43 protein-coding genes (2 of these 43 only partly in view) are annotated in these 57,671 nt (G+C 68.5%); 18 read left to right on the plus strand and 25 right to left on the minus strand.

What is annotated here, in order from left to right; all coding sequences use genetic code 11:
* Positions 1-276 carry the end of a hypothetical protein gene (locus ACWGE0_RS02445; RefSeq protein WP_452259092.1) on the plus strand. It extends 900 nt beyond the left edge of the window, so the window shows 276 of its 1,176 coding nt (coding positions 901-1,176); its start codon lies off the left edge, out of view; the stop codon is at positions 274-276.
* Here the strand turns inward: ACWGE0_RS02445 and ACWGE0_RS02450 are convergent.
* Together ACWGE0_RS02450 and ACWGE0_RS02455 are read right to left on the minus strand one after the other, a co-directional pair.
* Positions 257-1,885: a purine-cytosine permease family protein gene (locus ACWGE0_RS02450; RefSeq protein WP_452259093.1), complete on the minus strand. Its 1,629-nt coding sequence runs from the start codon at positions 1,883-1,885 to the stop codon at positions 257-259. The genes ACWGE0_RS02445 and ACWGE0_RS02450 overlap by 20 nt on opposite strands.
* Positions 1,886-1,998: 113 nt before the next feature.
* Positions 1,999-3,102 (minus strand): hypothetical protein, encoded by a 1,104-nt coding sequence (locus ACWGE0_RS02455; RefSeq protein WP_452259094.1) that lies wholly within the window; start codon positions 3,100-3,102, stop codon positions 1,999-2,001.
* Between the two features lie 95 nt (positions 3,103-3,197).
* Between ACWGE0_RS02455 and ACWGE0_RS02460 the strand changes: the two genes are divergently transcribed.
* On the plus strand, positions 3,198-3,665 hold the full coding sequence (locus tag ACWGE0_RS02460) for a hypothetical protein (RefSeq protein ID WP_452259095.1): 468 nt from the start codon (positions 3,198-3,200) through the stop codon (positions 3,663-3,665).
* Here the strand turns inward: ACWGE0_RS02460 and ACWGE0_RS02465 are convergent.
* Both ACWGE0_RS02465 and ACWGE0_RS02470 read right to left on the minus strand, forming a co-directional pair.
* Positions 3,662-5,635 carry a WD40 repeat domain-containing serine/threonine protein kinase gene (locus ACWGE0_RS02465; RefSeq protein WP_452259096.1) on the minus strand — a complete coding sequence of 658 codons (1,974 nt, stop codon included), beginning with the start codon at positions 5,633-5,635 and terminating at the stop codon, positions 3,662-3,664. The two genes, ACWGE0_RS02460 and ACWGE0_RS02465, sit on opposite strands and share 4 nt — an antisense overlap.
* A gap of 123 nt (positions 5,636-5,758) precedes the next feature.
* Positions 5,759-6,421 (minus strand): class I SAM-dependent methyltransferase, encoded by a 663-nt coding sequence (locus ACWGE0_RS02470; protein WP_452259097.1) that lies wholly within the window; start codon positions 6,419-6,421, stop codon positions 5,759-5,761.
* Between the two features lie 70 nt (positions 6,422-6,491).
* Between ACWGE0_RS02470 and ACWGE0_RS02475 the strand changes: the two genes are divergently transcribed.
* The 3 genes from ACWGE0_RS02475 (at position 6,492) to ACWGE0_RS02485 (ending at position 10,611) form a co-directional block, all read left to right on the plus strand.
* Positions 6,492-7,403, plus strand: a complete 912-nt coding sequence (locus tag ACWGE0_RS02475; protein ID WP_452259098.1) for an AraC family transcriptional regulator — start codon at positions 6,492-6,494, stop codon at positions 7,401-7,403.
* 75 nt (positions 7,404-7,478) lie between these two features.
* Positions 7,479-7,976, plus strand: a complete 498-nt coding sequence (locus tag ACWGE0_RS02480) for a GtrA family protein (protein WP_452259099.1) — start codon at positions 7,479-7,481, stop codon at positions 7,974-7,976.
* 157 nt (positions 7,977-8,133) lie between these two features.
* Positions 8,134-10,611, plus strand: coding sequence for an AAA family ATPase (locus ACWGE0_RS02485; RefSeq protein WP_452259100.1), 2,478 nt, complete (start codon positions 8,134-8,136; stop codon positions 10,609-10,611).
* On the opposite strand, the gene ACWGE0_RS02490 is transcribed toward ACWGE0_RS02485, so the two are convergent.
* The 11 genes from ACWGE0_RS02490 to ACWGE0_RS02540 all read right to left on the minus strand — a co-directional run bounded on the left by ACWGE0_RS02490 (position 10,559) and on the right by ACWGE0_RS02540 (position 36,845).
* Positions 10,559-10,900 (minus strand): EthD family reductase, encoded by a 342-nt coding sequence (locus tag ACWGE0_RS02490; protein WP_452259101.1) that lies wholly within the window; start codon positions 10,898-10,900, stop codon positions 10,559-10,561. The genes ACWGE0_RS02485 and ACWGE0_RS02490 overlap by 53 nt on opposite strands.
* Positions 10,901-10,910: 10 nt before the next feature.
* Positions 10,911-15,389, minus strand: coding sequence for a type I polyketide synthase (locus tag ACWGE0_RS02495; RefSeq protein ID WP_452259102.1), 4,479 nt, complete (start codon positions 15,387-15,389; stop codon positions 10,911-10,913).
* A 13-nt stretch (positions 15,390-15,402) separates the two neighbouring features.
* Positions 15,403-30,654: an SDR family NAD(P)-dependent oxidoreductase gene (locus tag ACWGE0_RS02500; protein ID WP_452259103.1), complete on the minus strand. Its 15,252-nt coding sequence runs from the start codon at positions 30,652-30,654 to the stop codon at positions 15,403-15,405.
* 201 nt (positions 30,655-30,855) lie between these two features.
* Positions 30,856-31,101: a DUF2630 family protein gene (locus tag ACWGE0_RS02505; protein WP_452259104.1), complete on the minus strand. Its 246-nt coding sequence runs from the start codon at positions 31,099-31,101 to the stop codon at positions 30,856-30,858.
* Positions 31,102-31,407: a nuclear transport factor 2 family protein gene (locus ACWGE0_RS02510; RefSeq protein WP_452259105.1), complete on the minus strand. Its 306-nt coding sequence runs from the start codon at positions 31,405-31,407 to the stop codon at positions 31,102-31,104.
* A gap of 43 nt (positions 31,408-31,450) precedes the next feature.
* Entirely contained in the window at positions 31,451-31,639 is a 189-nt protein-coding gene (locus ACWGE0_RS02515) for a hypothetical protein (protein ID WP_452259106.1), read from the minus strand.
* 11 nt (positions 31,640-31,650) lie between these two features.
* On the minus strand, positions 31,651-32,727 hold the full coding sequence (locus tag ACWGE0_RS02520) for an anion permease (protein ID WP_452259107.1): 1,077 nt from the start codon (positions 32,725-32,727) through the stop codon (positions 31,651-31,653).
* 66 nt (positions 32,728-32,793) lie between these two features.
* Positions 32,794-33,138 (minus strand): VOC family protein, encoded by a 345-nt coding sequence (locus tag ACWGE0_RS02525; protein WP_452259108.1) that lies wholly within the window; start codon positions 33,136-33,138, stop codon positions 32,794-32,796.
* A 242-nt stretch (positions 33,139-33,380) separates the two neighbouring features.
* A complete protein-coding gene (locus ACWGE0_RS02530; protein ID WP_452259109.1) occupies positions 33,381-33,806 on the minus strand; it encodes a hypothetical protein in 426 nt (141 codons plus the stop codon).
* A 2-nt stretch (positions 33,807-33,808) separates the two neighbouring features.
* Positions 33,809-34,240 carry a hypothetical protein gene (locus tag ACWGE0_RS02535; protein WP_452259110.1) on the minus strand — a complete coding sequence of 144 codons (432 nt, stop codon included), beginning with the start codon at positions 34,238-34,240 and terminating at the stop codon, positions 33,809-33,811.
* A 43-nt stretch (positions 34,241-34,283) separates the two neighbouring features.
* Complete coding sequence (locus ACWGE0_RS02540; RefSeq protein ID WP_452259111.1) at positions 34,284-36,845, minus strand: ATP-binding protein; 2,562 nt, start codon at positions 36,843-36,845, stop codon at positions 34,284-34,286.
* 163 nt (positions 36,846-37,008) lie between these two features.
* Here ACWGE0_RS02540 and ACWGE0_RS02545 point away from each other — a divergent pair, with 163 nt between their 5' ends.
* From ACWGE0_RS02545 to ACWGE0_RS02555, 3 genes are read left to right on the plus strand one after another with little or no spacing between them, the layout of a single operon-like run.
* Positions 37,009-37,860, plus strand: coding sequence for a lytic polysaccharide monooxygenase auxiliary activity family 9 protein (locus ACWGE0_RS02545; RefSeq protein WP_452259112.1), 852 nt, complete (start codon positions 37,009-37,011; stop codon positions 37,858-37,860).
* On the plus strand, positions 37,845-38,399 hold the full coding sequence (locus ACWGE0_RS02550) for a DUF305 domain-containing protein (RefSeq protein WP_452259113.1): 555 nt from the start codon (positions 37,845-37,847) through the stop codon (positions 38,397-38,399). Before ACWGE0_RS02545 ends, ACWGE0_RS02550 begins: the two co-directional genes overlap by 16 nt.
* A 36-nt stretch (positions 38,400-38,435) precedes the next feature.
* Complete coding sequence (locus tag ACWGE0_RS02555; RefSeq protein ID WP_452259114.1) at positions 38,436-38,840, plus strand: PRC-barrel domain containing protein; 405 nt, start codon at positions 38,436-38,438, stop codon at positions 38,838-38,840.
* On the opposite strand, the gene ACWGE0_RS02560 is transcribed toward ACWGE0_RS02555, so the two are convergent.
* Complete coding sequence (locus tag ACWGE0_RS02560; protein ID WP_452259115.1) at positions 38,813-39,208, minus strand: anti-sigma factor antagonist; 396 nt, start codon at positions 39,206-39,208, stop codon at positions 38,813-38,815. The genes ACWGE0_RS02555 and ACWGE0_RS02560 overlap by 28 nt on opposite strands.
* A 368-nt stretch (positions 39,209-39,576) precedes the next feature.
* Between ACWGE0_RS02560 and ACWGE0_RS02565 the strand changes: the two genes are divergently transcribed.
* The gene (locus tag ACWGE0_RS02565) at positions 39,577-40,497 is read left to right on the plus strand and encodes an anti-sigma factor RsbA family regulatory protein (protein ID WP_452259116.1); all 921 of its coding nucleotides are present in this window, start codon (positions 39,577-39,579) and stop codon (positions 40,495-40,497) included.
* A gap of 36 nt (positions 40,498-40,533) precedes the next feature.
* Here ACWGE0_RS02565 and ACWGE0_RS02570 read toward each other — a convergent pair whose 3' ends face one another.
* From ACWGE0_RS02570 to ACWGE0_RS02585, 4 genes are all read right to left on the minus strand, one after another.
* Complete coding sequence (locus tag ACWGE0_RS02570) at positions 40,534-40,998, minus strand: MSMEG_6728 family protein (RefSeq protein ID WP_452259117.1); 465 nt, start codon at positions 40,996-40,998, stop codon at positions 40,534-40,536.
* 4 nt (positions 40,999-41,002) lie between these two features.
* The gene (locus tag ACWGE0_RS02575; RefSeq protein ID WP_452259118.1) at positions 41,003-41,452 is read right to left on the minus strand and encodes a general stress protein; all 450 of its coding nucleotides are present in this window, start codon (positions 41,450-41,452) and stop codon (positions 41,003-41,005) included.
* A gap of 37 nt (positions 41,453-41,489) precedes the next feature.
* Positions 41,490-41,624, minus strand: coding sequence for a DUF3072 domain-containing protein (locus ACWGE0_RS02580; protein ID WP_082373616.1), 135 nt, complete (start codon positions 41,622-41,624; stop codon positions 41,490-41,492).
* A gap of 107 nt (positions 41,625-41,731) precedes the next feature.
* Complete coding sequence (locus tag ACWGE0_RS02585; RefSeq protein WP_452259119.1) at positions 41,732-42,028, minus strand: hypothetical protein; 297 nt, start codon at positions 42,026-42,028, stop codon at positions 41,732-41,734.
* Between the two features lie 116 nt (positions 42,029-42,144).
* Here ACWGE0_RS02585 and ACWGE0_RS02590 point away from each other — a divergent pair, with 116 nt between their 5' ends.
* Complete coding sequence (locus tag ACWGE0_RS02590) at positions 42,145-42,501, plus strand: DUF6401 family natural product biosynthesis protein (protein ID WP_452259120.1); 357 nt, start codon at positions 42,145-42,147, stop codon at positions 42,499-42,501.
* A gap of 46 nt (positions 42,502-42,547) precedes the next feature.
* Here the strand turns inward: ACWGE0_RS02590 and ACWGE0_RS02595 are convergent, their stop codons facing one another.
* From ACWGE0_RS02595 to ACWGE0_RS02605, 3 genes are all read right to left on the minus strand, one after another.
* Entirely contained in the window at positions 42,548-43,375 is an 828-nt protein-coding gene (locus ACWGE0_RS02595) for a membrane protein (RefSeq protein WP_452259121.1), read from the minus strand.
* A gap of 79 nt (positions 43,376-43,454) precedes the next feature.
* Positions 43,455-43,631 carry a hypothetical protein gene (locus tag ACWGE0_RS02600; RefSeq protein WP_452259122.1) on the minus strand — a complete coding sequence of 59 codons (177 nt, stop codon included), beginning with the start codon at positions 43,629-43,631 and terminating at the stop codon, positions 43,455-43,457.
* Between the two features lie 153 nt (positions 43,632-43,784).
* The gene (locus ACWGE0_RS02605) at positions 43,785-45,563 is read right to left on the minus strand and encodes a hypothetical protein (RefSeq protein WP_452259123.1); all 1,779 of its coding nucleotides are present in this window, start codon (positions 45,561-45,563) and stop codon (positions 43,785-43,787) included.
* Positions 45,564-45,698: 135 nt separating this feature from the next.
* On the opposite strand from ACWGE0_RS02605, the gene ACWGE0_RS02610 reads away from it, so the two are divergent.
* From ACWGE0_RS02610 to ACWGE0_RS02640, 7 genes are all read left to right on the plus strand, one after another.
* A complete protein-coding gene (locus ACWGE0_RS02610; RefSeq protein ID WP_452259124.1) occupies positions 45,699-46,694 on the plus strand; it encodes a LacI family DNA-binding transcriptional regulator in 996 nt (331 codons plus the stop codon).
* 30 nt (positions 46,695-46,724) lie between these two features.
* Positions 46,725-48,323 (plus strand): FAD-dependent oxidoreductase, encoded by a 1,599-nt coding sequence (locus ACWGE0_RS02615; RefSeq protein WP_452259125.1) that lies wholly within the window; start codon positions 46,725-46,727, stop codon positions 48,321-48,323.
* Positions 48,324-48,338: 15 nt separating this feature from the next.
* A complete protein-coding gene (locus ACWGE0_RS02620) occupies positions 48,339-49,544 on the plus strand; it encodes an ABC transporter substrate-binding protein (RefSeq protein WP_452259126.1) in 1,206 nt (401 codons plus the stop codon).
* On the plus strand, positions 49,541-50,428 hold the full coding sequence (locus tag ACWGE0_RS02625; RefSeq protein ID WP_452259127.1) for a carbohydrate ABC transporter permease: 888 nt from the start codon (positions 49,541-49,543) through the stop codon (positions 50,426-50,428). Before ACWGE0_RS02620 ends, ACWGE0_RS02625 begins: the two co-directional genes overlap by 4 nt.
* Positions 50,418-51,266 (plus strand): carbohydrate ABC transporter permease, encoded by an 849-nt coding sequence (locus ACWGE0_RS02630; protein WP_452259128.1) that lies wholly within the window; start codon positions 50,418-50,420, stop codon positions 51,264-51,266. The genes ACWGE0_RS02625 and ACWGE0_RS02630 overlap by 11 nt, the downstream gene beginning before the upstream one ends.
* Positions 51,263-52,153: an alpha/beta hydrolase gene (locus tag ACWGE0_RS02635; RefSeq protein ID WP_452259129.1), complete on the plus strand. Its 891-nt coding sequence runs from the start codon at positions 51,263-51,265 to the stop codon at positions 52,151-52,153. Before ACWGE0_RS02630 ends, ACWGE0_RS02635 begins: the two co-directional genes overlap by 4 nt.
* Before the next feature lie 264 nt (positions 52,154-52,417).
* Positions 52,418-54,712 carry an ATP-binding cassette domain-containing protein gene (locus ACWGE0_RS02640; RefSeq protein ID WP_452259130.1) on the plus strand — a complete coding sequence of 765 codons (2,295 nt, stop codon included), beginning with the start codon at positions 52,418-52,420 and terminating at the stop codon, positions 54,710-54,712.
* Between the two features lie 12 nt (positions 54,713-54,724).
* Here ACWGE0_RS02640 and ACWGE0_RS02645 read toward each other — a convergent pair whose 3' ends face one another.
* Together ACWGE0_RS02645 and ACWGE0_RS02650 are read right to left on the minus strand one after the other, a co-directional pair.
* Complete coding sequence (locus ACWGE0_RS02645) at positions 54,725-55,789, minus strand: family 2 encapsulin nanocompartment cargo protein terpene cyclase (protein ID WP_452259131.1); 1,065 nt, start codon at positions 55,787-55,789, stop codon at positions 54,725-54,727.
* Entirely contained in the window at positions 55,789-56,643 is an 855-nt protein-coding gene (locus tag ACWGE0_RS02650; RefSeq protein ID WP_452259132.1) for a geranyl diphosphate 2-C-methyltransferase, read from the minus strand. Before ACWGE0_RS02650 ends, ACWGE0_RS02645 begins: the two co-directional genes overlap by 1 nt.
* Before the next feature lie 632 nt (positions 56,644-57,275).
* On the opposite strand from ACWGE0_RS02650, the gene ACWGE0_RS02655 reads away from it, so the two are divergent.
* Positions 57,276-57,671 carry the start of a right-handed parallel beta-helix repeat-containing protein gene (locus ACWGE0_RS02655; protein WP_452259133.1) on the plus strand. It continues 2,226 nt past the right edge of the window, so 396 of the gene's 2,622 nt are visible here — the first part of the coding sequence; it begins with the start codon at positions 57,276-57,278; the stop codon falls past the right edge of the window.

Consider the following 57,671-nt stretch of genomic DNA (forward strand, 5'->3'; position numbering starts at 1 on the left):
AGCTTCGGCGGCGTGACGGTCAACGTCATCCAGGTGAAGGCGACCTCCGGGATCATGGGCGGCCAGGGCGACAGCGGCGGTCCGATGTTCAAGAAGCTGTCCAACGGCGTGCAGGCGCGCGGCATCCTGCTCGGCCCGGACACCGACTACGCCCAGACCACCTCGTGCGGCACCACCGCACCGGACGCGCAGGGCATCTACTGCTCCCGGTACATCAACTACGTGCCGATCAGCACGATCCTCAACGCGTGGGGCGTCAGCCTGGAAGTGGGCTGACCGCGGGCAGGACGTGGCGGCCGTCGCGATCGGTGCTCAGGCACAGCGAGCAGATCTCTCCCCCGATCGCACTGGCCGCCATGTCCGGCCGCTCGTAGGACTCCCCGCACACCACGCAGTCGTACCGCGTCCCGCTCGGGTTCCCGTCGGCGTCCAGCACCGGCTCCGCGATCCCGTCATCGGTGCGGCGCAGGTAGAACCGCCCACGGGTGAGCACCGCGAGCAACGGCGTCAACACGATCGGGATGCCGACCGCCACCAGTGGCGAGTAGGGCTGCACGGCCGAGCCGAACAGTCCGAAGTAGACGGAGATGGACAGGATCGACGACGCGAGGAACGAACCGACGCCCACCGGGTTGACCGCGTAGAGCATGCCCCTGCGGAACTCCGGCTGCTTCGGCGACAGCTTCAGCACGTACTTGTTGATCGCGATGTCCGTGGCGACCGTGACGACCCACGCCATCGCGCAGTTGGAGTAGAAGCTCAGGATCTTGTTCAGGAAGCTGAACATGTCCGCCTCCATCAGCACCAGCGCGACCGCCAGGTTCACCAGCACGAACACCAGCCGCCCCGGATAGTGCTTCGTGACGCGGGTGAACGAGTTCGTCCACGCCAGCGACCCCGAGTAGGCGTTGGTGACGTTGATCTTCACCTGGCTCAGCACCACCAGCACGAGCGCCAGCGGCACCACCAGCCACGCCGGCATGAACTGCTTGAACACCCCGGTGAACTGCTCGATCGGCTCCACCGCCGCGACCTTCCCGACCGCGTCGAGCACGTAGACCGCCATGAACACGCCGATCGCCTGCTTCAACGCGCCGAACACCACCCAGCCCGGCCCCGCCAGCACCACCGCGGTCCACCACGCCCGCCGGTTCTCCGCGGTGCGCGGCGGCATGAACCTCAGGTAGTCGATCTGCTCACCGATCTGCCCCATCAACGACAGGCACACGCCCGCGCCGAGCATCACCGCCGCGGTGTTGACACCGCTGTCCCCGTAAGCGAGAAAGCGGCTCACCGAGTCCGGCTCCGAGATCACCAGGAACAGCAACGGCGCCACCATCAGCAGCAACCACAACGGGTTCGTCCAGCTCTGCAGCTTCGCCAGCACCTTCATCCCGTAGATCACCAACGGGATGATCACCAGCGTCGACGTCGCGTACCCCAGCCACAACGGCAACCCCAGCGCGTACCGCAGGCCCTGCGCCATGATCGAGCCTTCGAGCGCGAAGAAGATGAACGTGAAGCTCGCGAAGATCACGCTCGTGATGACCGACCCGTAGTAACCGAACCCGGACCCGCGCGTGATCAGGTCGAGGTCGATGTTGTACCGAGCCGCGTAGTAAGCCAGCGGAAACCCGGTGACGAAGATGACGATCGCCGCGAACGCGATGGCCAGCAACGCGTTCCCGGTGCCGTGCGTGAGCCCGATGCCGGCACCGATCGAGAAGTCCGCCATGTAGGCGATCCCGCCGAGCGCGGACGCTCCGACGACCGCCGGCGTCCAGCGCCGATAGGTCCGCGGCGCGAACCGCAGGGTGTAGTCCTCCAGCGTCTCCTTGGACGCAGCGGGGACGGGCGCGCGCTCCACAACCTCGTCAACGGTCATGGATCTCGACGCTAGGGAGCCCGCGTTTCAGCCGATCAAGGCGCATGTGACGGGAGTGTTTCGCGGGTTCCCACGACCTGGAACGCTCCACAGTGGACTGTGCGGTGGGAAGGTCAGACGGAGGCGGTCGGACCCCACGTCGTGTCAGGCTCGGAATCGATCGTCCGCGCTTCCTCCTCCATGCGTTCCTCGATTTCCAGCCGCACCGATGATGAGGTCGGGGCTGATGCGGCGACCGAGCCGTGCACGAACTGATCTTGACCGAGCTCGTCCAAAGCGCCGTGCAGTTCCCAGGCCGCGGCCTCCAGACCCGCCACCGCCCGAGCGGTTCCCTCCTGGCCAGCCCGTGCCAGCGCGACAAACGCCGCATCAAGGTTGTCGAAGGCGAACTCGAGCGCTGGCTGAGCCCGCGTCTGATCCAGAAGATGGTGCTTCAGGGCTTCCGCATGGACGAACGGATGCGTCACCTCGCCGCGGTCAGACGCACGCAAAGCGCTGATGGTCGTGAACAACGCGGTGAGATGCAGCGGGACCGGATCCAGGTGCTCGTTCGGGTCGACGGCGCGCCAGCCCATCCCGAGACCTGCGACCAGCGTGGCGATGGGCTGCACACCAAGCTCCACCAGCTTCTCCGCGCTCTTGCTGAAGAACACGCCGAAGTGGTTCGCGACGTCTTCAGCGAACACTCCCGCCACACCTACCGCGATCACCACGGGAGCGATCTCCCGCGCACGAGCACAAACTCGCCGCACAATCGAGCGCACCCGGCTGGGTCCGATGTAGCGCGGTGTCGACTCGACCTGATTGCGCACTCGCATCCCGAAAGTCAGCAGGTCCAGTCGCGCTTCCTCGACCCGTCGCCGCCTGTCCTCGCCGTCCATCGGCGCTGCCTTCAACGCACTGACGGTCCTGTCGACCATGTCCCGAGCGGACGGCTTCGGTGGGACGCGGTAACCGAACGCCTCCAGCATCGGAGCGAGGTCGAGCGTCGCGAAGTCCAGCATCGCGTTGAGCCGTTCGACCGGCAGCGGTTCCGCCGCCGCGTCCGCCAGCCGGTCCCACATGTCGCTGTCGCGCGCGACCGCGGTCAGTTTCTCCAGAAGGTCCCGCAGTCGCCTCCGAAGCTCGGGCGTGGTGGTCCGCTCGAGCTCCACCACGCGTGCGAGCACTCGTTCGGCTTCCTGCATCTCGCTGGCCAGCCGCAGTTGAGCAATCATGACGACCTCCACACCGACGCCGGCCAGGTGACCGGCTATCGCCCTCGCGCAGACGGCCGTTACGTCCATACGGAGTACCCGCTACGGTCAAGATCATGGATGATCTGGTGACGTTCATGAAGGAACGCAGGCGCGCCGACGAAGCCGCCGCGGCAGCCTGGGCAGCACGATCCGCGACCATCACATCGTGGGCCCAGAAGGTGGCCACCCTCCTCACCAACCACCAGATCCCGGCCGAACAAACCCTCTACGACCGCGTAGGCGAACAGAAGGTCCGCATCGCGGCGGGATGGCTCGTCCTGACCACCAGAACCCCGAGCGCCACCCACCCCGGCGTGTTCAAAGACGCCGGAATCCTCCTGACCCCGAGCGCGGAGCTCTGGCAGTACGACAACGAATGGCCGATGTCCGCCCGCCTCACCCCGACCATCCCCGCCTTCCGCACCGCGGAGGGGTCAGCGTTGATGGCCAGGTGCGAGTGGATCCTCGACAACGTCATCGAGGCGTTCGCGGACACGCTGGACCGCAACGGCATCGACGTGGCCGAGCTGGAAGACCTCTAACGCTCCAGCTTCCAGATCCGGACGGACTTGTCGTCGCCACCGCAGGCGATCCGTTCGCCCTTCGGGTCGAACGCCACCGCCTCGATCCTCGCACCGGCACCGATGACGGTGGCGCGGACGGACTTCGACGCCACGTCCCACAGCTGCACCGCGTTGCCGTGTCCCCAGGTGGCGATCGTCTTGCCGTCCGGGTGGTACAGGGCCTTCGTGATGATGTCGTCGCCCTCGGTCCGGTCGAACACGGCCTTGCTCTGCCCAGTCGCCACGTCCCACAGCTGCATGCTGTTCTTGCCGTCGTCGTCGGGAACCGCGAGCGTCTTGCCGTCCGGGGAGAACGCCACCCCGTCGCCGGTCGAGTCGTTGATGGTCTGGACGGTCTTCCCGGTCGCCGGGTCGACGATCTTGATCTCCTGGTACTTCGTGCCGGCGTAGGCGAGCATCTTGCCGTCCGGGCTGAACGCGAGTTCGCTGCTGCCGTTCGCTTCGGTCAGGCCGATCTTGACCTTGCGGGTCGCCACGTCCCACACGTTGAGGCGACCGGTGTGGGTAAGGCCGACGATCGTCTTGCCGTCGGGGTGGAAACGCAGGCTCTTCATGATGGACCTGGCGTCCTCGAGTGTGCCGATCTGCGTGCGGTCGGCGAGGTTCCACAGGTACGTGGTGCTGTCGCCGGTCCGGTTGCCGCCCGCCGCGAAGATCTTGCCGTCGGGGCTGATCGCGACCGCGCACGCCGACGCGCCGCCGGGCCCGTCCGGGTTCTGGACGGTGCCGATGAGCTTGCCCGCCGCGGCGTCCCAGATGCGGACGACCGCGCCGTCGCTGCCGAGACCGTCCTCGGCGCTGACGAGAATCTTGCCGTCCGGGGTCCACGCGATCGACGAGACGGACGCCTTGTGGTCGGTGAGCTGGATGTGCTCGGTGATCTCCTGCGGGCGTCCCGGTTTCGCCACGGACGAGGTCGTCGACTGCTCGGAGCCGCCCTCCTGGTTGGAGGCGAGCTTGTTGTCGTTCGTCGACGGCAGCTGAGCACCTTCGCCGTTGTTGTTCCTCGAGGTGATCCACCACGCCGTGCCGCCGCCGAGAGCTGCCACCGCACCGGCACCGGCCAGCAGCAACGTGCGTCTGCTCGGCCCGGATCTGACCGGGACGGGCACGACCATCGGGGCACCGGAGAGCAGCGCGAGGGCCTGGTCCACCGACGCGCGTTCGGCCGGGTTCTTGCGCAGCAACGCGCCCAGCAACGACGACAGGTGCCCGGCGCGCACCGGGGGTGGCGGTTCCTGGGTCAGCAGCATCGACAGCGTCGTCATGAAGTCCTGGCCCTGGTACGGGGGCCGGCCCTCCACGGCGGCGTACAGGGTGGCGCCGAGCGACCACATGTCGGTCGCCGGGGTGATCGGCGCGCCGGTGCCCTGCTCCGGCGCCATGTACGCGGGCGTGCCGACGATCGAACCGTCGGTGGTCAGCGGCACGTCGCCGGTGAGCCGCGCGATGCCGAAGTCGGTGATCACGACCCGGTCGCCGGACAGCAACACGTTGGCGGGCTTGAGATCCCGGTGCACGATCCCGGCCTGGTGCGCCGCCCGCAACGCGCCCAGCATCGACGTGGCGACGTAGGCGACCTGGTCGACGGGCAGCGCGCCCTGGGCCTTGATGGCGTCCGACAGCGAACCGCCCCGCACGAACTCCATCACGATCATCGGCGCGCCGTTGTACTCGACGACGTCGTGCACGGTGACGATGCCGGGGTGGTTGAGGTGACCCGCGAGCTGCGCCTCACGCATGGCGCGCTGGCACAGCAACGCCCGCTGCTGCGGGTCGAGACCGGCGGGCAGCAGCAGCTCCTTGACGGCCACCTCACGGCCGATGACCTCGTCACGGCCGAGCCAGACCCGGCCCATCCCGCCGGTGCCGATCACCTGGACCAGCCGGTAGCGCTGCGCCACCAGACTTCCTGTCGCATCTGTCACGGCGCGCAGCTTAGATGGGAACACGCTCTCATTCGCGCGTATCCCTCAAGTTCGAGAATTACCGGAACTGTTGGTAGCGAAGAAACATTGTGCGTTCTCAATCGGTCGACAATGGACCTGTCGCTAGTGGACTCTCGCGAGCTCGATGCCCACCTCTCCGAACATCCGCAGCTTCCGCACGCGGGTGGGCTCCACGGTGAACCCGGCCGCCGCGATCCGCTTCGCCACCGCGTCCCCGACGTTGTCCCGCAGGTGGATGTGCAGGTCCCCGCTCGCACCGCGTTTCCGCCTGCCGTGGCCGTGACCGTGGTCGTGCAGCACGGCGTCGGCCAGCACCAGCACACCGTCCGGCCGCAGCACCCGGCGCACCTCGGCCAGCATCTCGTCCTTCGCCGGGGTTTCCAGGTGGTGCAGCATCAGACTGGAGAAGACCACGTCGAACGACCCGTCCGGGAAGGCCAGTTCCTGCGCGAACCCGCGGTCCAGCTGTGCGGTGAGTCCCGCGCGCCGAATCTTGCGCTCGGCCCTGGCCAGCATCTTCAGGTCGGGGTCCACCCCGGTCAGCTCGACGTTGCGGTGCCGCTTTCCGGTCGCGCGCAACAGGTTTCCGGTTCCACACCCGACATCGAGCACGCGCTGGCCGTCCCGCAACCCGGCCAGCGTGATCATCTGGTCGTGCACGCGGGAGAGACCGGACACCGAGTGCATCACGTCGTACAGCGGCATCAGGTAGTGCTTGCCCATTCCGGGCAGGTAGTCCCGTTCCTGGGACGATGTTTCGGCCATGCCTACATTGTGACCGGTCAACCACCACGGTTTCTGTGCCGATCCACGGTTTGAGTGGGATGATTTGACGGTGAGAGCCCGACGAACGGTCCCGATCGGGGACGAGCCGGCGAACTACAGATGGCAGCCTGTGCCCGGCGAGCTGTCCGTGGCGGCCGTGCCCCTGGGGCACGCGGCCGGCTTCAACGGCGCCCACGAGGCGCACTCGCACGACTTTCCCGGCCTGGCCTACTTCCGCGCAGACGGCGGCATCGTGCGGACCGGGAAACAGGTCCGGCACGTCAAGGCCGGCGACCTGTTCGTGATCGCACCCGGAGACGTCATGGGCCAGGCCTACTCCGACGACCTCGTCGGCGCGCAGGGCTGGAGCGTGTTCTTCACCGCCGACGCCCTCGGCCCGGACACCCCAGGCGCCCACCTGGCGTGGCGCACCCATCCATTGCTGTTCCCGTTCGTCCGCGGCGGCGCTATCGGCGCGTTGCGGCTCAAAGTGCCGCCACCGGACCGTCACGAGTGGACCTCCCGCATCGAAGCGCTGAACGACGAACTGACGCAGCGCCGCGAGGGCTACCGGGAAGCCGTGTCCGCCCACCTGGTGCTGCTGCTGGTCGGGGTGTCGAGGCTGGCCGCGGACGTCGTCGGCGACCTGCGCGAGAACGCGGAACCGCTACTGGCCGAGGTGTTCGACGTGATCGAGCGGCGCTACCCGGAACCGTTGTCACTGCGCGAGGTCGCCGAGGCCATCAGCATCTCCCCCGGCCACCTGACCTCGACGGTCCGCAAGCGCACCGGCCGCACGGTGCAGGAGTGGATCACCGAACGCCGGATGGTCCAGGCCCGGCGGCTGCTGTCCGTGTCCGAGCTGACGATCAGTGACATCGGTAGGCAGGTGGGGTTCCCGGATGCCGGCTACTTCGCCCGGACGTTCGGCAAGCTGCACGGCATGAGCCCGACGTCGTGGCGGAGGGTGAACGCCCGCTGAACTCCCGCGGACAGCCTGGCGAGGGGTGGGCGTTTCGTCGGGTTCCGTTAGTCCGATCGTGGCACTGTCGTGACCATGACCGGCGGCGAGCAGACCACCTTGAACACCAACGAAAAAGACCTCGGAACGAGGTTCCACGACCTCATGGAGGTCGTCGTCCGGCGGCTGCCGTTCGGTCTGTCCAAGGTCATCGCCCCCAGCTTCCTCGGCTTCGCGCTGATCAACGGGTGCACGTTCGGTATCGACCTGCTGCTGCTGGCCTTCTTCCGCGGCGGCCTCGGTCTGCCGGTGCCGATTGCCTTCACGATCGCCTACGTGCTGGCGTTCGGCCTGAGCTTCGTCCTCAACCGCGCGCTCAACTTCCGCTCACACGCCCCGGTCGGCCCGCAGGCCGGCCTGTACGCGGTGGCGATCCTGATCAACTACCTGGCGTTCATCCTCGGCGTCGGCAGCGCGCTGACCGAGATCGGCGTCCAGTACCTGCTCTCCCGCGTCGTCGCCGGTGCCTGCGAGGCCGCGTTCATGTACAGCGTGATGCGCTGGATCATCTTCCGCGACACCAAGGGCGACTGATTTCGGTCGATTTCGTCAGCCTGGTCACCCCGGCAATCAGTGCCAAATCAATGCCATGCCGTGACAGCTCAAGGTCGTCACTTTAGGTTCAGAACCAGTCATTCTCCGTCAACGGCGTAGCCACCTCGGCGGTGCGCGACGCCAGGAGGACCGGCTGATGCGACTGGTGGAACGGGAAGAACAGCTCGCTCGACTCGACCTGCTGTTCGCCGACTGCCTGGCGGGCCGGGGTCGAATCGCGCTGGTCAGCGGCGCGCTCGGCAGCGGGAAGACCGCGTTGCTGCAGGAGTTCGGCGAGCGCGTGGCCTTCGCGGGAGCGGCTTTCGTCAGCGCGGTCGGGTCGTGGGCCGAGCGCGGGCTGAGGTTCGGGGTGATCAGCCAGATCCTGCACGACAAGGCCGTTTCGGCGCTCGGGCACCGGTTCATCGGCGCGGTGCTCTACCGGACCGCGCTGCTGAGCCCCGCGCTGCACGTGCTCTGCCTCGGCCTGCTGGAACTCACCGAACGGGTGCCGCTGGTGATCGGCATCGACGACGTCGACCTCGCCGACCAGGCATCGCTGAACTGCCTGCTGTCGCTCGCCCGGCGGCTGCGGTCGGCACGGGTGATGTTCCTGCTCACCGAGTCCCCGCAACCGCGGTCGTCGTTCCGGATCGAGCTGCTCCGTCTGCCGCAGTGCGCACCGGTGGTCCTGGAGCCCTTGACCGAACGCGGTGTCGCCGCGTGGCTCGGCGAGCGCGACGCCGGGCGGATTCACGCGCTGAGCCGCGGCAATCCGTTGCTGGTGCGCGCCGTGGCGGACGACGACCTGCCCCAGGCCGTGCTGCGGTGCCTGCACCGGGGCGGTCCGCTGGTCCGGCACACCGCGCGGGCGATCGCGGTGCTCGGCGAGTTCGCGACGCCCACCGCGATCAGCCGACTGATCGGGGTCGACCCGCACGCGATCACCCACGCCATCCAGGTGCTCACCGCGGCCGGCCTGGTGGACGGTGGCAGGTTCCGGCACGCCGGCACGCGGGACACCGTGCTGGCGGACGCCACTCCGGCCGAGCGCGGCAGCCTGCACGCCCGCGCGGCACGCATGCTGCACGACCAGGGCAAGGCGGCCGACGTCGTGGCCTGGCACCTGCTCGAAGGGCCGCCGCGCTGGCACGAGTGGGTCGTGCCGGTGCTGCGGACGGCCGCGCGGCACGGCCGGACCGAGTTCGCGTCGCGCTGCCTCGAACTCGCCACGAAGTCCTCTGTGGACCCGATGGAGACGGCCGAGATCACCGCGGACCTCGCCCGGCTGGAGTTCAGGTCGAACCCGCTCGCGGCCGGCCGCCACCTGACGGCGTTGCGAGAGGCCGTGCAGGCCGGGCACCTCGATCGCTCCGCGACGGTGATGGTGGTCAGCCAGCTGCTGTGGCACGGCCGGGCCGACGAGGCGCTCGATCTGGTGCGGGACGATCCGGACGTCGAGCTGTGGCTGGCTTCCGCGTATCCGGCACTGACCCGGTGGCGGCAACACCCCGACTCGCCGCTCACCCTGTTCCTGCGTGGTGACGAGTCCGCCTCCAGCCGCGCCGAAACCTTCCTACGGGGCGTGCAGCTCACCGGCGACATGCCGTGGGACGCGGTGTTCGCTTTGCAGACACTCATCTACAACGATCATCTGGACAGCGCGACCGCGTGGTGCGACACGCTGCTGGAGCGGTCCGGCGATCACCTGGCGTGGCAAGCGATGTTCTGCAGCCTGCGGGCGGAGATCGCGCTGCGCCAAGGTGATCTGCGTGCCGCACGACGTTTGGCGAGGGTCGCGTTCCGGCTCCTGCCCCCGCACGCCTGGGGCACCACTGTCGTGGGACCGTTGAGCTGCCTGATCCTCGCGTGCACCAGGGCCGGCCGGTACGTCGAGGCCGCCGAGCACATCGCCCAGCCCGTCCCGGAAGGCGCGCTGCAGAGCCGGTTCGGGCTGCACTACCTCCACGCGCGCGGCGAGTACCACCTGGCCACTGACTGGTACGAGGCCGCGCTCGCCGACTTCCGGGCGTGCGGTGACCTGATGCGCGCGTGGGGCCAGGACCACCCCGGCGTCGTGCCGTGGCGCGTGCAGGCCGCACGGGCGTTGCTCGGTCAGGGCCGCCCCGACCGAGCCCGGCACCTGCTGGTCGACCAACTGGCGTTGACCAGCAGGCGATCCCGCACGAGCGGCCTGGCGTTGCGCGTGCTGGCCTCCGTGAGCGAACCCGCTCTCACGGCCCGAATGCTCGCCGAGTCCGCCGAGATCCTCGACGAACGCGGCGACAGAGTCGGCCTGGCACACGCCCTGGCCGACCTGAGCGGTGCCCTCGGCCAGCACCCGCGCGCCCGGATGATCGCGCGGCGAGCCTGGCACGTCGCCCACGAATGCGACGCCCGCCCACTGCTCCCCGCCGACGTTCCGGACGCCGCCGAACTGGTGGAGGAACTGACCGAAGCCCAGCGCCGGGTAGCCGCCCTCGCCGCCGACGGCCACACCAACCGGGAGATCGCGCGCAAGCTGTTCGTCACGACGAGCACCGTCGAACAACACCTCACGCGCGTCTACCGCAAGCTGGAGATCAAGCACCGAAGCGAACTCCCGGCAGGATCTCGTCAACGACCTCGCCGGTGAACAACACGAACCCGGCCTCGGCGAAGTTCGCCATGTCGGCCTGCGCGGCCTGCCCCTCCGGCGTGCTCATCGCGGCCTGCAACGCCTCAGCCGAGTCCGCGGTGATGTCCACCTTCACGTAAAACGGCGGCGGCGTGCCGTCCGGGTTCGGGCCGAGCTTCGTGGCGGTGGCCCCGCGCAACCCGAGCTCGACGACCTTGCGTGCCAACGGCGCGTGCACGCCGAAGAAGTGTTCGTCGAACGCCTCCGGGTCGGCCGGGTGGTGGTACAGGCAGGTGAAGACGTACATGGTGTTCCCTTCAACGTGGGAAATAGCCGGTGTCCTTGAAGAACCGGATGTAGGTGTCCAGCAGCTCGTCAGTGATCTCCGGGCACGGGAAACCCGCTTTGTCGGTGTCTTCGACGTCGTAGGTGATGGGCAGTTCTTCCGCCCGCGTGATGTCCGTGAACACGTCCAGCAGCGCGTTCGCGGCGTTGCCAGGATCACCGCGGACCTTGTCCACCCACTGCTCTCTCGGCACCTCATCGAGGCGATAACCGTGCTGTCGCAGCTTCTGGATCAGGTTGCTGAGGCTCACGGGTTTCGGGTTGTACAAGTGGTACGTAGCGTTGCCCGGCCGTTGGGACAGTCCGACGATGGCCGCGCTGACGTAGTCGACCGGCGCGATCGTGAACAGCGCCTTCGCTTCCACGGGAACGGCTTTCGCCTGCAAGCAACCCTTGAGGCTGCGCCAGACGAAGTCGTTGGCCTGGCACGCACCGCTGTCCTGGCTGCCGCACACCGTGTCCGGGCGGTACACCGTGACAGGCAAGCCGCGTCGTTGCGCTTCTCGCACCAACTGCTCAGCCACCCACTTGCTCTGCTGATACCCCGTCGGCAGCTCCTCCGCCGGTCCGGTCTCGGCCTCGGTCGCTTTCGGACCTCCAGCCCGTCCGAACACACCCGTCGTCGACACGTAATGCACCGGCACCGCGCGATGTCGCGCGGCCAACCGCAACACCTCCTCCGTGCCTTTGACGTTGGCTGCCTTCAGCTCCTGATACGGAAACAGCCAATTCACCTGCGAGCCCGCGTGGTAAATGACGTCGATGGTGCGCGCCAGTTCGTCGAACCGTTCTGCGCTGAGCCCGAGCGCCGGCTCCGCAAGGTCTCCTCGGACGATCTCAATCCGGTCCAGGTCGACCGCCAACCCGTACCAGTCCAGGTTCTTCTTCAAGCGCGCCAACGCTTCTGCTGCTTCGTTCGCTCTGATGAGGCAGTGCACCCGCGCTGTCGTCTGGTCGAGTAGATCCCGTAGCAAGAACGCCCCGAGGAAGCCCGTCGCACCCGTCAGGAAGATCTCTTCGAGCTTGCTAATCACTGTGGCCACCGGCCAAATGTCGTCAGCCAGCTTGACTTCCTCGGTGAAGTCAGTCTTCCTGGTCGTGCTTTCACCGTTGAGGAACTCGGCCAACGCGGCGGGACGGGGTTGGTCGTACACAACGCCGGCCGGCAGCCGAAGCCCAGTCGCCCTGGCCAGCCGATTCCGCAGCTCCACCGACAGCAGCGAGTCGAACCCCATGTCCTTGAACGACTTCGCCGCATCGAACTCGTCCTCTTCAAGCCTGAGCACAGCTTTGGTCGTCGCACACACCAGCTCGAACAGATCCTCGACTTCTTCCTCTGCCGGCTCACCCGTGTCGTTCACGTCAAGCCAATAACGCCGCCGTTGGAACGGGTAGGTAGGCAGCTTGACCTTGCGCACCCCAGGAAACATCGCCGCCCAGCCAACCTCCACCCCACCCACGAACGCCTCCGCGAGCGCCCTGACAAACCGCTCCGGCCCACCATCGTCCCGCTGCAACGTCCCCGTGACAGCAGCACCCTCCACCGTCTCCTCGACCGCGACCGTCAACACCGGATGCGGGCTGATCTCGATGAACTTCCGATGCCCGTGGTCCGCAAGCGTCCGGACAGCCGACTCGAACAACACCGTCTGCCTCAAGTTCCGGTACCAGTACTCGGCGTTGAGCTCGGTCGTATCGACCCACTTCTCATCCACCGTCGAGAAGAACTCGACCTCCGCCCGCCCAGGCCTGATGCCCTCAAGCGCCTTGATCAGCTCACTGCGGAGCTCCTCAACCTGCGGCGAATGCGACGCGTAGTCAACCGGGATCCGCCTGCCTTCAACGCCCTCGAGCGCCTCCAAATCCCCCGACAGCACAATCGACGCAGGCCCGTTGATAGCCGCCACCGACAACCGCGAATCCTTGGGCAACTCCCTAACCGCCACCATGCCGCCCTTGCCCGCAAGCCTCCGCGCAATCAACTTGCTACGCCGCGCCACCACCTTCGCCCCGTCCTCAACCGACAGCGCCCCCGCCACCACCGCCGCCGCGATCTCCCCCTGCGAATGCCCAACAACCGCCCGCGGCTCAACCCCGTTGACCCGCCACAAATGCGCCAACGACACCATCACGGCCCACAACGCCGGCTGCACAACGTCAACCCGCTCCAGCGCCCCGGCATCCCCGAGCACCTCGAACAGGTCCCACGCAACCTCCGCCTCCAACGCGTCCGCACACTCCCGCATCCGTTCCGCAAACGCCGGCTCAGCCGCAATCAGCCCCTCCGCCATTCCAACCCACTGCGCCCCCTGCCCCGGGAACACAAAACAGATCTCGCCCTCGGCATCCGCTAGGCCCTCGACAACTTGATCCCCAACCACGACTGCCCGGTGCTCCAGCATCGCCCTGGTCGTGGCCAGCGAGAACGCCACATCTTCCGGCGCAAGCTCAGGCCGTCGCTCGCAGAAGTCCCTGATCTGCTCAACCTGCGCCCGCAACGCCTTGGCGCTCCTGGCCGACACCACCAACGGCACCAGCCCCGCCCTTACGTCGGCGATCTCAGCCCCGACATTCCCTACCCGACGAGTCCGCGCTGCACCACCGTTCTTGGCCTCGCCCGCAGCCGCAACGGCTGCCTGGCCGGCCCGCGTAGCGCCACCCCCGGTGGCCCCACCCGTCGCCCCCGCAACTCCCACGGCGTCAACTCCCGCAGTGCCCCCTGCCTCTCCAGCTCCTGCCGGGCCAGCCCTCGTCGCCGCAGCTACTGCCGTGCCAACCCCCACCGAGCCAACCTCGGCCACACCAACCCTCGTGGCACCTGCCTGCGCTACCTCAACCCCCGCCGCGACAGCCTCCGCGGCCCCGCCCCTCGTAGCCTCAGCTCGCGGCGCACCACCCCCTGCCGCCGTCGCCCCCGCCCGGTCAGTCCCGGCCCCGCCAAACTCCGCCCCGCCAACCCCAGCCGCGACACCCCTGACCTCAGCCTGCCGACCGTCACCCGGAATCGATTCAGACTCGCAGGCCCCCTTGGGGGATCGGGTCCCCACTCCAATCATCTCAACCGGGTCTGACAATTCCGGACCGTCCACACCCTCCAAGATCACATGCGCATTCGTGCCCGACACCCCGAACGACGACACCGCCGCCCGCCGCACACGCCCCCGCGACGGCCACGCCCGCGCCGACGTGAGCAGCCGAACCGCCCCCGCCGACCAATCCACGTGCGGAGTCGGCTCATCCACATGCAGCGTCATCGGCAACACGCCCCGCCGCATCGCCATCACCATCTTGATCACGCCACCCACACCCGCCGCCGCCTGCGCATGCCCGATGTTCGACTTCAAAGACCCCAGCCACACCGGATCCGGCCGCTGCCCGTACGTCGCCAGCAACGCCTGCGCCTCAATCGGGTCACCCAGCACAGTCCCGGTGCCGTGCGCCTCCACCGCGTCCACATCGGACGGTTCCAGCCGCGCCCGCGCCAACGCTGCACGAATCACCCGCTGCTGCGAAGGCCCGTTCGGCGCCGTCAACCCGTTCGACGCCCCATCCGAGTTGACCGCCGACCCCCGCACCACAGCCAAAACCTCATGCCCGTGCCGCCGAGCATCAGAAAGCCGCTCCAGCAACAACACCCCGACACCCTCGGACCACCCCGTCCCGTCCGCCGCAGCAGCGAAAGCCTTGCACCGCCCATCAACCGACAACCCGCGCTGCCGGCTGAACTCCACGAACACCGCCGGGCTCGCCATCAACGCCACCCCGCCCGCCAAGGCCAGCGAACACTCCCCCGCCCGCAACGACTGCGCCGCCAGGTGCAGCGCCACCAGCGACGACGAGCAAGCCGTGTCGACGGTGACCGCAGGCCCCTCGAACCCGAACGTGTAAGCAACCCGCCCCGAAGCCACGCTCCCAGCGCTCCCGGTCCCCAGATGCCCCTCGACCCACCCCGGAATCCGGCCGGACAAACGCGACCCGTAGTCGTTGTACATCACCCCGGCGAACACCCCGGTCCTGCTGCGCCGCAACGACAACGGGTCGATCCCCGCGTCCTCGAACGCCTCCCACGACGTCTCCAGCAGCAACCGTTGCTGTGGATCGATCGCCAACGCCTCCCGCGGCGAGATCCCGAAGAACCCGGCATCGAACTCCGCCGCGTCGTACAAAAACCCACCCGACCGCGCATAACAGGTCCCGCTCACCGCAGGATCGGGCGAGTACAACGCCTCCAGATCCCACCCGCGATCCGCCGGGAACGGACCGATCGCGTCCACCCCGTCCGCCACCAGCCGCCACAGATCCTCCGGCGACCGCACCCCTCCGGGATACCGGCACGCCATGCCGACGATCGCGATCGGCTCGTCCAGCCGCGCCAGCAGTTCGTCGTTCTCGCTCCGCAACCGCTGGTTCTCCTTGACCGCAACACGCAACGCCTTGACGACCTGATCCACGTGATCCTCCGCCTCAGTGCCCACGGGTGCCCAGCACGAGCCGCACCAGATCGTCGGTGTCCATGTCGTCGATCGCATCGGGCTCGTCCACCACGTCCGCCGGCTCCAGCCCAGCCATCAGGAACTCGGCCAGCGCACCCGGACTCGGGTGGTCGAACACCAACGTCGACGGCAACCGCATCCCGGTCGCGGCACTCAGCCTGTTCCGCAACTCGACGGCAGTGAGCGAGTCGAACCCGAGCTCCTTGAACGTCCGCCCGGCCAACACCCGCCCCGAAGTCCCCAGCACTCCAGCGACCTCATCGCGCACCAAACCGAGCATCTCCTGCCGCGAACCTCCAGCCACCCACGCCGACGCTTCCGACTCCGCCCGGACCCGAATCAGCCCACGCAGCAACGGATGCACCGTCACCTGAGGCGAGGTGTCCAACGGCACCGGTACCACCACGGCCTCACCGCACCGCAACGCCGCGTCGAACAGCCGCAACGCTTCCTCAGTACCCAAGGGCCGAATCCCGCTGCGGGCCATCCGCGCACCATCGGCGTCGCTGAGATGCCCGGTCATACCGCTCTCGTCCGCCCAAAGCCCCCACGCAAGCGACACAGTCGGCAACCCGCGTGCCCGCCGATGCCACGCCAACGCGTCCAAGAACGCATTGGCCGCCGCATAGTTCGCCTGCCCAGGTCCACCGAACGTGCCCGCGGCCGACGAGAAGAACACCACCGGCGCATCCGGCAGCAACTCGTGCAGATGCCAGGCCGCATCAGCCTTGCCCCGCCACACGCCGTCGACGCGCTCGGGCGTGAGCGACGAAATCACGCCGTCGTCGAGCGTTCCCGCCATGTGCACCACAGCATCCACCGGACTCTCGGCCAGCAACCGCCCCAACGCCGCCCGGTCCGCCACATCGCACGCCACCACCGAAACCTCGGCACCAAGCCCCTCCAACTCAGCCCGCAGCTCCGCGGCCTCACCCCGCCTGCTGGCAAGTACCAACCGCGTAACTCCATGCGCGACAACAAGATGCCGCGCCACGAACCCACCAAGCGTGCCTGTTCCACCGGTGATCAGCACCGTTCCTTCGAGCCGGAACCCCTCCGCCACCGACGGCCGTGCGAGTCGTGGCACCAAAACCTCATTGCCCCGCAACGCAAGCTGCGGCTCTCTAGACGCCACCGCCGCCGCCAGCAACTCCTGCGAAACCCCGTCCTCGACATCGACCAGAACGATCCGCCCAGGGTTCTCCGACTGCGCCGACCGCACCAACCCCCAGACCGCCGCCCCAGCCAGGTCCGGATCGTCCCCCGTGGCGTTCTTCGTGACGAGCACAAGCGGTTCCTGTTCGCCCGCAACCCATTCCTGCAGCACCGCCAACGCCTGATGCACGTGCTCCACCTCGACGACGTCCCCCAGAGGTTCCGCCGACCCAAGCGAAATCGGCGTCCACCTGACCGCATACAGTGACTCGGGCACAAGCCGATCAGACGACACAGGCCTCAGCACCAACGAATCCACCTTCAGCACCGCAGCGCCGCTCTCGTCAACCGCGACCAGCGACACCACATCACTCGCGATCGAGGTCAATCGCACCCGCAACACGCCAGCCCCGGTCGCCGCCAACGACACCCCGTTCCAAGCGAACGGCAACCGACCCTCGCAACTGGTCTGCTCACCCAGGAACATCGCGTGCAGCGCGGAATCAAGCAACGCCGGATGAATCCCGAAGCCCGTCTCCCTTTCCTGCAAGCGAACCTCGGCGAACACCTCGCCGTCGCCACGCCAAACCCGCTGCAACCCTTGAAACCGCGGCCCGTAGTCAAACCCGATACCGCTCAACCGCTCATAGAGGTCGCCAACTGCAATCTCTTCTCCAGCGGGCGGCCACTCGATCCCAACCTCCTGCGGCACACCAGGCGCCACCACCCCACTGGCATGCAAGACCCACTCCGCGCCCCGCGAATACACCTCAATCGTTCGCCGACCCGTATCGTCCGTCCCGCCGACCACCACCTGCAGCTCAACAACCACCTCAGGCAACACCAACGGCGCCACAATGGTCAGTTCCTCCACCACTCCACAGCCGGCCTCCTGTGCCGCCTGCAACGCGAGCTCGAGAAACGCCGTTCCCGGCAACAACACCGACCCCAGCACGGCGTGATCAGCCAGCCACGGATGCACGGACAACGACACCTTGCCCGTGAACAGGAACCCGCCCGAGCCCGCCAAGCTGGTCGCGTTGCCCAGCAACGGATGCCCGGCAGCACCGAGCCAGTAATGTTCCCGCTGGAACGCGTAAGTAGGCAGTTCGACCCGCCGCGCGTCAGGACAACACCGAGCCCAGTCGACGTCCGCCCCGCCAACCCAAGCCTGCGCCAGCGACCCCAGGAACCGATCCCAGCCGCCGTCATCCCGGCGCAGCGATCCGACAACGGTCCCATCGACCACGTCCTGAACCCCGATGGTCAACACCGGATGCGCGCTGACCTCGACAAACACCCCATGCCCGTCCTCGGCAAGCTGTTTCGTCGCCTGCTCGAACCTGACCGTGTTGCGCAGATTCTCGTACCAGTACCGCGCATCGAGCCCAGCCGTGTCGAACCGCTCACCCGTCAACGTCGAATAGAAGTCGATCTCAGCACTACGCGGCTCAATCCCCTGCAACGCCTCAAGAATCTCGTCCCGCACAGCCTCCACATGCGGCGTGTGCGACGCGTAGTCCACCGGAACCCACCGCGCATGCACGCCATCGGCCTCACAAGCCGCCAACAGCTCCCGCAGCGCCCCGACCTCACCGGCAAGCACCGTCGCAGCAGGCCCGTTCACCGCCGCAACATGCACCCGCCACTGCTGTGCGAGCTCCGCAGCCCGATCGGCGGACGCCGCCACCGAAACCATGCCACCCGTACCCGCAAGCTTCACAATCGCCGCGCTGCGCAGACACACCACCTTCGCACCATCCTCAATGGACAATGCCCCCGCGACGACCGCAGCCGCGATCTCCCCTTGCGAATGCCCGACAACCGCCTGCGGCTCAACCCCGAACTCCCGCCACAACCCGGCCAACGACACCATCACGGCCCACAGCGCCGGCTGCACAACCTCAACCCGCTCGAGCGCCGCAGCATCCTGAAGCACCTCGAACAGATCCCAGTCCACCCACCGCCCCAGCGCCGCCGCGCACTCCCCCATCCGCGCAGCGAACACCGGCGACGACTCGACCAACTCCACCGCCATGCCCACCCACTGCGCCCCCTGGCCGGGAAACACGAACGCCACCCGCCCGTCGCCCCCTGCACAACCAGACGCGACCTCGATACCGCCCAACAGGATCGCCCGGTGCGCGAACACCGACCTGGCCGCCAGAGTGCCGCCAACGTCCGCCGCATCAAGGCCAGGGTGATCACCCACGAACGCCACCAGCCGCTCGACCTGCGCCCGCAGCGCCGCCTCAGTCTTGGCCGAAACCACCCACGGCACCGACCCCGCAACCACGCTCGCCCGGCCAATCTCCGACTCCGCCTGGCCAGCCACAGCAGCCACCGCATCCGCCGCACCCGTCGAGGCCGTCCCACCTGTCGAGGCCGCACCGCCCGTCGAGCCCGCCGTGGCCGTCGAGCCCGCCCCATCCATCGGAATCGATTCGGATTGGCAGGCCCCCTGGGGGGATCGGGTCCCCACTCCAATCATCTCAACCAGGTCTGACAATTCCGGAGCATCCGCGGATTCCAAGATCAAGTGCGCGTTGGTGCCGCTCATCCCGAACGACGACACGGCCGCCCGGCGCGGCGCAGACCCAGCGGGCCACGGCCGGGCCTCGGTCAGCAGCTTCACCGAGCCCGCCGACCAGTCCACGTGCGGCGTCGGCGAATCCACGTGCAAGGTCGCCGGCAGCAGGCCGTGCCGCATCGCCTGCACCATCTTGATCACGCCACCGACCCCGGCCGCCGCCTGCGCGTGGCCGATGTTCGACTTCAACGACCCCAGCCACAGCGGTTCCGCGCGCTGGCCGTAGGTCGCGATCAGCGCCTGCGCCTCTATCGGATCGCCCAAAGCAGTGCCGGTGCCATGCGCTTCGACGACGTCGACATCGGCCGAGGACAACCCCGCCGCCGCCAGCGCCGCACGGATCACCCGCTGCTGCGACGGACCGTTAGGAGCCGTCAGCCCGTTCGACGCACCGTCCTGATTCACCGCCGACCCGCGCACGACCGCGAGCACCTCGTGGCCGTTGCGTTGGGCATCGGAAAGACGTTCCACCAACAACACACCCACGCCTTCTGCCCATGCGGTGCCATCAGCAGAAGCCGCGAACGGCTTGCACCGACCGTCAGGCGCGAGCGCGCGCTGCTTGCTGAACTCGGCGAACGCGATCGGGGTCGGCATCACGGTCGCGCCACCAACCAGTGCGAGCGAGCACTCGCCGTTCCGCAACGCCTGGGCAGCCCAGTGCAACGCCACCAACGACGACGAGCACGCGGTGTCGACCGTGATCGCCGGCCCCTCCAGCCCGAACGTGTAAGCCACCCGACCGGAAGCGACGCTGGCCGCGCTGCCCGTGCCGAGATAGCCCATGACCTCGTCGGGCGCGCGGTCGTACAGCCGAGACGCGTAGTCGTGGTAGACGACGCCGGTGAACACTCCGGTTTGGCTGCCGCGCAACGACAACGGGTCGATGCCGGCCCGTTCCACCGCCTCCCAGGACACCTCCAGCAACAACCGCTGCTGCGGGTCCATCGCGAGCGCTTCACGCGGGTTGATCCCGAAGAAGTCCGCGTCGAACTCCCCCGCGTCGTGCAGGAAGCCACCCTCGCGGACATAAGACTTCTCGAACTCCCAGCCACGGTCCACCGGCGGCCCGCTGATCGCGTCACGCCCCTCAGCCACCAGCCGCCACAGGTCGTCCGGCGACGCAACGCCGCCGGGATACCGGCACGCCATCCCGACGATCGCGATCGGCTCATCGGAACGAGCCACCTCAACCGACTCTCTGCGCCCGCCACGCAGGTGATCCGCCAGCGCCTGCGGAGTCGGATGGTCGAACAACAACGTGGCGGGCAACGCCATGCCGGTCGCGGTCGACAGCCTGTTGCGCAGCTGCACCGCCATCAGCGAGTCGAATCCGAACTCGCTGAACGCGCGCGCCGGGTCAACCGCGTCAGAACCCTCGTGACCAAGCACCACTGCTGTGTGCGCGCGCACCAAGTCGAGCAAGTCACGCTCTGGAGCGCTCACCACGGTCGTTGGTGCCGAACCGTCCAGCCAGTAACGCTTGCGCTGGAACGCGTAGGTCGGCATGTCGACGCGACGCGCATCCGTTCCGTCGAACAACCGTGTCCAATTCACCGGCACGCCACGCACGTACAACTCGGCCAGCGCCGTCAGCAACGCAACGGGTTCGTGCCCGTCCCGCAACGCAGTGGCGAACACGCATCCGTTCACCGAGGACAAGTTGTCCGCGGCCAAAGCGGTAAGTACGCCACGAGGACCCAACTCCAGGAACGCCGTCACGCCCTCGTCCGCCAGAGTGCGCACCGCGTCGCCAAACCGCACGGTCCGGCGCACGTGCTCAACCCAGTACTCCGGCGAGCTGATCTGACCGGCCACCACGGGAATCGACGGTTCCCGATAGGTCAGGCCTTCCGCGACGCGCCGGAAGTCGTCCAGCATCGGTTCGACGAGCGGCGAGTGGAAGGCATGACTGACGTCGATCCGTTTCGACTTCGCGAACCGGGCCGCGATCGCGAGCACCTCGCCCTCGTCGCCGGAGATCACCACCGCCTCCGGCCCGTTCACCGCCGCGAGGTCGACCCGCCCGGTCAGCAACGGCACGATCTCCTGCTCGCTCGCCTGGATCGCCACCATCGCGCCACCAACGGGCAACGCCTGCATCAACCTGCCACGCGCCGCCACGAGCGTCGCCGCGTCCTCAAGCGACAGCACCCCAGCGACGTGAGCTGCCGCCAGCTCGCCGATCGAGTGCCCCGCAAGGAAGTCAGGCCGCACGCCGAACCACTCCACCAGCCGGAACAACGCCACTTGCACCGCGAACAGCGCACTCTGCGTGTCCGCGGTCTGATCGAGCGGGCCGCCACCGAAGACGACATCCCGCAGCTCGCCACCCAGGTGCGCGCACACCGCGTCGAACGCCCTCGCGAACACCGGGAACGCCTCGTACAGCTCCCGCCCCATGCCCGGCCGCTGGCTGCCCTGCCCGCTGAACATGAACGCCACCCGGCGCCCGGCCACCGCGACGCCCTCCACGACGTGTGGGCTCACCTTGCCCTCAGCGAGGGCCTCCAGCCCGTCGCCGATGACCACTGCCCGGTGCTCAAGTGCCGCCCGCGTGGTGACGAGCGAGTACCCGAGGTCCACCCGCCTCACGTCCTCGCACGCCAGCAGTCGGCCTGCCTGGGCCCGCAACCGTTCCGCGCTCTTCGCGGACACGAGCAACGGCACCACGCCCTGCTCGCTAGACTCGCTGCTCGGAATCGATTCGGATTGGCAGGCCCCCTGGGGGGATCGGGTCCCCACTCCAATCATCTCAACCAGGTCTGACAATTCCGGAACATCCGCGAATTCCAAGATCAAGTGCGCATTCGTGCCCGACACACCGAACGACGACACCGCAGACCTGCGCGGACGGTCCAACGATGGCCAAGGCTGAGCCGAAGTCAGCAGCGAAACCGCCCCGGAAGCCCAGTCGACGTGTGGTGTCGGCGCATCCACGTGCAGGGTGCGCGGCAGCAAGCCGTGCCGCATCGCCATCACCGCCTTGATCACGCCACCCACCCCGGCAGCCGCCTGGGCGTGACCGATGTTCGACTTCAAGGACCCGAGCCACACCGGATCAGGCCGCTGCCCATAGGTGGCCAGCAAGGCCTGGGCCTCGATCGGGTCGCCCAGGACGGTCCCGGTGCCATGCGCTTCGACGAGATCGACGTCGGCGACGGACAGCCCGGCCGACGCGAGCGCCCGCCGGATCACGCGCTCCTGCGAGGGGCCGTTCGGCGCGGTGAGGCCGTTCGACGCGCCGTCGGAGTTCACGGCGGAACCCCGGACAACAGCGAGCACGGGGTGTCCGTTGCGCTCGGCGTCTGAGAGGCGCTCCAGCAGGAGCACGCCGACGCCCTCGGACCAGCCGGTGCCGTCGGCCGATGCGGCGAAGGCCTTGCAGCGGCCGTCTGGGGAGAGTCCGCGTTGCCGGCTGAACTCGACGAACGTGGCGGGTGTCGCCATCACCGCGACGCCGCCGGCCAGGGCCAGGGAGCATTCGCCGTTCCGCAGGGCTTGTGCGGCCCAGTGCAGGGCCACCAAGGACGAGGAGCATGCCGTGTCGACCGTGATGGCCGGGCCTTCGAGGCCCAGCGAGTAGGCGACGCGGCCGGACGCCACGCTGCCTGCTGTGCCGAGGCCCAGGTAGGCCTCGACGTCGTCAGGGATCTCGTCCAGCCGGGAGGCGTAGTCGTGGTACATGACGCCGGTGAACACGCCGGTTTCACTGCCGCGCAACGACGACGGGTCGATGCCGGCGCGTTCGAGCACCTCCCACGAGACCTCGAGCAACAGGCGTTGCTGCGGGTCCATGGCGAGCGCCTCGCGGGGTGAGAGGCCGAAGAAGTCGGCGTCGAACTCCCCTGCGTCGTAGAGGAAACCGCCGTGGCGCGCCGAGGACTTGCCTGCGCGGTCTGGGTCGGGGTCGTACAGGGCGTCGACGTCCCAGCCGCGGTCTGCCGGGAACTCGCCGATCGCGTCGACCTCGTTGAGCACCAGGTCCCACAGGTCTTCTGGTGAACGGACACCGCCTGGGTAGCGGCACGCCATGCCGACGATCGCGATCGGTTCGCCTGAGGAGACCTGCTTGGCGACACGCGGAACCGGGCGTGTACCGCGCAGTTCTGCGTGGAGGCGTTCGGCCAGGGCCTGTGGTGTCGGGTGGTCGAAGACGAGCGTGGCGGGCAGGCGGAGGTCCGTGGCGGCCGACAGGCGGTTGCGGAGTTCTACGGCGGTCAGCGAGTCGAAGCCGAGTTCGGCGAAGGCGCGGCTCGGTTCCACGGCGTTCGGGGTGTGACCGAGAACCGCGGCGGTGTTGGAGCGCACCAGGTCCAGCAGGGTGCGGAGCTGGTCCTGTTCGGGGAGAGCCGGCAGGCGACTGGGTTGGCGGGTGCGGATCAGGTTGCGCAGCAACGGGTTCGTCGAGGCGCGCTGGTCGAGTTGTGCGGCGACGAAGGTGGGCTCGTCGGCGCGCAAGGCCGCGTCGAACAGCGCGAGGCCGGTCTCGTCGGACATCGCGATGGTGTTGTCGCGGATGCCTGCTCCGGCGAGGTGGGCGGTCAGAGCACTGGTTCGCTCCCAGAGGCCCCACGCAATGGAGATCGCGGGCAGGCCGCGTGAACGGCGGTGCTGCGCCAGGGCGTCCAGGAAGGCGTTGGCTGCGGCGTAGTTGCCCTGGCCAGGGCTGCCGAACACGCCCGCCACCGACGAGAACAGCACCAACGGAACGGTGGGCGCGAGTTCGTGCAGGTTCAGCGCGGCGGTGGCCTTGGGGCGCAACACCTTGTCGAGGCGTTCGGAGGTCAGTGAGGTGATCACGCCGTCGTCGAGGACGCCCGCGGCGTGGACCACGGCCGTCAGATCGGGAATGCGGTCGAGCAGGGCCGACAGTTCGGCACGGTCGGCGGCGTCGCAGGCTGCGAACGTGACGTGCGCGCCCAGTTCGGTGAGCTCGGCTTCCAGGTCTGCGGCGACGCCGGTTCGGCTCACGAGCACCAGCTGCTGCACGCCGTGGGTTATGACGAGGTGCCGGGCGAGCAAGCCGCCCAACGTGCCGGTGCCGCCGGTGATCAGGACGGTGCCACGACCCAAGTCGAAGTCCGAAGTGGACGATTGGGCACGCTCCAGCCGTGGCACGAAAGCTTTGCCGTCGCGCACCATCAACTGCGGCTCGCCGGACGCGATCGCCGCAGGAAGCAACGCGTCACCGTCGATCAGGATGATCCGCCCCGGATGTTCGGACTGTGCCGAACGCACCAGGCCCCACACCGCTGCGCCGTCGGGATCGGGGTCGTCGAGGTCGACCGCACCCTGAGTGAGCACGACGAGACGGGTGTCCGCGCCGATCCACTGCTGCAGCTCTTCGAGGGCGGCGTGGACGTTCTGCGGCGACACCACGACCACGTCATCCGGCATGTCGGCGACGTCGGGCAACGTGATGGGTGTCCACGTGACTCGGTACAGCGAGTTCACGGGCGCCAGGTCTTTGAGCGGAATCGGCCGTAGCGCAAGGGATTTCACGGTCGCGACGGGTAGTCCGGCGGTGTCGGCGAGCTGCAGCGCGATGTTGTCGCCGTTGCGGGTCAAGCGGACGCGCAGTGCGGTTGCGCCCGACGTGAACAGCTCTACGCCGTTCCACGAGAACGGCAGAAGTGCTTGCTCTTGCTGCGTTTCTCCCCAGCCTGCCAGTGCGATCGGGTGCAACGCGGCGTCGAGCAGCGCCGGGTGCAGGCTGAAGTCGGCGGGATCGCCCGGCAGGTGCACCTCGGCGAAGAGTTCGTCGCCGCGTCGCCACAACGCGGTCAGGCCCTGGAACTCCGGGCCGTACTCGTAGCCACGGGCGGCCAACGTGTCGTAGGCGCCGCGGAGGTCGATCGCGGTGGTGTTCGCTGGTGGCCATTCGCGGAGGTCGAAAGGCTTGGCGACGGCGTTGGTCAGCGTGCCGCTTGCGTGCCGGCGCCACTGCTCGCCTTGGCGGCTGTGCACGGTGAAGGAGCCGTGCTGGTCGACCGCGAACTGGACGTCGATCGTGCCGCTGGCCGGGAGGATCAGCGGCGCCTCGATGATGAGCTCGTCGATCGCCTCGTGGCCGACCACCTTGCCGGCGGCCAGCGCCATCTCGACGAATGCCGTGCCGGGCAACAGAACCGTGCCGGACGCCGCGTGGTCGGCGAGCCACGTTCGTTGCGAGAGGCGGGTGGTGAACACCGTTGTGCCGGCATCCGCGAGTTCGACGGACGTTCCGAGCAACGGGTGACCGTTCGGGCGCGGCTCCAGCCAGTAGCGTTGGCGCTGGAAGGCGTAGGTGGGGAGGTCGACGTGGCGGCCGTTGAACTGCCAGTTGACGCTCACTCCCCGCACCCACAGCTGCGCGGCCGAGGTGTGGAAGCGGTCGTGGCCGCCGTCGTCGCGGCGAAGGGTGCCGAAGCCGGTCAGCAGCACCGGGTGCGGGCTGATTTCGAGGAGGATCCGGTCGTCCAGTTCGCGGACGACCTGGTCGTACTGGACGGTTTCGCGCAGGTTGCGGTACCAGTACTCGGCGTCCAGGGTGCCGCCGCCACAGGTGGAGAGGAACGGGATCGCCGGGTCCCGGGGCTCGATACCGGCGAGCGCGGTCAGCAGTTCGTCGCGGAGTTCCTCGACGTGGGCGGAGTGTGAGGCGTAGTCGACGGGGATCCGTTTGCCTGCCACTGTGTTGAGCGCTTCGAGGTCGCCCGACAGGACGAACGAATCGGGTCCGTTGATCGCTGCCACGGACAGGCGCGGGTCCAGGTGTTCGGGCAGGGTAGTGACGGCGATCATGCCGCCCTTGCCCGCGAGCCTGGTGATCAGCTTGGCGCGCAGGGCGACCACTTGCGCTCCGTCCTCAATGGACAGAGCGCTTGCCACGACTGCTGCCGCGATTTCGCCCTGAGAATGGCCGATGACGGCTTGCGGTTCCACGCCGTGCGCCTGCCAGAGGTGAGCCAGCGACACCATCACTGCCCACAGCGCGGGTTGGACAACCTCGACGCGTGCCAGTGCTTCTGGATCTTTCAGCACGTCGAACAGGTTCCAGTCGACGTACGGTCGCAGGGCTTGGGCGCAGTCGGCCATGCGTTGGGCGAACGCCGGGGACTCGACCAGCAGTTGCGTGCCCATGCCGGCCCACTGCGAGCCTTGGCCGGGGAACACGAACACCACTTCCGGGTTGTCGGCGGTGCCGGATGCGAGCTCGGTGTGGCCTTGGAGCACCGCGCGGTGCGGGAAGGCCGAACGGGTCGCGAGGGTGGCGGCGACGTCTGCGGGGTCGGGGTCGTGGCTGTCCACGAAGGCGAGCAGCTGTTCGATCTGGGCCCGCAGCGCCGTTTCGGTCTTGGCCGACACCAGCCACGGCATCGCTCCGTTGCCGCCCCTGGCCTCGGGCAACGTGCCAGAGCCGCCCCGGCACTCGCCTCCACACCGGCACTCGCTTCCGCGCCGGCTTTCGCCTCCACACCGGCATTCGCTTCCGCGCCGGCTTTCGCCTCCACACCGGCTCTCGCTTCCGCCCTGGCTGTCGCCTCCACACCGGCACTCGCCTCCACACGGGCACTCGCTTCCGCCCTGGCACTCACCACCGCACCGGCACTCGCCTCCGCGCCGGCCCTCGCCGCCGCGTTGGCTCTCGCTCCCGCCCTGACCTTTGCTCCCGCCCTCGACCGGGCCCTCGCGCCTGCCCCCGGCCATCGGAATCGATTCGGATTGGCAGACCCCCTGGGGGGATCGGGTCCCCACTCCAATCATCTCAACCAGGTCTGACAATTCCGGAGCATCCGCGGATTCCAAGATCAAGTGCGCATTCGTGCCCGACACACCGAACGACGACACCGCCGCCCGACGCGGCCGTCCCAGCGATGGCCACGGCTGCGAGGACGTCAGCAGCGAGACCGCGCCAGAAGACCAGTCGACGTGTGGCGACGGCGCGTCCACGTGCAGGGTCCGCGGCAGCAAGCCATGCCGCATCGCCATCACCATCTTGATCACGCCACCCACACCAGCGGCAGCCTGGGTATGGCCGATGTTCGACTTCAACGACCCCAGCCACACCTGATCGGACCGCTGCCCATACGTGGCCAGCAGGGCCTGCGCCTCGATCGGATCACCCAACACGGTCCCGGTGCCATGCGCTTCGACGACGTCGACATCGGCAGCAGAGAGGCCGGCTGAGGACAGCGCCGCCCGGATCACGCGTTGCTGGGCGGGGCCGCTGGGTGCGGTCAGGCCGTTCGAGGCGCCGTCGGAGTTGATGGCCGAGCCGCGCAGGACGGCCAGCACCGGGTGGCCGTTGCGGCGGGCGTCGGACAGGCGTTCCAGCAGGACTACGCCGACGCCTTCGGACCAGCTGGTGCCATCGGCGGCGGAGGCGAAGGCTTTGCAGCGGCCGTCCGCGGAAAGCGCGCCTTGGCGCGAGAACTCCACGAACGTGGCCGGTGTGGCCATCACGGCCACGCCGCCGGCCAGGGCCAGTGTGCAGTCGCCGCGTCGCAGGGCTTGGGCGGCCAGGTGCAGGGAGACCAGGGACGAGGAGCAAGCGGTGTCGACGGTGATGGCCGGGCCCTCGAAGCCGAAGGTGTAGGCGACGCGGCCGGAGATGATGCTGCCCGCGGTGCCGATGTCGTCGTGGGTGCCGTAGTCGTGGTGCATGGCGCCGGTGAACACGCCGGTGTGGCTGCCGCGCAACGACAACGGGTCGATGCCCGCGTGTTCGAAGGCTTCCCAGGAGACTTCCAGCAGCAGGCGTTGCTGCGGGTCCATCGTGAGCGCCTCGCGGGGTGAGATGCCGAAGAAGTCGGCGTCGAACGAACCCGCGTCGTGCAGGAAGCCGCCATGACGAACGTCCAGTGAGTCCAGGTCCCAGCCGCGGTCGGACGGGAACGAACCGATCGCGTCCACTTCGCAGGACACCAGGCGCCACAGGTCTTCCGGCGAACGGACGCCACCTGGGTAGCGGCAGGCCATGCCGACGATCGCGATCGGCTCATCCGACGGCGCCTGAACAGCGACGATCGGCACGACGCCGAACAGCTGGGCGTGCAGGTGAGCGGCGAGAGCCGAGCAGGTCGGGTGGTCGAACGCGCAGGTCGCGCCCAGCAGCAGACCCGTTGACGCGACAAGGTCGTTGCGCAGCTCCACTGCACCGAGAGAGGACAGGCCCAGCTCGCGGAACGGGCGGTCGACCGAAACAGGCGAGGAGCACAAACGGGCCGCGGCGGTGCGAACGATGTCCAGCAGCACGGCGGAGCGCTCAGGCGGGGACAGCGAGGTCAGGCGGTCGCGCAACGGTGTGCCGGACGGTTCGGTGGCGGGAGCGGTGACGCGCAAGCAGCAATGCGAGGAGGTAAGAGCGTCCAGCACATCGATGGCGCCGTCGCCCCACTCCAGCGAGACCGCGGGCAGGCCCTGCGAGCGGCGGTGCCGGGCCGCCGCGTCGCAGAAGGCGCCCAGGTCGGGACGGGACGGAGGCCAGCACAGCACGAGCGGGACGCTGACGGTGAGATCGGCTGTCTCAGGGGAGGTGTGGATGATCAGCGCCGCCTCGGACGAAGAGCCGACACCCTCGAGCTCGGCGGCCATCGGGCCGGAGCCGAGGACCGCGACTGGTCCCAGCGGTTCGTGCACCGCGGGCAACCTGGTCAGCCGCGGAGCCAGCACCACGCCGTCGCGCACGGCCAGTTGCGATTCGCCGGACGCCACAACCGCTGGCAGATCAACGGAATCCGTGTCGACGTCGACCAGCACGACGCGGTTCGGACGTGCCAGACCCCACGCGGAAGCCCAAGCGAGATCGAGAACGCCCTCGGTGTCGTTCACGGCGATGGCCCGACGCGTCACGATCACGAACCGGGCGGACGGCGCAGGGTCCGAGGCCAGCCAGGTATCGACCTGAGCCGCGAAGTCTCCACTGTGGACGATCGTGAGCTCGAACTCGGACCCACCAGCGACAACCGGAACCCACTCGACGCCGTAGAGCGGCCGAGAGGAGGCACGAAGCAGAGAAGGCTGCGCGGCCAACCTGTGGCGGAAGATCTTGCCCGACGGCGTTCGTGGCACCGAGGAAACCTCGCGCAGCTCCGCAGGAACCTTGGCCGCGGAGAGCTGCGCACGGCACCCGGAAAGCACGGAGGCGGGGTCGAAACCCTGCCCTGGCACCACATACGCGACCGGCACCTCGCCGAGCACCTCGTCAAAAGAACCGGCCACGGCGGCGTCGAGGACACCGGGGAGCTGGAGCAGTACACGTTCGATCTCGGCGGGATGGATGTTCTCGCCGCCGCGGATGATGAGTTCCTTGGTGCGGCCGGTGATCGTCAGGTAGCCCTGCGAGTCGCGGCGGGCCAGGTCGCCGGTGCGGTACCAGCCGTCCAGGAGCACGGAAGGCTGGTTGTGGTAGCCGGTCATGAGGTTCGGGCCGCTGACCCACACCTCGCCCTCGGACCCGCGAGGAACATCGGCACCGGCGGAATCCACCAGACGCACGCTCACGCCCGGCACCGGCAGGCCGCACGAACCCGGGACGCGCAGGCCGGAAGGCCAGTTCACGGCGATCATGCCGCACGTCTCGGTGCTGCCGTAGCCGTCGAGCAGCGGAACGCCGAAGGCCGCTTCGAAGTCGGCGGACAACGCGGCCGAGCACACGGAACCGGCGGTGACGCAGACGCGCAACCTCGAAGCGACACCTCCGGCACGCACGAGCTGGTGGTACATCGCGGGAACGCCGGCCAGGAACGTGACGTCCGAACGCAACTCCGCCAGCACGGCTTCGACGGAGAACCCGCTCTGGATCCGTGCGGTGGCACCGATCGCGGTCACTGCCAGCACGCACAGACCGTGCGCGAAGCTGTGGAACAACGGCGCCGGCCACAACACCACGTCGGCCGAAGAAAGCCCGTAGATCGGCACATAACAGGCGGCGACCGACCACAGGCAGCTGCGCTGGGTCGACACCACGCCCTTGGGTTTGCCGGTGGTGCCGGACGTGTAGAGCATCCACGCCGGCTCGTCCAGCCCGAGATCATCCCGAGCCGGAGCAGAACCACCAGATGCCAGCACGGAGAACGACGACGCGTCAGCGGGAACCGTGTCACCGACGATGATGAGCGACCGGACGCCCAGGCGCCGCAACTGATCCACGTGCGCCGCGTCGGTGATCACGACCGAGGCACCGCTGTCCGACAGGAAGTGCGCGAGCTCGGCGGACGAGGACTCCGGGTTCAGCGGCACGCAGACAGCGCTCGCCCTGGTGATCGCCAGATAGCTCTCGACCACCTCGACGCGGTTGCCGAGCAGGATCGCCACCCGCCCGCCGCGCGGCACCAGACCGGCGAGGTGACCGGCCAGCCGCCGGGTGCGCAGCTCCAGGTCCGCATAGGTGACCGAGCGCCAGAGGTCCGAGAACGCGACCTTGTCACCTAAGTGCGCGGCGTGCGCCTTGAGCAGGTCGGGCAACGGCCGGATCAGCTCGGCACGCAACATGGACGCACACCTCCGTGAAGTCTCGGTGCGTCCAAGCCTTGCCGCGAAACCCGGCCGCCGATCCCCCTAAGCGACCCCTAGGCCGGCGGGATCCAGCTCACTCGGCCTCACCACGCCGATCGGCGTTCGCACAGGCCGAGCGCGAACAAAAAGCGCCACCGGGAAATATCCCAGTGGCGCTTGTGAAAATCTGGAAAACGGCTACTGCAGGTAGCCCTCGACCTCACCGACGGAACGAGCAGGCACGTCGTCCGCGTTCTCGCCCTGCGAACGGGCCGCACGGCGCCGGCGCAGCAGGTCCCAGCACTGGTCGAGAGCCTCTTCCAGGGCGCGCAGGCGGTCCTTCTCCTCTGCGGAGGAGATCTCGCCGGCCACCACGCGTTCGCGGAGCGCGTGCTCCTCGGCGACCAGCTCGTTGATGCGGCCCAGCACGGATTCGTCGGTCATCTACGCCTGTCCCGTCTCGAAGCGCTTCACTCGCTCGGACTCTACGTCGAAACGCCAGTACGTGCGCATCTCGCCCCACGTGTCGTTGCGGTACCGGATGATCAGGGACTTTCCGTCCGCGGAGGACGATTCGACCTCCATGTGGCCGTTGTCGTCGAAGATCTCCTTGGCGGTCCACGCGCGCACGTCGCGGTCGGTGCCGTCGTCGGACATGGACACGTCCGGCGTGAGCAGGTCGAAGAACGCCGTCCTGTCGCCCGCGTTCACCGCGGCGATGAACGCGTCCACGGTCGGATCGCTGGTCATGAGTGCCTGTATACCGCTCACTCCGGGCGGTCGCAGGGGCCACTCAATGCACGGCGACCAGATAAATGCCGTACGCGACGAGGGCGGCACACGCCAGGAAAGACAGCGCAGGCACAACGCGATGACCTCGGTCCGCGACGGCCAACCCCGCCGAGAACAACGTCACCACGCCCACGCCGAGTACCAGCGACACGGCCAAGACCTCGCCCAACCCGGTCCAGTCGATGTTCATGAAAGCGCTCCTCAGACGTTGTGCGCGCCGACGGGATTGCGGCGGGACAGGATCCAGGCCCCGGCGCCGACCATCGCGCCGATCACCGCCACCACGAGCACACCGGCGGTCCCCTGCGCGGCGGTCTCCCCCGCCAGGGCACCGACGACGGCGGCCGCGGGCAGGGTGAGCACCCAGGCGGCGGCCATGCGCCCGGCGACGGTCCACCGCACGTCCGCCAGCCGCTTGCCGACGCCGGACCCGACCACGCCACCCGCGCACACGTGCGTGGTGGACAGCGCGAAGCCCAGCTGCGAGGACGTGAGGATCACCGCGGCCGCGCTGGTCTCGGCCGCGAAACCCTGCGTGGGTTCGACGTCGGTGATGCGCCGGCCCATGGTCTGGATGATCCGCCACCCACCCAGCCACGTGCCCAGGGCGATCGCCACGCCCGCGGACACGATCACCCACAGCGGCGGTTCGGCACCGGCCGGCAGCGTCCCGGCGGTGATCAGGGTCAACGTGATGACACCCATCGTCTTCTGCGCGTCGTTCGTGCCGTGTGCCAACGACACCAACGACGCCGACGCGATCTGCCCGTACCGGAACCCACGGGTCGCGGTGGACGCACGGCGCGTCAGGCGGTAGGCGATGAACGTGCCGATGGCCGCCACCAGCCCCGCGATCAACGGCGAGGCAACGGCGGGCACGAGCACCTTCTCGACCACGGCGGTGAACCGGACCGCGTCCGAACCTGCCGCCACCCAGGTCGCGCCGATCAGACCGCCGAACAGGGCGTGCGACGAGCTGGACGGCAGCCCGAGCAGCCACGTCGCGAGGTTCCACACCACCGCTCCGACCAGGCCGCCGAACACCACGGCCGGCCCGATCCGCGTCTCGTCGACGAGCCCGCTAGAGATGGTCTGCGCGACCTCGATGGACAGGAACGCGCCCACCAGGTTCAGCACGGCGGACACCGCGACCGCGACCCGTGGCGGCAACGCGCCGGTCGCGATCGAGGTGGCCATGGCGTTCGCGGTGTCGTGGAAGCCGTTGGTGAAGTCGAACACCAACGCGGTCACCACGACGACGACAACTAGGACCTCCATGAACGTCGGAGTTGCCGCACGGGGTGAACACGCACCTACGTCGAGATGAACTACGGCAACAACGAACTACGGCAGCGCTGCCAGCGACAGGCTGTTGCCGTCCGGATCCAGCACCTCGACGTGCCGGACGCCGTTGGAGTACGTCTCGACCGGCTCGTGGGTCACGCCGCGCTGCTCCAACCGGGCCAGGGTCTCCTCGAACTCGGTCCCGGACACCCCGAACGTGATCATCGAGCCGCCCACCCGCGACGACCGCACCTCACGAGAGTCGAGCACGAGGTAGGCGTTCTGCCCGACCTGCCAGAGGTACTCCTCGCCGATGACCTCGTCCGCCTCGCGGCCGAAGAACACCCCGTACCACTCCCTCGACCTGGCCAGGTCGCTCACACACATCACGCTGTGCAGGTCCACGCGATCCACCCTCCCAGTACTGGTCGAGAGGGTGGACCGGACGCGCGGACAGAACTCATCGGTGTCAGCTGCTTCGAGGCAGGTTCACGATCGACGGGACAACGACACTGCCGGTCCAGACCCCCAGGCCGGGCCGGCAGCGCATCTTCGGGTTCAGCGTGTCCATCACCGTCCGAGCGTGTCTCCCGGCGCCCTGACCAGGAAAGACGTTCGGACGACCCCGGACACATCCGGTCAGCCGGTCAGAGCCTCCACGGCGAGCAGTTCGCCGTGCCCGCCCCGACGCACACCCTCGCGTAGAGCGCGTCGGCGTCGCCGATGATGGCCCGCGCGTCCACCGTCGCGCCGGGTCCGGAAGCCACGGCGATCTGCTTCTCCCGCGTCTCCCCGTGCGAGTCGGCCCGCACCCACAGGTACGCGTCCAGACCGTCGTCCGCGGTGTCCTTGAGGTACGAAGGCTCGAGCACCAGAGGCGCGCGGTCGTAGAACCTGCCGTACACGGTCGCATCGGCACCGGGCATGGACACGGCGATCACGAAGTGGCACTGGTCGTCGGCACCAGGGTCGTACACGGGGTCGCCGCCGCATTTGCTCCCAGCGTGCGCGGCAGGCGCGACGCACAGCCCGACAGCCAACGCGAGAGAGACGCAGACAGAAAGCTTCTTCATGATCAGCCCACCCATCGCGAACAGTTGGCTTCACCAGGACCGAGACACACCCGCGCCTGGAACATCGTCACGAACTGCCCGGCCGGCGAGGTCCACTCGACGTCGGTCCGCGCGCCCGGTCCCGAGGCGACCGCGATCGGTTCCTTGTGCTTCGTCCCGTTCCACGGCCCGTAGAGCACCCACAGGTAGGCGTCCAAGCCGTCGTCGGCGGTGTCCTTGACGAACGTCGGATTGCGCAGCACCACCGTGAGTTCCGCGGCGAACTGGCCCTCCGCGTGTCCCTCGCTGCCGGCCGGCGAGTCAAGGTTCAGCACGAACTTCCCCGGACACCCCGATCCGGGGTCGTACACCGGATCACATGTGGCGTGCGCGGCCGGCGCCGCGAGCGCCCCCAGAGCCAGCGCAGCAGCCATCGACACAGTCAGTTTTCTCATGAGCCCCCCTTGTGCTCACGGATCTACCAAGCGCGACACCGGCTCACAAGCTGTTCGGACGATCCCGGACACCCCGATACCCCGCGTCCGCCAGCACCTCGCTCGCCCGCCGATGGGTCTCCGCGGCGGCCGCCGAGTCACCCTGCGCCTCATATGCCCTGGTCAGCGCAACCAGAGCAAGCCCGGCCATGACGTTCTGACCGGTCTCCCGAGCCCGATCTCCCGCCTCGGACGCGTCCCGCAGCGCCGCGTCGACGTCGCCGGCGGCCAGATCCAGCCACGCCAGCTCGACCAACGCGTCCGCCACGCCGTGCCCGTACCCGATCGCCACCGCCATCCGCCACGCCCGGCGCAGGTCGTCCCGGCGGCCGCGGACCGAGGCGGCGGTGATCAACGCGTCGATCTCCACCCGGCCGGAGCCCTTCGCGAGCGACAACGCCTGTTCCGCGCACCGCAGCGCCTCGTCCCGGCGTCCGGCGTCGCGGTGCACGCGGGCGAGGTCGTCGAGCGCGGCCGCCTCGCTCACCCGGTCCTCGTGGTCGTGGTTGAGCTGCCGGGCGCGTTCCAGGAAGTGCGCGGCCTGGTCGAGATCACCCAGGTAGCGGTGCACGACACCGAGCGCTCCCAACGAGTTCGCGGCCGAACGCAGCTCGCCGATCTCCTCCCGCAGCTCCACCGCGGCCTGCAGGTCGGCGGCGGCCTCTACGAGCCGTCCGAGTCGCATCTCGGTCTGCCCGAGGTTCCCGAGCGCACGCGCGCGCCTCGCCGTGTCCCCGATTTCGGCGTAGAAGGCGAGCTCCTCGCGAAAACACCGCACCGCGTCGTCCAGCGAACCCAGTTCCGCGTAGACGCCGCCCAGGTTGCCGAGCGTGCTGAACTCGCGGAACCGGTCCCCCGCCTCCCGGCTGAACTCGACCGCGTGCTCGAAGTGCTCGGCCGCGGCCCGGTAGTCGCCCGTGCCCCAGTGCGCGGTGCCCAGTGACAGGTGCATCGCCGCGGACGCGCCCGCGTCCCCTTGTTCCGCAGCGGCGGCCAAACCCACCCGAGCCACGGCCAGCCACTCCGCGGTGTGACGCCGCAACCAGTAGCAGCCGCGCAAAGCATCGGTCAGCAGCCACGCCATCGGCGCGCCCGTCTGTTCGATCAACGACACCAATGTCGCGCGCTCGGTGTCGAACCACTGCAACGCCTCGGTGGCACCAGCAAAGGTGTGCTGAGGGGTGACCGTCGCGAGCACCGAGAAATCCGGTCGCACCGCGCGTGCGGCTGCCACAGCCATGTCGAGATACTGCTCGTAAAGCCTCGCCAGCGCACCGTCGGACGCGCTGTCCTCAGCCGTGTACCGCTCACGGGCGTAGAGGCGGAGCAGGTCGTGCAGTCCATAACGGCCCGCTGCCCTGACCTCGACCAGGTGCGCGGCGACCAGCGTGCGCAAGGCGGCCTCGGCACCGGGAACGTCGAGCAACGCGGCGGCAGCACGTGTGGGCAGCTCCGGTCCGGGCGCGACCCCCATGCGCCGGAACAACGTCTGAGCCAGCGGATCGAGCGCCGCGTAGGAGTGGCCGAACGTCGTGCGCACCGCGGCGTCCTCGTCGCCCTCCACCTCCAGCGCGGTGAGGCGGTCCCCCGCGGTCAGCTCGGCCATCAGCTCCGCGATCGTCTGATGTGGACGATCAGCGAGGTTCGCCGCGGTGATCCGCAGGGCGAGCGGGAGATAGCCGCACAACCGGACGAGCTCCTCGACCGCGGCCTCCTCGCGCAGCACCCGTTCCGGGCCCAGCACGCTGATCACCACGGCCGGGCCCTCCTCCGGGGTGAGCACGCCGAGTTCCAGCCGGTGCGCGCCGTCGCGCGCGACGAGCCCTGCCAGGCGATCCCGGCTCGTCACGACCGTCATGCAGCCCGGCCCGCCCGGCACGAGTGGACGGACGTGTGCGGCGCTCGGCGCGTTGTCCACCATGACCAGCACACGCTTGTCGGAGGTGATCGAGCGGTACATGCCGACCATCGCGTCCTGCTGCAGCGGGATGTCCTCACCGGGCACGCCGAACGCGCGGATCGCCAGCGCCAGCGCCTGGTCCGGGGTGACCGCCGGGCCGGACGAGTACCCGCGCAGGTCCAGGTACACCTGACCGTCCGGGAACCGGTTCGCCACCTGATGCGCCCACTGCACGGCCAGCGCCGTCTTGCCCACACCGGGAATCCCGCACACCACCGCGAGCCTGCTGCCACCTTCCAGCAGCGCGGTCAGCTCCTTGAACGCCTTGGCGCGACCGCTGAAACCCGGCACGACCGCGGGCAGTTGCCGTGGCACGACGGCCGAGACCACGGTGCTGCGGGCCGGTTCGGACTGCGCCCGGCGCCACGCGGCGAGCCAGGGCTCTGCTTCGGTCGTCCGGAACGCCTTCAGCAGCCCCTGGAACACCTCCAGCGCGGGCGCGGTCTTCCTCCGCGGACTGAGCGCGTCGGCCAGGGTGCTGCGGGCGAGCCCGGACAGCTTCTCCATCTGCCGCAACGACGGATTGCCCGCCCACACCTTCAGAGCGCGCAACGCGGCGATGAGCTCGTCGAGCGTCTGCACGTCGTCGGGTCTCGGGCGGGACATGGCTGAAGCCTAATGATCGCGACGGTCCCAGGTGTCGCGATCGGACCCGGTTGGCTCTCGAAGTGGTCCGACCAATTGTTTACACTCGTGAACGGGCCGCCGAACCCGCCACGCGAGCACGTCCGCAAGGAGTGCCCGCCGCCTCCCCCTGCCAGGAGGAGCTTTGAAGGCACGGAATCGGCTCGCCCTCGCGAGTCTCACCGCATCCGCCGCTCTGGCCGTCGCGTTCCTCGTCCCCACCACGGTCGCCAGCGCCCACGGCACGATGTCCGACCCCGCCAGCCGGGTCTACACGTGCAAGAACGAAGGCCCGGAGAACCCGAAGTCCGACGCGTGCAAGGCGGCCGTGGCCGCCGGTGGCACGCAGGCGTACTACGACTGGAACGAGGTGTCGCTGCTCGACGCGGGCGGGCGCCACCGCCAGATCATCCCGGACGGCAAGCTGTGCAGCGCGGGCCGCGACAAGTACCGCGGACTCGACCTGCAACGCGCCGACTGGCCGGCCAAGCGCATCTCGGCCGGGTCGCTGACAGTCACCTACCACGCGTCCGCACCGCACTCGAACAGCAACTTCGAGTTCTACATCACCCGTGAGGGCTGGAGCCCGACGCAGCCGTTGCGGTGGTCGGACCTCGTGCACCTGCAGACGTTCAACAACCAGAACCCGACGACGTTCACGAACTGGACGCTCAACATCCCGCAACGCTCCGGCCGCCACATCATCTACTCGATCTGGCAACGCGTCGTCGGCAGCGCGGAAGCGTTCTACACGTGCTCGGACGTCGACTTCGGCGGCGGCGGCAACCCGCCGCCGACGACCACGACCACCACGCCTCCGCCGACCACCACCACGACGACTCCCCCGCCGTCGAGCGGTACCTGGGCGGCCGGCACGGCCTACCAGATCGGCAACCGGGTCACCTACAACGGCGTGAACTACGAGTGCCAGCAGGCGCACACCGCCCTCGCCGGGTGGGAGCCGCCGAACACGCCCGCACTGTGGCGTCGTCTCTGATGCGGTTCGCCGCACTCCTGCTCGTCCTCGCGTTGTCCGGTTGCGCTGCTCCCCCGGCGCAGCCGGACACCGTGCTGCGCGGCGATCCGCTGGACGTGATGTTCCTGCAGATGATGCTTCCGCATCACGAGCAGGGCGTCGCGATGGTCGCCCTGGCCCAGGACCGCGCGCAGGACGACGACCTGAAGATTCTGGCCGCGGCCATCGCGTCGACCCAGGCGACGGAGGCCGACACGATGAAGGGCTGGCTGACCTCGTGGGGTGAACCGCTGACCGCGCCACCGGACTCGCACGCCGGCCATGGCGGCATGCGCCGGTCCGACCCGGAGGAGGTCGCCAGGCTCACCGCGTTGCGCGGCGCGGAGTTCGACCAGCGGCTGCTCAACGTCATGATCGCCCACCAGGACGACGCCGTGCAGATGGCCCGCTGGGAAGCGGGCAGTGGCGCGCACCAGGAGGTGAAGGAGCTCGCGGGCCGGATCGAGAAGTCCCGCACCGCGCAGATCGCCATGATGAAGAAGTTCCTCGACAGGGTCTGACGGGGTATCCGGTGGGCAGCCACGAAGGAGGCCGACATGCAGCCAATCCCGTTCGTCCCGTGGACGTGGCGTGACCCGTCCTGGGCCGACCAGCCGGAACACGACGAGGAGATGCTCGCCCAGCGCCCCGACACCAGCCTGATCGGCTACGAGGTCGAGGCGACCGACGGAAGCATCGGCAAGATCGACGAGGACAACGCCAAGGTGCCGCACGACTGCCTGATGGTCGACACCGGACCGTGGATCTTCGGGCGCAAGGTCGTGCTGCCGGTGGGCACCGTGCAGCGCGTGGATCACCAGCAGGAGAAGGTCTTCGTCGACCGCACGAAGGAGCAGATCAAGAACGCTCCCGAGTACGACCCGGACAACCACGAGGACTACCGCAAGCGCACTGACGACTACTACAGCGAAAGCTACCGGCTGATGCCGCCGATGCTCTGACGCGCACTCTCCGGTGCCGCGAACTCAGGCACGTGCGAGCGCACGCCCAGCACGTCCGTCAGTTCCAGCACCTGCAACGGCCGCAACACCGCGGCGGTGTTCGCGACGACCACCAGGGCGCTGCCACGTCTCAGGCACATGTCCTGGTGGTCGAGCAGCAGTCCGATGCCCTGGGCGCCCAGGAAGTGCAGGTCCGTCAGGTCGACCACGACGGGTGCGGGCGGGGCGACCGCGTGAACGGCGCCGTCGAGCAGCGTGGACAGTGCATCGGCCGTGGAGCAGTCCAGCTCACCGGCAACGCGTACGACGACAGCGGCGCCCACGCTTTCGCTCCTGGTGCGGAAGGGGACCTGGTCGTCGGTGCGCATACGCAACCTCTCGCTGGGGTGCACGACCGCCACGGGCTGGCTGCTCAACCCGGATCGACCGTAGCGCAGTCCGGCGATGATCGCGGTTCAGCCGTCCGTACGGGGCCGACCGGGGCGAGAGGTTCCCTCGGACGGAGCACCCGGTGGTCACCGCGGGATCCGAGGCCACCACACTGGTCCGTTCACCGGGTTACCATCGATCGGAGCTACCCGCGGCGACGTTCGCGCGGCTCAACTCCCTGCACCCGGTCGACAACTCACAGTGCGCGCCGTTTCGCTTGCGACTCCGTGAGCCGAGGACTTCAGGAGCTGGCACTGGACAACACGGCACCCGCCGGCGGCGCAATGCACGACGTGGAGCGCCCCGGATGACGGGCTTCTTCCACGAGACCGCGTTCTACGGGTCCGACGACGACTTCCTGACGATCGCCGTGCCGTTCGTCGAGGGTGGTCTGCGCGCGGGCCAGCCGACCCTGATCGCGTGCGCGGCGAGGAACACCACCTTGCTGCGTGAGGCGCTGGGCCACGACAGCGCCGTCACCTACCTGCCCGGCGCCGACCAGTACGCCCGGCCGGCCGACGCGATCGCCAGCTACCGCGACATCTTCGGCGGCTACGCCAAGGCCGGCGCCAGCCAGATCCGCACGATCGGCGACGTGCCGCACCCCGGCTTCGGTGTGCCGTGGGACTGGTGGGGCCGCTACGAGAACGCCGTCAACCAGACCTTCGCGGAGTTCCCGCTGTGGGGACTGTGCCCGTACGACACCAGGATCACCTCGCCCGAGGTGCTCGCCGACGTCGCGCGCACCCACGAGTACATCGCCACCGCCGCGGGTGAACACCTGCCCAACCCCGACTTCGGCAACGGCAGATCGCTCAGCACACCCGTCCCGGACGTGCTGGAACAGGCCGTCCCGCGGGTCTCGCTGATCAATCCGACGGCCGCGGCCGTGCGTGAGGCGGTCGGCGCGGCGATCACGGGCACCCGGCTCAGCGAGGACAACGCGCACGACGTCGTGTACGCGGCGAGCGAGATCGTCACGAACGGACTGAGCCACGGCGTCGCGCCGGTGCGGTTCCGGCTGTGGGCGGACGACTCACGCGTGGTCGTGACGGTGACCGATCAGGGTTACGGCCCGGCGGACCCACTGGCCGGGCTGATGCCGACGGCGGCGACCCGGTCGGCAGGGCTGGGGCTGTGGATCCTGCACCGCACCTGCGACTACGTGTCGATGGGGCGCGACGAGGACGGGTTCACCGTCCGGGTGAGCGTCGGCGGCGGCCACTAGTCAGGCCGCTGGTCAGGCCGCTGGTCAGGCCGCTGGTCACGCCACCGCGGAGGCCGGCCACACGTACGGCAGGTCGTCCGGCACGTCCGGGAAGAACCGCCGGTAGTGCTCCGGGTCCTTGCGCACCAACGCGGACTGGTGGCTGAGGTGCAGTGCCTCGTCCCCCAGCCAGCCGGGCAGCTCCCCCGCGGCCGCCAGTTCCTGCTGCGCACGCACGACCGTGGTCCCCTTGGCCCGCGCCAGATCCGATCGCATGGTCGCCTCGCACGTGTCGAGGAACCCCGCGGCCCGCCACACCGCGCAGACCTCCAGGCCGTACCGCACGAGCGCCTCCTCGTGACCGGACCACATCCGCACAGCGGGGTGGTGGCGCCAGCCGTGGCCCGGCACCACCAACGCCCGCTGCACCTGCAACGTCTCGACCCGCTGTTTGCCGAGCCTGCGTCTGTCCAGGACGCGGGCCGTTTCGGCGAAGTCCGGGTACGGCAGGAACGTCTGCATGGCCTCAGAGGACGTAGCGCGCTGCTCTGGCGGCCTGCGCCTTGTCGACGTGGACCTCGTACCGCTGCGCCTGCAACGTCATGACGCTGGAGAAGTCCCGCCGTCCTCGCGTGCTCCAGTGCGCCACGAACCCGAAGACAGCACCCCAGAACGCACCGATCGCGAGACTGATCAGCAGCAGCCACACCCACCCGGCGCCGTCGGTGAACAGCCCGAACAGCAGTCCGATCAACACACCGAACCACGCGCCGCTCACCGCACCGGCCACCGCCGCCCTGCCGCGGGTCATCCGCCCGGTGACCTGTTCGACAGTCCTCACACCCTCACCGACGATGCGCACGCTCTCGACCGGGAAGCCGTCGTCCGACATCCGGTCGACGAGCCGTTGCGCGTCGCTGTAGTCGGGGTAGCTCGCCAGCAGGCTCGACTCGGTCACGTTCTGTTCGATGTCCACGTCTAACAACTACCCGCGAACAGCGTTCCTGACACGATCAACTGCCCCGTCCCGTCTTCTCCTGCAGGCGGTCGATCAGCTGCGACGCCTCCACCTTCGTGAGCTCGCCCGGCACCTCCTCGCCGGCTTCCTGGGCGAGTGTGTGCAGGTAGGACTCCTGCGGACCGGTCATCGGCTCGTCACCGGTCGTCCAGTCCTCCGGGTCCTTCTCCGGCGTGCGGTTCACTGTCGTCCCCTTTCACTCGAACACCGGTTCGAGATACCCAGGGCGGCAGCGGATCAACCACGCAACGCGACAGGCCGTCTCACGCGGGCCAGCATGCGGTGCGCGACCGTCAGCAACGTCCGCGCTTCGAGTCGCTCGCCATAGCCGAGGTGCTCGTCAGCGGCTTCGACGGAGGCCAGGATCTGTTGCGGCACAGCTGCGTCAACGGCCGCGCAGTTCGCGATCGCCTCACTCAGGCCGGTGCGGGACTCCTCCGCTTCGACGTTGGCCAGCGCGGTGCACACGGCGTTGTCCAGCGTCTCCAACGCGGTCACGCGCACCTGCTGCAACGACATCTCGTCAAGGGTCATCACACGCCTCCACAGTCGGGTGTTTCAGCGCCGACTGCTTGACGCCTCGCGCGCGAGATACCCCCGTTCAAGCGCCCTCAAACCAGGGCTTCACCCGGCGCCGCTACCGTGTCGGCATGCGTGCTACCTGGCGTGAGAAGAACGCTCGGCAGTGGATCTCCGAGCTGTCCGACCGGATCGGCATGGCCGGATGGGCGGCGCTCGCCGTCACACCCGCGCTCGCGGCCGAGGTCGACCAGCACGGCGCCGCGGTGCGCGACATCCTGCTGTTCGGCGTCGAGGGTGCCGGCGCGGTGGGCGCGGTCGTGCTGCTCGCCGCGTACGGGCGGGGGCTGCTCGACAACGCGGCCGATCTCGAGTGGACACCTGCGTCGTGGCTCGGCGTCCGGCTGATGGCGATCTGTCAGCTCGCTCAGGTGCACGACGTGAAGCCGCTGACCGACGACACGTGCGCGCTTCCGAACGTCACATGAAAACGAGGCGCACCCCAACGGATGCGCCTCGTCGTAGCACGATCGATCAGACGTCCTCGGGCCTCCGCGAGCCGAGCACCGGGTCCTGTGCCGGCACCGACCGCTCGCTCACGGGCACCGGCTCGGTCACGGGATCCGGCGCGACGGGAGTGGTCTCCGATTGCGTGCGGACCGCGTCCTCACGGCCGCGCTGGTAGGCCTGCGCCTGAGCCTGGGCCTGCGGCAGTTCCTGCTCCGCGCGCCCGAGCCAGCCTTCCCACCGCTGCTGCATCGGCCGCACCAGGCCACCGCCCACGCCGACGACCAGGATGCCGCCGACCGTCGCGAGCACCGCGATCAGCACCGGCGTGGTCACCGTGGTGGCGACACCGATCTGGTTCAGCGCCGCGATGATGCCCAGCGCCCAGATGAAGATCGACGCGATGTTGGCCAGCACCCGGCCGTAGGAGAGCCCGCCGAGCGCGCCACCGATGAAGTCCTTCACGGCGTTGGCGACCGCACCGGCCACCACGACGATGATGATCGCGACCGCGGCCTTCGGCAGCCACGACACGATGCCGGTCAGCAGCTCGGAGACGGGGTTCGGGCCCCACACGCCGAACGCGATCTGCAAGGTGATCAGCAGCAGCGCGTAGTAGACCAGCTTCGCGAGCAGGTCAGAAGCGTCGTACCTGCTGTTCGCGAGCATCCGGTGGATGCCGCCGCGCTCCACGAGCCGGTCGAAGCCGACCTTCTCCAGCACCTTGTCGACGAGTTTGGCCACTGCCTTGGCGACGAACCAGCCGATCAGCAGGATCAGCAGGAAGGCCGCCAGCTTGGGCACGAATGTCGCGACCGCACGCCACGCGTCGGTCAGCCCTTGTTCGAAGTCCATGCCGAACTCCCTTCACGTGGGAGCCCGACGCGGGCGTCCCGCACCAGGCAGTACCCGGTGCGGGACGCGCTCACACCGATCAGGACACCTGCCGCAGTTCGCGGTCGCTCGCCACGAGGTGCTCCCAGGTCCGGCCGCGCTGGCTGGGCGGCGGGGATCCGTCCGCGGTGCACACCGGGTACACCAGGCCGAAGGGAACAGGCTGATCGAACTCGTCACCGGTGCGAACGTCGACGACGCGACGCAGGTGTGCCATCACAACCACTCCTCACGACCGACGGGGCCGCACGCGTCCGGACATCCACCCGGACGGGGGACCTGGGGTTTGGGATCACCGAATACCCCGTGAACAGCGCGAACATGCCTCCCGCCGTTGCGACATAAGAGTGAACTGACAGTCCAAAGTGGACTAACGCACGGAAATCGTCAGGGTGAAGGTCCCGTTGTGCGGCACGGTGAGGATCTGCATGCGCCGCCCGGGATAGGTGATCGTCGACGCCGTCCGCAGCGCGGGATCGAGCGACTGGGCCCAGTCGAACCGGATCACCGTCGCGCCACGGGTCAGCGTGAGCCCGCGCGAGTCGAGCGCCACGGTGTCCGAATCCCTTACCACCAACGGAATCTGCTCGGTCGCGGCCGATGTCGCCCGCACCGACCGGGTGATCCGATCCCCCACCGTCACCTCGGTCACGACCGACCCCGACGGCGTCCGGTAGCGGAACCGGTACGGCTCGCCACCCAGGAACTCGGCCTGCTGCGCCCCGTCGGAATCCGGTACCTGGCCCGGAAACACGGTCGCCCAGCACGCGTGGTTGTTGTTGTTCACCGACTGCACGAGTGTGCCCGCGACCGGGTGCCACAGGAACGTCAACCCGGTGCGCGCCAGCGAGGTCGCCCGCCGGGCTCCGAAGTAGCCACCGAGGTAGAACCGCGGCCGCCGCACGAACAGGAAGTCCTGACCCTGATCGCTGCGCCGCTCGGTGAAGTGCGCGCGGTGGTAGGGCAGGCGTGCGATCGCGGCCGTCCGTTCGGAACGGCTCGGGTACCGCTCGCCGTAGATCGCGTGCGCGAGGATGCGCGGCGAGGTGTCCGGCTTGACCAACGCCGGCACCGGCGCCGGGTCCGCCGCCCACGCCGCCCGTGCCGCGGCCAGATCCTCACGGCTGGACAGGAACGCCGCGAGATCCGGCACCACCGGCACGAACTGGTTGTTCAGCGCAGTCCGTTCGGGATCTGGCCGGACGTCGGCGTAGAACTTCGAGGACGTGCGCGAGTTCGGCGCGATGTTGGCGAACCACCCGGACCCGTCCGGTTCGCGCAGCAGGTTGTAGCCGAGCCAGTCCGTGTATTTCCGGGTCATGGCAACGAGGTTGGGGTCCTCGGACTGACGCCACGCGTCGGCCAGCTCCGGCAGCATGACCTCGAAGTTGTAGTTGGTGTCCGCACCGGACTCCTCGTAGAAGAACCCGGCGGGACTCTGCCCGGTCGCGGCGAGCCGGGCGAACGCCTCGGTCAGCCGTTGCCGCAGCCCCGCGTCCGGGTTCTGCTTCAACGCGAGCGCGGACCCGGCGAGACCGGCGGTGGTCTGGTTGGCCCAGGTGAGCGGCCGCTGCCAGACCACGCTGTTCGATCCGTCCAGGAACCACGTCATGGCGCGGCGCAGCGACGCCGCGATCTGGGCCTGCCGCTGCGGCAACACGCCGGCCCGGCCGAGCAGGGCGTTGGTCTTGCTGAGGTAGCCCATGGCGAACCCGGTGGCCGCCAGCGAGTGCTGGTCCCGGGAGTACTCGGGCCACGACCCGTCGGCGTGCTGGAGCCCGAGGTAGTGACCGAGGCCGGCGTCCAGCGCGGCCAGCACCTGCGCGTTGCCGCGGTACGGGTTCCACGAGCGGGACTGGGTGGCGAACCACGCCAGTGTGTAGACGTGTTCCTGGACGCGGGCGTTGTACGAGGCGTTGGGACTGCGCCACCAGCCACCGCCGAAGAACCCGCTGGAGTTCATGTCGGCGACCATCGGCGAGACCGCCATCAGGTACTGCGCGAATCTCTGTTCGTCCGGCGCGAACGAGCGCCGGTTCGGGATGACGGGCGGCGGCGCGGGCAAGGCGTGCGCCGACGCCGGCAGGGTGGCGAGCAGTCCGATCGCGGTGGCACCGGCGATCAGGCTGCGACGACTGAATGCGTTCACGGGCCTACCTCCTTGGCCAAGCACCCTCGCCCGGCCGGTCTCCGCCCGTCAAGATGCTAATTCGAATTATTACAGGCTTGACGGCAGTCGGGTGGCTGACGCAGACTCCCTGCCAATTCGAATTGGCAGGTGGTCATGGCCAAGAGGCTCACCCAGCAGGACATCGCGCGGATGGCAGGCGTCAGCCAGGCCACGGTGTCGCTGGTGCTCAACAACCGGCAGGACGCCGGTGTCCGCATCGCGCCGGAGACGCGGTCACGGGTGCTGGAGGTGATCCGCAGGACCGGCTACGTCGCGAACCCCATCGCGCGCCGGCTGCACGACCACCGCAACCGCATCCTCGGCGTGTTCACCTACGAGGCGGTCTTCCCGAGCACCCGCGCGGACTTCTACCAGCCGTTCCTCGAGGGCATCGAGGAACAGGCCGAGGAGGTCGGCTGCGACCTGCTGCTGTTCACCAGCGCGAAGGCACCCGTCGGCAAGCGGCGGATCTTCAGCGACGACAGCAGGATCCGGCTCGCCGACGGATGCGTGCTGCTCGGTCGCACGGTCGACCGCGACGACCTCGCGCAGCTGCTGACCGAGGGCATCCCGTTCGTGTCGATCGGACGTCGTGACGACGCGGGCGGTCCCGTGCCGCACGTCGGCGCCGACTACCGCGCGGCGGTGCGGAACCTGGTGGACCGCGCGGTTGCTCTGGGCCACCGCAAGTTCGCCTACATCGGCGCGGGCAAGGGTGCGGAGTCGTCCGCGGACCGGTTGGGCGGATTCCGCGAAGCCGTTGCCGCACATGGTGTCGACGGCACGCACGTACCGTTCGCCGGACTCGACCAGGTGCGCGACGCGGGCATCACCGCCGTGCTCACCGAGGAGGTCTCCGACGGTGCCGCGCTCGTCCTCGCCGCCCGCGGGCGCGGCCTGTCGGTTCCCGGTGACCTCTCCGTGCTCACGCTCGGCGCGGCCACCCGGCCCGCTCCCGAGGAGATCGGCCTGACCGGGTTCACCATCCCGCGGCGCGAGATGGGCCGCCGGGCGGTGCAGGCGCTGACCGAGGTGCTCGAGAACGCCACCACCCCACAGGAACTGCTCCCCTGCGAGTTCGTCGAGGGCTCGACGCTGGGCGCGGTCTGACCAGGCTCAGGCCGCTGATCAGGAGGAACGTTGTTCGACAGGAACACGGACGTCGTCGTCGTGGGCGGCGGGCTCGGTGGAGTCGCCGCCGCGCTGGCGCTGCTGCGCGCCGGTCGCCGGGTCGTGCTGACCGAGGAGTTCGAGTGGCTCGGCGGTCAGCTCACCAGCCAGGCCGTGCCGCCCGACGAGCACAGCTGGGTCGAACGCTTCGGCGTCACCGCGAGCTACCGGGCGTTGCGCGACGGGATCCGCGACTACTACCGCCGCCACTACCCGCTGACCCCGCAGGCGCGGGCGTGGCGTGAGCTGAATCCCGGCGCCGGCAACGTGAGCAGGCTCTGCCACGAGCCGCGCGTCGCCGTGGCGGTGATCGACGAGATGCTCGCGCCGTTCCGCGGCAGCGGGAAGCTCACCGTCCTGCAGCCCGCCAGGCCGATCTCCGCACGCACCGACGGCGACCGGATCGTCTCGGTCACCGTCGAGCACAACGGCTCCGAGATCGAGCTTTCGGCGCCCTACGTCCTGGACGCGACGGAGACCGGCGAGCTGCTCCCGTTGTCCGGCACCGAGTACGTGACCGGCTTCGAGTCCACTCTGGACACCGGCGAGCCCAGCGCCCCCGAAACCGCCCAGCCGGCGAACATGCAGGCCATGTCGGTGTGCTTCGCGATCGACCACGTCGACGGCGACCACACGATCGACAAGCCGGCGCGGTACGACTTCTGGCGGAACTACCAGCCGGAGTACTGGGGCGACCGGATGCTGTCGTTCCGCTCCCCCGACCCGCGCACGCTGACCACCGCCGAGCGCACGTTCACCCCGAACCCGGACGACGATCCGCTGTCCGTCCTGTCCGACCAGCGGCTCAGCGCGGGCGACAGCAACCTGTGGACGTTCCGGCGGATCGCCGCGCGGCGCAACTTCGTCGACGGCGCCTACGACAGCGACATCTGCCTGGTCAACTGGCCGATGATCGACTACTTCGAGTCGCCGGTGATCGACGTGCCGGACGCGGAGAAGCACATCGTCGCGGCACGAGAGCTCTCCCGGTCGGTGCTCTACTGGTTGCAGACCGAGGCACCGCGCCAGGACGGCGGCACGGGCTTCCCCGGCCTGCGGCTGCGCGGTGACGTCACCGGCAGCACTGACGGGTTGGCCCAGGCGCCCTACATCCGCGAGTCGCGGCGGATCCGGGCCGAGTACACGATCGTCGAACAGGATCTCTCGCTCGCCGTGCGCGGGGACAAGGGCGCCGTGCAGCACGCCGACGCCGTCGGTGTCGGTATGTACCGCATCGACCTGCACCCCTCGACCGGCGGCGACAACTACCTCGACGTCGCGAGCTGCCCGTTCGAGATCCCGCTCGGCGCGCTCATCCCCCAGCGGGTGGAGAACCTCCTGCCCGCGGGCAAGAACATCGGCACCACCCACATCACCAACGGCTCCCACCGGCTGCACCCGGTCGAGTGGAACGTCGGAGAGGTCGCGGGCGCGCTCGCGGACTTCTGCCTGGCGCACCGAGTCACCCCTCGCGCGGTGCGCAACACCCCCGGCCTGCTCGCGGACTTCCAGCATCGGCTGGAACGCGACGGGGTCGAGCTCCGCTGGCCGGACGTGTCCGGTTACTGACCCAGGGAGACAACGATGTCCCGACTTCCAGCGCTGATCGTCGCGGTTCTGCTCGCTTTGACGGCGTGCAGTGGTTCGTCCGCCCAGTCCGGCCCCAAGTCGTTGCGCATGACCGTGTGGACCGCCAACGAGGCGCATCTCAAGCTGCTCAACGAGATCGCGACCGAGTACAAGGCCTCGCACCCGGACGTCACCGAGATCAAGTTCGACTCGATCCCCGCCGACGGCTACACCACCACGCTCACCACCCAGATCGCCGGCGGCAACGCGCCGGACCTCGCGTGGATCCTGGAGGAGTCCGCACCGGACTTCGTCTCCTCCGGCGCGCTCGCCCCGATCAGGGGCAAGATCGAGAAGGTCGACGAGCTGACGCCGAGCGGGGTCAAGCTGTGGGAGAAGGACGGCGAGCTCTACGCGTACCCGTTCTCCACCTCGCCGTTCGGGCTCTTCGTCAACACCAGCCTCGTCAAGGACGTGCCGGCGAAGTGGACGTGGGAGCAGGCGATGGCCGCGGCCGCCGCGTCCGGGAAGGGCCTGGTGCTGCCGGACTTCAAGTACCAGAACTGGGCGGTGCTCTCGTCGATCTGGCGCGGCTGGGACGCCAACGCGTGGAGCGAGGACGGCCGGTCGTGCGGGTTCGCGAGCAAGGAGATGAAGGACGCGATGTCGTTCATCCACAAGGCGATCTTCACCGACAAGGCGATCCCCGGCCCCGGCACCACGGTGGACTTCTTCGCGGGCAACGCGGCGATGGCCGTCAGCCAGATCTCGCGCGCGGGTGCGTTGAAGGACGCCAAGTTCACCTGGACGCTCGTGCCGCTGCCCACCGGCCCCAAGGGTGACTACGCAGTGATCGGGCAGGCCGGCGTCGGCGTCATGAAGCGGTCCAAGAATGCCGAGGCCGCTGCCGACTTCCTCGGTTTCTTCACCAACGAGGCCAACTCCGCCAAGCTCGCGCAGTTCTTCCCGTCCGTGCGGTCGTCGTTGCTGAACGCCCAGACGCTGGCCAAGAGCAACCCGCTGATCAGGCCGGAGCAGCTGCAGTCGGTCGTGGTCGAGGGCATCAGCAAGGGCGTGGTGAAGCCGAGCCACCAGGGCCAGGAGGAGCTGAACCAGACGATCCGCGCGGCGCTGGACCCGTTGTGGAAGGCCGACGCGAACGTGTCCGCGGTGCTCGACGACGTCTGCGTCAAGATCAAGCCATTGCTGGAGCGCAAGTGACGTTCTGGACGTATCGCAGGCGCGACAACCTGGTCGGGTACCTGTTCGTCGCGCCCGCGTTGCTCGGCAGCCTCGCGTTCGTGCTGATACCGCTGGCTCTGGTCGGCTGGTACAGCCTCAACGAGTGGAACGTGCTCGGCGGCACGTTCGAGTTCGTCGGCGGTGAGAACTACCAACAGCTCCTCGCCGACGAGAAGCTGCGCGAGTCGCTGGTCGCCACGGCCTGGTTCGCGGCGGGGCTGGTCGTGCTGAACCTGTCGCTGGCGCTGCTGCTCGCGGTGCTGCTCAACCAGAAGCTGCGCGGCACCACGCTGTTCCGCACGCTGTTCTTCTCCCCCGTGCTGGTGTCGCTGGTGGCGTGGACGCTGGTGTGGCAGCTCATGCTGCAGCCGGAGGGCAGCGTGAACGGCCTGCTCGGGTTCTTCGGCGTCGACGGCCCGAACTGGCTGCGCGGCGACACCACCGCGATGATCTCGGTGATCGTCGTGCAGGTGATCAAGAACGTCGGCCTGAACATGGTGCTGTTCCTCGCGGCGCTGCAAGGGGTTCCGGCGCCGTTGTACGAGGCGGCCGAGATCGACGGCGCCGGCGCGTGGACCCGGTTCCGCCGGATCACGATCCCGTTGATCAGCCCGACGATCCTGCTCGCGTCGATCATCACGATCGTCGGTTCGCTGCAGGTGTTCGCGCAGATCGCGGTGCTCACCCAGGGCGGGCCCGGCACGTCCACCACCGTGTTGATCTACTACCTGTACCAGCAGGCGTTCCAGTTCCACCACTTCGGCTACGGCGCGACGATCTCGGTGCTGCTGTTCGTCATCGTCGCCGCGTTGACCTTGTTGCAGTGGCGGATGCGCCGGAAGTGGGTGCTCCATGAGTCGTGACGTCAAGAAGCGCGGTGTCACGAAGCGCAGGGTCGCGCTCTACGGGCTGTTGTGCCTGCTGTGCGTGCCGTTCGTGTTCCCGACGTGGTGGATGGTCACCTCGTCGATGAAGCCGATCAGCGAGATCTTCTCCCTGTCACTGCTGCCGGCGGAGTGGACGTTCTCCACGTACTCGCAGGTGTTCCGGATGCAGCCGTTCGGGCAGCAGTACTGGAACAGCCTGTACATCGCGGTGATCGTCACCGTCGGCACGATGGCGGTCGCCGCGATGGCCGGATACGCGTTCGCGCGCATCAGGTTCCCCGGCCAGAACGCGCTGTTCGTGGTGGTACTGACAGGCCTGCTCATCCCGAGCGAGGTCACGATCGTGCCGTTGTTCCAGCTCTTCCAGTCCCTCGGGATGACCAACACGCACTGGCCGCTGATCATCGTGCCGGTCTTCGGCGCGCCGTGCGTGCTGGCGATCTTCATCATGCGCCAGTTCTTCATCGCGCTGCCGCCAGAACTGGAGGAGGCCGCGCGGATGGACGGACTGGGCCGCGCGGGGATCTTCTACCGGATCGCGCTGCCGCTCTCGAAGCCCGCTCTCGGCGCGGTCGCGATCTTCACGTTCCTGCACTCCTGGAACCTCTACCTGGAGCCGATCGTGTACCTGTCCACACCGGACATGTTCACACTGCCGCAGGCGCTGACCCAGTTCGTCGACATCTACGGCGGTCCCATGTGGAACGTCCAGCTGGCGGCGGCGACGATGACTGCAGTGCCGATCCTGGTGGTGTTCGTGCTGGCACAACGGCAGTTCATCGAGGGCCTCGCGCACACGGGCGTGAAGGGGTGATCGATCCCGAGATCGCGGCGTTGGTCGACCTCTCCCGGCCACCGCTGACTCCGGACGGGATCGCGGAGCGACGGGCGACCGGGCGGGTGGTGACCGACGCCGAACTGACGCGGAACGGCTCGGTCACGTTCGAGGAGACCGACGCGGACGGCGTGCCCGTGCTCGTGCTGCGCCCGGCCGGTTCGTCGCCAGGCCCGCCGGTGTTGCACCTGCACGGCGGTGGGATGGTCGCGGGGACGAAGCGCTCCGACCTGCACGTGCTGGCCGAATGGGTATCAGAACTCGGCGTGGTGCTGATCTCGCCGGAGTACCGGCTGGCTCCCGAGAATCCGCATCCGGCACCGGTGCAGGACTGCTACCGGACGCTGACGTGGATGGAACGCAACGGTTTCACCTCTCCCGTCGTCGCGGGCACGTCCGCGGGCGGCGGGCTGGCGGCAGCGGTGACGTTGATGGCCCGCGACTACGGCGGGCCGGCCATCCGCGGTCAGCTGCTGATGTGCCCGATGCTCGACGACAGGTGCGAAACCCCGTCCAGCCACCAGTTCCTGGACGGCACCACCTGGGTGCGCACGTCGAACCTCACCGGCTGGACGGCGTTGCTCGGCGATTCCCGGGGCGGGCCGGGCGTGTCCCCGTTCGCTGCTCCGGCTCGTGCCCTCGATCTCTCCGGCCTGCCGCCCACCTACGTCGACGTCGGCTCGGTGGACGTGTTCCGCGACGAGGCCGTCGACTACGCCGCACGGATCTGGCGCGCCGGTGGAGATGCCGAACTGCACGTGTGGCCCGGCGGCTGCCACGGGTTCGACCAGCTCGCGCCGGACGCGGCACTGTCCCGCCGGGCCCGTGCCGCGCGGATCGAGTGGTTGCGCCGCCGGACTGGTTAGTGGCCTGCGCCGGCAGTTCGCTGGCGGCAACTGGCGTCTCAAGACCTGGCGAGTTGGGTGTAGTTGACGGCGATTCGATCAAGAGTTGGTGGTACTTGCAGACGCCCAAGGCCCCAGCGGCGGCGGCCGGCGGATTTCAGGCGCAGGCGACCGACCGGGCGGGACCGCGTTGTGCGAGCACGGGCGACGCGTCGCCTGACGACTAGGCCACTCGCCCTATCCCGGCTCAAGTGCGGTTCGACCAGAGCGCGGGAACATCGTGCGATGGGCCGTGATCGCAAGTCACCACAAGGATCTGACAAGTCCGCCGCGGACAGCCACGACGTGATCGAGGTGCGCGGGGCGCGGGAGAACAACCTGCGAAACGTCTCGCTGGACATCCCGAAGCGCCGTCTCACCGTGTTCACCGGTGTGTCCGGTTCCGGGAAGTCGTCACTCGTGTTCGGCACCATCGCCGCCGAGTCGCAGCGGCTCATCAACGAGACCTACACCGCGTTCCTGCAGGCCATGATGCCCAGCCTCGGCCGGCCGGACGTCGACGAACTGCGCAACCTCAGCGCCGCCATCATCGTCGACCAGGAACGGATGGGCGCGAACTCGCGGTCCACCGTCGGCACCGCGACCGACGCGCACACCATGCTGCGCATCGTGTTCAGCCGGCTGGGCAAGCCGAACATCGGGACGTCCGTGGCGTTCAGCTTCAACTCCACCGAGGGCATGTGCCCGGAGTGCGAGGGCATCGGCAGCGCCCGCGGCCTGGACATGAACGAGATGTACGACGTCGAGAAGTCCCTCAACGAGGGCGCGATCACGATCCCGAACTTCCACCCGCGGTCGCAGTACTGGCAGACCTACAACATGTCCGAGTTCTTCGACATGGACAAGAAGCTCAAGAACTTCACCAAGAAGGAATGGGAGCTCTTCCTCCACGCCCCGGCGGAGATGCTCAAGCGCGACAAGTTCAACTTCAAGTACGAGGGCCTGCTGGTCAAGTTCGACCGCATCTACGCAGGCAAGGAACGCGACACCGTGCAGCCGCACGTGCGGGCGTGGATGGACCGCGCGATGACGTTCACGACGTGCAACGCCTGCAACGGCACCAGGCTCAACCAGGCCGCGCTCGGCTGCAAGATCAGGGGCAAGAACATCGCCGAGCTGTCGGCGATGCAGATCAGCGACCTGGCCGAGTTCCTGCGCAAGGTGACCAACGCCGAGGTCGCCCCACTGCTGTCGAACCTGCTCGGCACGCTCGACTCGCTCGTCGAGATCGGTCTGGGCTACCTCAGTCTCGACCGCGAGTCCGGCACGCTCTCCGGCGGTGAGGCACAGCGGGTGAAGATGGTGCGGCACCTGGGTTCCGCGCTCTCCGACGTCACCTACGTGTTCGACGAACCGACCACCGGCCTGCACCCGCACGACATCGAGCGCATGAACAACCTGCTGCTCATGTTGCGGGACAAGGGCAACACCGTGCTCGTCGTCGAGCACAAGCCAGAGGCCATCGCGATCGCCGACCACGTCGTCGACCTCGGTCCCGGCGCCGGCGTCAACGGCGGCGAGCTCTGCTACACCGGTGACCTCGCCGGCCTGCGCAAGTCCGGCACGCTCACCGGCGACCACCTCGACCACAAGGTCGGCCTGCGCGACCAGGTCCGCACGCCCAAGGGCAAGATCTCGGTCAAGGGCGCGAAGCTGCACAACCTCAAGAACGTGAGCGTGGACGTGCCGCTCGGCGTGCTCACCGTCGTCACCGGTGTCGCGGGCTCCGGCAAGTCGTCGCTGATCCACGGCTCGCTCGGGTCGCAGCCCAACGTGATCAAGGTCGACCAGTCCGCCATCCGCGGCTCCAAGCGCTCGAACCCCGCCACCTACACCGGGATGCTCGACTCGATCCGCAAGTCGTTCGCCAAGGCCAACAACGTCAAGGACTCGCTGTTCAGTGCGAACTCCGACGGCGCGTGCCCGAACTGCAAGGGCATCGGCCTGATCTACACCGACCTCGCCATGATGGCGGGCGTCGCGACGGTCTGCGAGGAGTGCGACGGCAAGCGGTACACGCCGAAGGTGCTCGGCTACAAGCTCAACGGCAAGAACATCGCCGAGGTGCTGGCGATGCCCATCGCCGAGGCCGCCGAGTTCTTCTCCGACGGGCCCACCAAGGCGATCCTGGGCCGGCTGGTCGACGTCGGCCTCGGCTACCTCGGACTCGGCCAGCCGCTCAACACGCTGTCGGGTGGTGAACGTCAGCGGCTCAAGCTGGCGATCAACATGACCGACAAGGGCGGCGTCTACGTGCTCGACGAACCGACCACGGGCCTTCACCTCGCGGACGTCGACAAGCTGCTCGAGCTGCTGGACCGCTTGGTGGACAACGGAAACACCGTCGTCGTCATCGAGCACCACCAGGCCGTGATGGCCCACGCCGACTGGATCATCGACATGGGTCCCGGTGCCGGGCACGACGGCGGCAAGGTGGTCTTCACCGGCACGCCGCACGACCTGATCGCGTCGGGCGACACGCTGACGGCCCAGCACCTGCGGACCTACGTCAAGGACTGACCTGCAGACTCGTCATTTGTATCGCGGATGGGTGGTGTGCCATTCAAAGCCACCACCCATCCAGGCTTTCGTTCCCTTCAGGAACCGGTGCAGCTCCACCGAAGGCACGGCCAGCAGCGCCTTGTGCCCCGCCTCGAAGTCGCGCACCAGCTGGTTGTGCAACTCGACGGTCCGTGCGGTCGCCTCGGCGATCGAGCACTCACGGTCCGCCGCGATCTGCAGCACCATGTTGCAGACCGGCTTCTCGTCGGCGGCGTCCTTCTCCACCGACACCAGGTCGTTCACCATCACCGCCGCCGTGCCCGCGGACGTCAGCAGCTGCCGCACGCGCGGGTCGTAGTACAACGGCGCCGGCACCTCGTACCCGCCAACGGCGTCGATGAGCGTCATCGACGTGTAGAAGGTGTCGTGCTGTCGGGTGGCGAGGTATTGCCACGCCGGCGGGTAGTTGCCGGTGTGACGCCACGCCGCGTAGGCGCCCCACGACACGAACATCGCGAACGTCGAGTAGCAGGCCCGTTGCACCACGGTCGCCGTGCTGCGGGCGGCCAGGTGCGCGATGCCCGAGCGCAACCCGACGAGCACCGGGTCGGCCGCCAGCGCCTCCTCCAGTTCCGACGTGAACTCGGCGGCGGGCGCCACCGGGTCCATCGCGGCCATCGCCAGAGCCAGCCGCGGCGGCAGCTCGGCCGGGACCGCGCCCATCTCGGTGCTGTCGGCGTACAGGTCGTCGGCGGCCCACCACGCCGCGTTGAGCTTCGCGGCGATCAGGAGCTGGTCGACGTCGTCGGTGTCCACGTGCGTGAGCACCACGAAACGGCCGAACTTGCCGCCCAGGAACCGTTCCGGCTCCTCGAACCCGCACTCCCCCGCCCACGCGACGAGGCGTTCGTCCACGGCGGCTGCCAGCAGGTCGTTCTCGCGTTCGCACACCGGTACGTACAACGGCGGCGCCGTGCCGTCACCCCACGGACGTTCCGCGTAACCAGGTTCCGGTAGCAGGACAACGGCCTCGGGCCGCCCGAGCCGGGCAGCGGAGGTGCCCAGCCCGGACGGCCCGGTGAGGAGGTCCTTCATCAGACGCGGTCCGCAGCGATCAGGAGGTAGTGGAAGCTGCCTTCCTTGTACGCGGTGAGGAACGGGTCCTCGATGCCGGTCGCGACCGACGACTTCGCGCGCAGCTCCCAGTACGGGATGGTCTCCGCCGTCAGGTCGACCACGCTGATCGGCACGAAACCGTTGTCCGCCAGCGCCTTGAAGTACTCGCTGCGCGGGTGGATGTTGCAGATGTAGTGCTGGTCGATCTGGCTGACCGCCCGCGAGCGCAGGCCGGTCAGGTCGTTGGAGCAGCCGGTGATGCAGACGTACCGGCCGCCGGGCGCGATCAGCCGCGCGAACTCGCCGTACAGCTGCTGGAGGTCCACGTACATCGTGGTCTCGTTGGTCCAGATCCCGTTGAACGAACCGGTCTCGAACCCTGTGTCGAGCATGTTCTTGAAGTGGAACCGCACCTGGTCGGAGATGCCGCGCTCGGCGGCCTGGTTGTTGGCGAACGCCACCTGCTCCTCGGAGATGCTGACGCCGTCGACCTCGCAGCCGAACCGGGCGTTGGCCATCACGCTCGTGCCGCCGCGCCCGGAGCCGCCGTCCATCAGCCGGCCGCCGATCGGGATGTCACCGAAGTGGTCGAGCAGCACCTCGGCCTGCGCGGTCTCGAGGCGGTGCATCTCGGCGATGATCGCCGCGTCGCGGACCTCGGCCGGCGCCTCCAGCACGGCCGGGTCGTACGCGCCGAGCCCGTAGTGGTGGTGGTAGAGACCGTCGACCTCGCCCAGCTTGATGTTGACCGGGTCCTTCTCCTTGTTCCAGTAGTCAGCGACGGAACGCTGGTAGTCGGTGCGCAGAACCGGCTTCACAGTGGGGCTCGCCATGACCAGTGGTGCTCCTGTTCGTTGGAACGCTCGCTGCCGAACAGCAACCGACTTTTGCAGCCTTCGGCCCATCCGGCGATCCGCCGTTCAGGGTTGGTTCGGACACGAACGGGTGCGGCAAAAGCGTCCCTCAGTGGGCTCCGGGCGAAATCCCGGTACTCGAACGGAGGATGGCCGCGCTCCCACTCGGGTCGCAATCAGCCCAATCGACTCCCACGATTCAGAACCGTGAGCTGCGCCGAGTACACCTCGACCTGGGCGAAAAGTGTCATTGAAAACAGTTTCAGCATTACCTAATTCAAGAATGTGAATGTTTGACACATATGCAACTATCGACTACAAAGAAATGACCCCGCCCTGCCAAACGAGGGTAACCAATGATGCGAACCTCGATACCCCTGCTCACACTCCTCCTAATCGGTTCACTCGCCGTACCTGTCACTACGGCTGCGGCCGCACCCGCGCTGACCGGCCTGGACGTCTCGTCAGGCAACCGGCGTTCCCCCATTTCCGGCCTGTACGACTGGTCGAAAGCGGGTTATCGAGGCACTGGCGTGCTGCCCGGAAACAATGACGTGAACCCCAGCGCGAGTTGTCAGATCACAGCCGCGGAACTCGCCTCGCAGTTCAACGTGCGCCCGAATGACGCCGCTGACGACACCGCCGGTCTGCAGGGCGCGATCGACGCCATCAGGACGGAGTGCTCGGCGAGCGCGAGCTATTCCAAGCTGAGCCTCATCACCCTCCCCGCGGGTGAGCTGAAGGTGTCGAAGGAGCTGCACGCCGACGCCGACTACCTGATCATCAGGGGTGCCGGCGCGACCGCCACGAAGATCGTCTACACGCCCGACGCGAACACCCGCTACGACGCGCTCACGCCGGACGGGTCGGACTGGGACGAGGACGGCATGACGTCCGGGCAGGGCAAGGGCGGCTGGCTGTGGCCCGGCCGCGGCCTGTTCCGGGTCCAGTCGCGCGGCGTGCACTCGAGCTACGCCGGCGACTACGCGGCGGCTCCCGCCAACCGC

This window comes from Lentzea sp. NPDC054927, assembly GCF_053610285.1.

What these genes read in the sequence shown, in the direction of transcription:
- ACWGE0_RS02470 (WP_452259097.1), bottom strand. Translation starts at nt 6,421, where the DNA reads ATGGCCGAAACATCGTCCCAGGAACGGGACTACCTGCCCGGAATGGGC.
- ACWGE0_RS02595 (WP_452259121.1), bottom strand. Translation starts at nt 43,375, where the DNA reads ATGGACTTCGAACAAGGGCTGACCGACGCGTGGCGTGCGGTCGCGACA.
- ACWGE0_RS02535 (WP_452259110.1), bottom strand. Translation starts at nt 34,240, where the DNA reads ATGAGAAAACTGACTGTGTCGATGGCTGCTGCGCTGGCTCTGGGGGCG.
- ACWGE0_RS02610 (WP_452259124.1), top strand. Translation starts at nt 45,699, where the DNA reads ATGGCCAAGAGGCTCACCCAGCAGGACATCGCGCGGATGGCAGGCGTC.
- ACWGE0_RS02555 (WP_452259114.1), top strand. Translation starts at nt 38,436, where the DNA reads ATGCAGCCAATCCCGTTCGTCCCGTGGACGTGGCGTGACCCGTCCTGG.
- ACWGE0_RS02620 (WP_452259126.1), top strand. Translation starts at nt 48,339, where the DNA reads ATGTCCCGACTTCCAGCGCTGATCGTCGCGGTTCTGCTCGCTTTGACG.
- ACWGE0_RS02540 (WP_452259111.1), bottom strand. Translation starts at nt 36,845, where the DNA reads ATGTCCCGCCCGAGACCCGACGACGTGCAGACGCTCGACGAGCTCATC.
- ACWGE0_RS02505 (WP_452259104.1), bottom strand. Translation starts at nt 31,101, where the DNA reads ATGACCGACGAATCCGTGCTGGGCCGCATCAACGAGCTGGTCGCCGAG.
- ACWGE0_RS02570 (WP_452259117.1), bottom strand. Translation starts at nt 40,998, where the DNA reads ATGCAGACGTTCCTGCCGTACCCGGACTTCGCCGAAACGGCCCGCGTC.
- ACWGE0_RS02650 (WP_452259132.1), bottom strand. Translation starts at nt 56,643, where the DNA reads ATGGCGAGCCCCACTGTGAAGCCGGTTCTGCGCACCGACTACCAGCGT.
- ACWGE0_RS02590 (WP_452259120.1), top strand. Translation starts at nt 42,145, where the DNA reads ATGCGTGCTACCTGGCGTGAGAAGAACGCTCGGCAGTGGATCTCCGAG.
- ACWGE0_RS02485 (WP_452259100.1), top strand. Translation starts at nt 8,134, where the DNA reads ATGCGACTGGTGGAACGGGAAGAACAGCTCGCTCGACTCGACCTGCTG.
- ACWGE0_RS02600 (WP_452259122.1), bottom strand. Translation starts at nt 43,631, where the DNA reads ATGGCACACCTGCGTCGCGTCGTCGACGTTCGCACCGGTGACGAGTTC.
- ACWGE0_RS02530 (WP_452259109.1), bottom strand. Translation starts at nt 33,806, where the DNA reads ATGAAGAAGCTTTCTGTCTGCGTCTCTCTCGCGTTGGCTGTCGGGCTG.
- ACWGE0_RS02455 (WP_452259094.1), bottom strand. Translation starts at nt 3,102, where the DNA reads ATGATTGCTCAACTGCGGCTGGCCAGCGAGATGCAGGAAGCCGAACGA.
- ACWGE0_RS02630 (WP_452259128.1), top strand. Translation starts at nt 50,418, where the DNA reads ATGAGTCGTGACGTCAAGAAGCGCGGTGTCACGAAGCGCAGGGTCGCG.
- ACWGE0_RS02565 (WP_452259116.1), top strand. Translation starts at nt 39,577, where the DNA reads ATGACGGGCTTCTTCCACGAGACCGCGTTCTACGGGTCCGACGACGAC.
- ACWGE0_RS02640 (WP_452259130.1), top strand. Translation starts at nt 52,418, where the DNA reads ATGGGCCGTGATCGCAAGTCACCACAAGGATCTGACAAGTCCGCCGCG.
- ACWGE0_RS02510 (WP_452259105.1), bottom strand. Translation starts at nt 31,407, where the DNA reads ATGACCAGCGATCCGACCGTGGACGCGTTCATCGCCGCGGTGAACGCG.
- ACWGE0_RS02460 (WP_452259095.1), top strand. Translation starts at nt 3,198, where the DNA reads ATGGATGATCTGGTGACGTTCATGAAGGAACGCAGGCGCGCCGACGAA.
- ACWGE0_RS02450 (WP_452259093.1), bottom strand. Translation starts at nt 1,885, where the DNA reads ATGACCGTTGACGAGGTTGTGGAGCGCGCGCCCGTCCCCGCTGCGTCC.
- ACWGE0_RS02520 (WP_452259107.1), bottom strand. Translation starts at nt 32,727, where the DNA reads ATGGAGGTCCTAGTTGTCGTCGTCGTGGTGACCGCGTTGGTGTTCGAC.
- ACWGE0_RS02585 (WP_452259119.1), bottom strand. Translation starts at nt 42,028, where the DNA reads ATGACCCTTGACGAGATGTCGTTGCAGCAGGTGCGCGTGACCGCGTTG.
- ACWGE0_RS02490 (WP_452259101.1), bottom strand. Translation starts at nt 10,900, where the DNA reads ATGTACGTCTTCACCTGCCTGTACCACCACCCGGCCGACCCGGAGGCG.
- ACWGE0_RS02645 (WP_452259131.1), bottom strand. Translation starts at nt 55,789, where the DNA reads ATGAAGGACCTCCTCACCGGGCCGTCCGGGCTGGGCACCTCCGCTGCC.
- ACWGE0_RS02515 (WP_452259106.1), bottom strand. Translation starts at nt 31,639, where the DNA reads ATGAACATCGACTGGACCGGGTTGGGCGAGGTCTTGGCCGTGTCGCTG.
- ACWGE0_RS02500 (WP_452259103.1), bottom strand. Translation starts at nt 30,654, where the DNA reads ATGTTGCGTGCCGAGCTGATCCGGCCGTTGCCCGACCTGCTCAAGGCG.
- ACWGE0_RS02560 (WP_452259115.1), bottom strand. Translation starts at nt 39,208, where the DNA reads ATGCGCACCGACGACCAGGTCCCCTTCCGCACCAGGAGCGAAAGCGTG.
- ACWGE0_RS02580 (WP_082373616.1), bottom strand. Translation starts at nt 41,624, where the DNA reads ATGACCGGTCCGCAGGAGTCCTACCTGCACACACTCGCCCAGGAAGCC.
- ACWGE0_RS02480 (WP_452259099.1), top strand. Translation starts at nt 7,479, where the DNA reads ATGACCGGCGGCGAGCAGACCACCTTGAACACCAACGAAAAAGACCTC.